Consider the following 55,290-nt stretch of genomic DNA (forward strand, 5'->3'; position numbering starts at 1 on the left):
GGCCGTCGAGCTCGTTGCCGAGGCACCACAGACGGATGTCGTGGGGCTTGTCGACGCCGTGGGCGCGGCGCAGGTCCGACAGCCGGGTGCCGCCCGGATAGTTGGCGTACTCCACCAGCTCCAGCGCCTCGGCCACGCCGCGGGTGCCGAGGTTGAGCGCCATCATGGGCTCGATCCCCGCCCGCGCGGCCCATGCCATGAACTCGTTCAGCCCGAAGCTGTTGTCCTCCAAGCTGCGCCAGGCCAGGTCGAGGCGGGCAGGCCGCTCCTCGACAGGGCCGACGCCGTCCTCCCAGCGGTAGTTCGAGACGAAGTTGCCCCCCGGATAGCGGACCAGGGTCACGCCGAGCTCGCGGGTCAGCTCCAGCACGTCGGTGCGGAAGCCGTCGGCGTCGGCCAGCGGATGACCTGGCTCGAAGATCCCCGTGTACACGCAGCGCCCCATGTGTTCGACGAACGAGCCGAACAGCCGGGGCTCGACCGGGCCGATCAGGAAGGCGGGATCCAGCGTGAGACGAGCGGTCGAAGTCAAGAGCCGGCCTCTCCGTTGCGGGGACGTTTCGTGGTAGGGCATTTTCTACAACGTTGTTTCAACGTTGTAAACAGGTGCGGCTGGATTACGATGCGAGCCGTACAGCAGAAGGGGGACACGGGTGGGAACGAGCCTGCGTGACGTCGCGCGCCTGGCGGGGGTGTCGGTGAAAACCGTCTCCAACGTGGTCAACGGGTACGCGCACGTGTCGCCCGCGACCCGCGCGAAAGTGGAGGGAGCGCTCTCCCAGCTCGACTACCGGCCCAACCTGTCGGCCCGCAACCTGCGGCAGGGCCGCACAGGCATGATCGCCCTCGCCCTGCCCGAGCTCGACGCGCCCTACTTCGCGGAGCTGTCCAGGTGCGTGATCGACGCGGCCGCCGAGCACCGGTGGCTGGTGATCATCGAGCAGACCGGCGGGGGGCTGGAAAGGGAGCGGCGCATCCTCGACGGCGTGCGTGACCACCACGTCGACGGGCTGATCCTCAGCCCTGTGGCGGTCGGGGCCGAGGAGCTGGCCGCCCGTACCGACGACACCGCGCTGGTGCTGCTCGGCGAGCGCATCTACGACGGGCCCGCCGACCACGTCGCGATCGACAACGTCAGGGCCGCGTACGACGTCACCGAGCACCTGATCGGGCTGGGCCGGCGGCGCATCGCCGCACTGGGCGCCCAGGACGACACCGCCAGCGGTACGGCGCCGCTGCGGCTGGCCGGCTACCGCGAGGCGCTGGCCGCGCACGGCCTGCCGGAGACCGTCGTCAAGGTCGACCGCTACCAGCGGGCCGAGGGCGCGGCGGCGATGACTCGGCTCCTGGCCTCACCCGAGCCGCCAGACGCGGTGTTCTGCTTCAACGACCTGCTCGCCCTCGGCGCCATGCGCACGGCGCTGGCGGCGGGGCTGCGCGTGCCCGAGGACGTGGCGCTGGCAGGGCTGGACGACATCGAGGACGGTCGTTACAGCACCCCCACCCTGACCACGATCGCCCCTGACAAGAACCAGCTCGCCCGCATCGCGGTCGACCTGCTCAAGCAGCGGATCGACGGGCACACCGCCCGCCCGCCGCAGGAGTTCACGGCCGGTTATCACCTGATCGCCAGGGAGAGCACCATGGGGGGCGGCCTCTCGCGCGGGGTCGGCTGAGCGTCGGGTGGCGGGCGCAGGACGGCAGATCGGTGTCCGCCCTGCGCCGGAGCGCCGCTAGTTGCCGGTGATGGCGTCCTTGGCGTTCTTCGCGGCGTCCTTGACCTTCTCGCCGGCCTGCTTGATCTTGCCCTTGCTCTGGTCGGCCTGTCCTTCGGCCTCGAGCCGCTCGTCGTCGGTGACCTTGCCGACACCCTCCTTGACCTTGCCACCCATCTCCTGGGCCTTGTTGTCGAACTTGTCGCCTGTGCTCACGATGTCTCTCCTCCAGCCGTCACGACTTCCGGATGAGGCACCTCTGTCCTGGAGCGGCCTGGGTAAACCGCCTGCGGAGGAGGCCCGCGTGACCGAGAGTTCTCCATCGGAATCTATTTGTTATGTGATTCCCGTCTGCTTACGGGCACACGGTTGTCGGTCACACCAAACGCAGACACCTGAGCAGGGAGCTGAACATGACAGTCACGGGCATCATCACCGCCATCATCATCGGCGCCATCATCGGCGCGCTGGGCCGTCTGGTCGTTCCCGGACGGCAGAACATCCCGATCTGGCTGACCATCGTGGTCGGCATCGTGGCCGCCTTCATCGGCACCGCCATCGCCGGCGCCTTCGGCGTCGCGGCGACCGGTGGCATCGACTGGATCGAACTGCTTCTCCAGGTGGCCGTCGCCGCCGTCGGCGTCATCGTCACCGTGAGCCTGTACGGCAGGCGCGGCGTCCGCTGACCGGCCCGTTCGACACCTGATCGCTCCTTTCAGATCCGAAGGCCACAGGCCCCACCCGGGAACACCCCGGATGGGGCCTGTCCTTGTGTGAGCCGCCGTCTCACCTGCCGCGCGGGCGTCCGCGCACGGGCCTGCTGCTCCGCTGACCCTCCTGCTGCACCCGACGCCTGCGCCGTCGGCCCAGTAACCAGCCGACGGCCAGCACGGCCAGGCCGATCGGCGTGCGCGCCAGCCAGCGCGCCATCACGAACTTGAAGAACCTTCTCATGGCCATGCCTCTGCCCTGACGGCAGCGCCGCACGCGCGGGAGGGGCGCCGCGGGCGTCGTCCGGCCGGGCACGCGCGTATCAGGACGGCAGCGGGGAAGGGGTCAAGGTGGAAAGAGGGTGATCACAAGTGGAGGATGCCGGACAGAGTTCCACCTTGCAGGTCAGTATTTCCGATCACGGTTACTACACCACGGTCAGCGCCAGGGGGGCGCTGGACCGCGTCAGCGCTCCGGTTTTCACCGCGCACGTCGATGCCGCCTGGGAGTGGAGCGAAGGCCCCCGGTTGGTCCTGGACCTCAGTGGGGTGACGTTCTGTGATTTCGACGGGGTGGCCGCGCTGGCGAGCATCGCCAGGAGGCTGCGCGACCACGACCGCGGCAGGGTCATCCTGACCGGCGTGGACGGCCAGCTCCAGCGGATGCTACGCAGGACCGGTCTGATCACGCGCTTCGAGCGGCGCGACAGCGTCGAGCAGGCGGGCGAGGATCTGCTCGACCGCTCGCGCTCCAGAGGACAGATGGCCATGCCGGGGCGGTCGGGCACCCCGCCGCCATCCGGTTTGGATCGTTCCTGACGGTACGGCCCGGTCGGCACCCCGCTCTCCGGCCCTGGCCGGGCCTCTCTCCCCCGGACACCGCGCTTCATGGGTTTCACCGCACAGTGGTAGCGAAGCCGCGCAGGGGGGTAGTGCCCCGCCATGTGGCTGAGCAGATGGGTGGCGCGGGCGCCTGGCGCATGGCAGGGAGCCCGCCGCAGGCACGGCTGGCTGGACCACCTCGTGCGCGCGGTGGTGCGCTACGACAGAGTCGACGGCGGCCGGCTGTCGGCGGCGTTGACCTACTACGCCTTCTTCGCCACCTTCGCTCTGGTCCTTCTCGGCTTCTCGTTGCTCGGGCACGTGCTGGACGACCCCGTCGTGCTGGACACCGTCCAGCACTACCTCAACGACAACTTCCCCCGCCTCGACGTCATGGCGTTACGGCAGGCCAGGGAGACCGTCGGGATCATCGCGCTGATCGGATTCCCCCTCGCCGGGCTGTTCTGGATGGACGCGCTGCGCTCGGCCAGCAGGGCCATCTGGCAGCTGGAGGAGTACCCCGGCCCCTTCTGGCAGCGCCAGCTCATCGACCTGGCCGTCCTGGCAGGGCTCGGTCTCCTGCTGGCGATCAGCCTGACCGCCGCCTTCGCCACCGAGTCCCTGCTGACCTGGGTGGTGGACCACACCGTGGGCACCGACGCCGCTCCCGCCCGCTGGCTGCTGACCGCGGCCACCTTCACCCTCGGCCTCCTGGTGAACCTGCTGCTGGCCCTCGCCCTGCTCAGCGCGCCGCCCAGGCTGCGCCTCACGCTGCGCAGGCTGCTCGGCCCCGCCGTGCTCATCACCATCGGCCTGCAGATACTCAACAGCCTCGGCCAGGTCTACCTCCGGATCACCGAGGACAACCCCGCCTACCAGCTGGTGGCCACCGCCGCGGTCATGCTCGTCTTCCTCAAGGCCGCCAACCAGCTGATCCTCCTGGCCACCGCCCTGGCCGCCACCAGCACCAGAGGGGCCGTCACCGACCTCGCCGCCGAATCGCCGCCCCCGCCCGACCCTTCTCGCAGGAGGCGCCGCCTGCGAGCTCCCGGAGGGCCGCACCGCCCTCCCAGGAATCCGAACAGGTTCGGTGTCAAGTGGTCCCGTTGGGGCAGGTGAGGCGTCGTACCGAGCAGGGAGGACTTCATGAGCGACACGCTGCGGCTGGACACGGCGCTGGAGCAGGGCGTGTTCATCCTCCGGCCCAGCGGTGAGCTCACCTGGCAGACCGCGAGCACCCTGCGAGCCTGGCTGGAGGGCTACGCGCCCGCCCCGGCCCCGATCACGGTGATCGACCTGTCGGCGATCACCTTCCTCGACTCGACCGGCATCTCCGCCCTGCTCGGAATCCACACCCTGCTCGGCGGCGCCGGAGCCGGTCTCGCGTATGCCGAGCCTCCCCCGATGTGCGCCAGGCTGCTGCACATCACCGGCCTCGCCAGATACCTGCCGGTGTACGACACCGTCCAGTCCGCCCGCCTGGCGGCCGGGACGAGAGCGCCGTTCGCCGGCGAGCACCCCGCGTAGGACGGGTGAGCGCCGCCCCTTCACCGACCGAGTCATGGAGTTTCGCGTGCCGATCCTAGGTCGTCGTCCCCGCCCGTCCACGGAGCCCGAGCAGGAGCCCGGCCGCGTTCCGCGATCGGGCACGGTGCTCAAGCGGGTCGTGGTGGGGCTGCTCGCGCTGGCCGGCCTGGCGGTGTTCGGGGCGGTGCTGGTGAAGCTCACGCTGACCCCCGTGCCCGAGGCCGCGGGCGACGCCATCGGCAACGTCGAGCCAGGGGCGAGCCTGCGGTTCTATCTGGACCGGCCCAGCGTCAAGGCGGCGCTGGTCCAGGTCGGCGGCAATCTGGCGTTGATGATGCCGCTGGGCGTGATCTTGCCGGTGCTGTCGAGACGCCTGCGCGGACCCATCCGCCTCGCTCTGGTCGTGGGCCTGTTCTCGCTGTCGATCGAGGTGGCCCAGGGCGCGTTCGTGGTCGGCAGGGCCTTCGACGCCGACGACGTCCTTCTCAACGCCGCCGGCGCGGTGCTGGCCTACCTGCTCGTCGGGCGCAGGCTGGCCCTGTGGCTGCGGCCCTCGTCTCAGCCGTCCGCCGCGTGAGGCTCTCCTGTGGGAAGGCGGATGCCGAGCAGGAGCGTGTCGTCGGCGTGCAGGATGACGCTGTGCAGGTCGGCCACGATCGCCGCGATCAGCTCGGGCAGCGGGAGATGGGCGTGACGCTGCGCCGAGCTCATCAGCAGCCGCTCGCCCTCGTCGAGGTCGCGCCGGCTCTCGGTCAGCCCGTCGGTGTAGAGGAGCAGCAGGTCGCCGGGGGCGAGCCGGTCATGGAGGACGGCGTCGCTGCCGGGGAAGGGGAAGCCGACGCCGCTGCCCCAGGCCTCCAGGTAGCGGGCCGTGCCGTCGGCGCGCACCAGCAGCGGAAAGGGGTGGCCGCCGTTGGCCAGCCGCAACTCCCCTGTGCGGGTGTCGAGGCGGGCCAGCTGGAGGGTGGCCATCAGCCCGCGGAAGGTGGGCACGAGCGTGTCGGCCGTGCGCGCCACGATCGACTCCAGCGGGTGGCGCTCCAGAACCAGCGTCCGTACGGCATGCGTGACGTTGAGCGCGCTGCGGGTGCTCTCCACGCCGTGGCCGATGGCATCCACCACCGTGATCTGCAGCGTGCCGTCGGGCAGGGTGAACCAGTCGTAGAGATCGCCGCCCGTGGGCGCGTCGTCGCCCGCGGGGACGTAGTGCACCGCCAGCTCGACCCCCTCCACGAGCGGGGGCGGCGGGCGCAGCGCGGCCTCCAGCTCGCGGAAGATCAGGTTGTGCGCGAGGCGGAGCCGTTCGTCGCGCTCCTCCAGCTCCACGTACAGGGCGACGAGGCCGCGATCGGTCTCGGCGAGCTCGCTCCTCATCTCGTCCTGCTGGGTGCTCAGCGCGTCGACCCTGGAGAGAGCGAGCGCGAGCTCCTCCTCCACGGCCTCCTCGACGACGACGGTGTCGGAGGGGTCGTCGAGCGGGAGTGGCGAAGGCAGCCCGATGCGCCACACGACGCCGGCCTCCCGCCCTGGCTCGCACGGCAGGGGCAGCGTGGCGCCGGGCCAAGGGGCGGACAGCTCGACGGCGAGGAAGCGGAGGTGGGCGCCGCCGTACTCGATGCCGGCGCGAACGTTCAGGGGCCGCCCCGCGGCCAGTCGCGGGCGGGCGACCTCGACGGCCGAGAGCACCAGGCGGGCACGGGTCTCCACCGGCAGGCCGTACCTGCAGGCGAGCCGCCGCAGGTCGCGGCGGAGGATGGCCAGGGACGTGACAGTGGTGATCACGCCTGGATCCAGCGGACCACCGTGGCGGTGCTGCCCTCGCCGGGGACGGCGGTGAATTCGAAGTCGTCCACGAGCCTGCGGACGCCGCCCAGTTCGTGACCCGGGCCCGGCTCGTCACTCATGAGGGCGTCGGCGGCCGAGGTTCCCTGGCCCGCGACGCTGATGCGCAGCCCTTTGCCGCCAGGCCTGCGGACCTCCTGGATGGTGACGGTTCCGCCGCCGTCGTGGATGTAGGCGTTGCGCGCCAGTTCGGTCGCGGCGGTGACGATCCTGGTCTGGTCGCTGAGAGGGAAGCCGCTGGCCATGGAGGCCGATCGAACGGCGTGCCGTGCGGCCATCAGGTCCTCTTCACCGCTCACGGCAATGGTCACCGACCCTCGCAGCTCTGGTGCGCCCGCTGTCATGCGCGCCCCCCTCGCGCTGTGGCCGTCGAGACCGTGCGCAAATGTTGTCGTGCGACAACTATAGGCCTGGATCATCGTCCGAGGCCACCGATCCGGCCGCATCGACTCGAACAAACGCCTCTGACCTGCGACGGTGTCCCGATTATTGTCCTATGGCAAGGTTTTCAGGCGGTGCGGGCAACGGAGTCGGAGGTCCCCTCACGGCCGGCGGCTGCCTGGAAGGCCGTCAGCCCGGTCGTCAGCGCGGCGCGGTGGGCGGGGGACATCGTGGCGAGGATGGCCGCCAGCTCGCGTTCGCGCTGCTCGCGCAGCCTCTCGAGGAAGATCCTGCCGTGCTCGGTGAGGTGGAGCTCCACCTCGCGGCGGCGTTCGGGATTGACCCTGCGCTGCAGGAAGCCGACGGCCTGCAGCCGGTCGCACAGGCGGCTCACCGAGGGAGGCGAGGAGTCGAGCACCTCGGCCAGCGACCGCTGGTTGATGCCCTGGGTGCCCTCGACGGCGAGCAGGACCCGCAGCTGGGAGGGCGAGATCGGGCCGGTCGACAGGTCGCGGCCGAAGCCCCACAGCACCTCGAGCAGCTCGACGACCCCGGAGGCGCACAGGGCGGCCTCGGACGGCGAGGGTGAGGCGGGGCGGAGGTCCACGCCTCCACTGTGCCATCTCGGCGGAGCTGTTGTCAGCTCGGGATCGTTCCGACGCCAGGTGTCCGTATTCTCTTGTCGGGAGCGCGCAGCGGTGCGTCCTCGCAGATGAAGGACGTGACTAGGTGTCAGAAGGACTGTTGGCGGTGGAGCGCTCCCTGAGGGAGGCGGCTCCGCACGCCGTGGTCGAGGCGGTACGGGCCTCGCTCATGGAGCACTACGCGGTGGCATCGGTGGAGCTGCTCATGGCCGACTACGGGCTCAGCGTGCTGCAACCGGTGCTGGCCGTGCCGTACACCGCGGTGCCCGTCGGGGTGCACACCGGCACTGCGGGACGGGCCTTCGGCGCGCAGGAGGCGGTCTCCGAATCCGTAGGAAGCGGGCTGACGTGCGTGTACCTGCCCGTGAGCGTGCGCGGCGACCGGCTCGGCGTGCTGACCGTGACCTTCCCCGACGAGCGCTGCACGCCTCAGGTGGTGGAGGAGCTGACCGAGGTCGCGACCGTGCTGGGCCGCGAGCTGGTGGTCGCCGAGCGCGACACCGACGTCTACCTCCAGGCCCGCCGTACCGAGCGGCTCACCCTGGCCGCCGAGATGCAGTGGCAGCTGCTGCCCGGCCGCTCCTGCAGCCGTCCCGAATTCGACCTCGGCGCGCAGCTGGAGCCCGCCTACGCGATCTACGGTGACAACTTCGACTGGTGCACCGGCGCGAACTCGCTGACGCTGGCCCTGACCAACGGCATGGGCGAAGGCATCGACGCCGCGCTGCTCACCAACCTGACGGTCAACGCGCTGCGCAACGCCCGCAGGGCGGGGATCTCGCTGCCCGACCAGGCCGCTCTCGCCGACCAGGCGATCTACTCCCAGCACAAGGGGCGGCTCCACGTCGAGACCGTGCTGCTGAACGTCGACCTCGACACCGGGCGCGGCCAGGTCATCGACGCGGGCTCGCCGCGGCTGCTGCGGATGCGCGGCAAGCACATCGAGAGCATCGACTTCGAACAGCAGCTCCCGCTGGGCATGTTCGACCAGACCGAGTACTTCACCGAGGAGATCACGCTCCTGCCGGGCGATCGTCTGATCTTCGTCAGCGACGGCGTGCACGCCGTACTCGCTCCCGACGGCGAGATCTACGGCCGGCAGGCGCTCCACAGGGCGATCAACGCCACCCGGATGCTTCCCGCGGCGGAGGTGCCGCCCGCGATCCTGCGGGAGATCTCCGAATGGAGCCGCACCACCATCGAGGACGACGCACTGGTCATGTGCCTCGACTGGCGGGGCCGCTGATCGCGGGCGGATGTCCGCTTTGACCCGCGCGTGTCGCTTGGGGTGCTCGGGGTAGGGCAGGCGCCGTGGGCGATGTGGTGCATGAGACGGACAAGGCCGACGGCGGCGGGCTTCTTGCCGCCGGACGGCTCGGCAAGGCGGTGGTGGCCTCGAGTGAGCTGCTCAAGGACCTTTCGCAGCTGCGGGTGATCGACGACGACGATGACGACCCCGTCCTGGTCGATCGGATCGGCAACGCCGTCGACACCTGGCGGGAGCACTACCCCTACGACACCCGCATGGATCGCGACGAGTACGCGCGGATCAAGCGGCAGCTGCAGATCGAGCTGGTGAAGCTGCAGTACTGGATCAAGGACAACGGCGTCAGGCTGGTGATCCTGTTCGAGGGGCGCGACGCCGCGGGCAAGGGCGGCACGATCAAGCGCTTCCAGGAGCATCTCAACCCGCGCGGCGCCTCCGTGGTCGCGCTGGACAAGCCGGGCTCGCGCGAGAGCGCCCAGTGGTACTTCCAGCGCTATATCGCCCACCTGCCCGCGCAGGGAGAGATGGTCTTCTTCGACCGCTCCTGGTACAACCGCGCAGGCGTCGAAAGGGTGATGGGCTTCTGCACCGCCGCCGAGTATCTGCAGTTCCTGCGGCAGGCGCCGATGCTGGAGCAGATGCTCGTCGAGGACGGCATCCATCTGATCAAGTTCTGGTTCTCGGTCTCCCGCGGCGAACAGCTGACCCGCTTCATCATCCGCGGCATCGACCCGGTCAGGCGCTGGAAGCTGTCGCCCATGGACCTGGCCTCCCGCCAGAAGTGGGACGAGTACACCGAGGCCAAGGAGGACATGTTCCTCCACACCGACACCGACCACGCCCCGTGGGTGGTCATCAAGAGCAACGACAAGAAGCGCGCGCGCATCGAAGCGATCCGCCACGTTCTGAGCCGCTTCGACTATGACGGCAAGAACCACGAGGTGGTCGGCGTGCCGGACCCGCTCATCATCCGCACGGCCGCCGACGTCCTGGAGGAGGACCGCAGCAGCCCGGACTCCCGTGATGAAGAAAATCTATAGTGGCTGAAGTAGACATTGGCTCGTCGTCGCGATAGTGTTTTTCCATCGCAAGGAACGGATCCACGAGGGCAGGCACGACACAGCAGGACGACGAGGCCTGCCGGACGAGCGTGGATACGCCGCGCCGGACGTGCAAGGGGCAAGGCAGTGGTAAGGGCCCCCGACGCGTGGACGCGGCGCCGTCGTACGGATCGAAGAGAAGAACAGAAGGGAGAGTTGAACGCCATCGGGATCGCCCGTCGCAGGCGAAGTCAGGCCGCACGGGTACCGGAGTTCCACAGTAAGGACGGTGGTCTACGGTCACACATTCGCGATCCCCGCATCACGCCCGCGCTCCGCGCGGATGATGCGGAAGAAGAAAACTCGGCCAACTGGCCGACAGATGGTGTTGAACCTCAATCGGGCCCCGGCGCATGGCGCCGGGGCCCCCGTCGGCGTGTGGGAAGGTTTTATGGATCAAGCGGTCATGGCATCGGGCGCCAGGTCCGACGACAGGTTCGATGACGAGGACTACCCCGCCTACAGCATGGGAACGGCCGCCGAGATGGTGGGTGTCACCCCTGCTTTCCTGCGTGCGCTGGGCGCCGCCAAACTGATCGAGCCGCGACGTTCCGAAGGCGGCCATCGTCGCTACTCGCGCTACCAGCTGCGCCTGGCGGCCAGGGCGCGCGAGCTGGTCGACCAGGGCACCGGCCTGGAGGCCGCGTGCCGCATCATCATTCTTGAGGACCAGCTGGCCGAGGCGTTGCGCATCAACGCCGAACTGCGCCGGTCCAGAGCGCTTCACGGCGACCGGCAGGGTCGCTGAACGGCTCACGCGCGTCGACCAGGCTGACGATCCCTGCCGGCCGCGGGATCGTCGCGGGTCACGACGTGCGCGGCCCCGGCAGGGGCGTGGCGAGGGAAACCCGCGACGCCCCAGGCCCTACGGGCGGGCGCGGAAGGCGTGCGCGTGCTCTGCCACCCACGAACGGAACGTGCGCGCCGCGACGCCGGTGACCTGCTCGACCGTGGCGGTGACCCGCGCGGGGCCGGTGGTCGCCCCGGCCTGGGCGCGCAGGACGTCGTCCACAATTTCTGGCGGCCAGCCACGATCCAGCATCTGCCGCCTGGCCTCCTGCGGAGCGGCCTCCTCCCATCGCACCGGGCGGCCGATCACCTCGCCGATGACGCGGGCCTGCTCGGACTGGGTCAGCGAGTGCGGCCCCGTCAGCTCGTGGACGGCGCCGGCGTGCCCGTCCCGCGTCAGCGCCCGCGCCGCGACGGCGGCGATGTCCCGCTCGTGCACAGGGGACACGGCGGCCCGGCCGTACGGCTCCCGCACCGCGTCCCCTCCGCGGATCTGCTCTGCCCAGCGCAGGGCGTTGGCCGCGAAGGCGTGCGGGCGCAGGAACGTCCACGCCATGCCTGAGCGTTCGATCAACTGCTCGGCCTGGCGTTCGTTGTCGCGCACCGCCGCGGACGACAGGTAGACCACCCTGCCGACGTGCCCGGCCACCTCGGCCAGCACCTGCTCCAGACCCTCCGCCGAGGCGAAGGGCCACAGCAGGAACAGCCCGTCAGCGCCCTCGGCGGCGGCGCGAACGGAGCCGGGCACGGTCAGATCGCCGCGCACGATCTCCGCGGCCGGGGGAAGGTCGGCGGGCCCCCGCGCCAGCGCGCGCACCCGCGTCCCCGCCTCCAGCAGGTGCGCCACCACCTCCCTGCCGACCGTGCCCGTCGCCCCCGTGACCAGAATGCGCTGTCCCATGGAAGATCCTCTCTCCTTGGCGTCAACAGTAGGAGGGGCCAAGAAGATGACCAATGCGCTGAAATCCGCCATTCATACGCGGTCGTCTCGTGTCGATTCTTCACGTGCGCGCCTGCGGCGGGGGCCGTGATCAGCGCCAGAGCTCGGTGGTCCGTGTTCCGGGGTGACCGCGGCCGGCCGTTCTGAGGCGCCTCGGATCGTCGGCAAGGCAGACCGCCGTCACGTCAGGGGATGCTCCAGCCACACGTTGGCCTCGACGTACACGCCGAGGTTCTGCTCGGGGGAGGCCAGCACGGGGGCGATGCCGCCCTCGACCGCGTTGGGGCCAGGCTTGAGGGCCGAGCCCGTCCACTCGTGCCACTGGTCGAGCGTTCCCGTGATCGTCATGGCGAACGGCGCCACCTTGACGAAGCGGGCGCCGAGCCGTTCGTGCGCGCGCAGCCACGGGTCCTCGGACAGGCCGTCCTCACGCCGCCTGGAGAGGTACTCCTCCATGGACAGCATGGGGTGGCGGGTCTTGCCCGTCGGGCGGTGGGACCACCAGCCTGTCCAGGCCGCTGGCCCTGGCCTGTTCGCGCAGCCCGTTCAGCGCGACGGCCGCGATGCCCGCACCCCTGCGGTCCGCGGCGACCTGGACGTCCAGCGCGCTCAGCGCGGTCGGCGCCCTGCCGTCGAGAGCGTCCTCCACCGCCCAGATGATGGCGCCGTCCCAGCCGTGGTCGGGCAGGTGCTCACGCTCGGGCGTCGGGAACGCCAGCGGCACGCTGACCGCCCTCGCCACGGGGACGTCACCGTCGAGCACCACCAGGAAGAACTCGGGCCAGCGCTCGGCCAGGCGCCTGGCCCTGGTCAGGATCGCCACGGGGTCGTGCTGCATGAACTCGCTGCCGATGTCGCCGAGGCGCAGCGCGGGCTCGAGAAGGTCCGGCCGGGCCGAGAGGTTCTGGATGTGCATGGGCTCCCGCCTTCCTCATGGGCAACGATCAGGGCGGAACCCTAGCGCGTCGTCCAGGGGGAAAGGCCGACGGCGGGGCGAGCGGGGCCACGGGATATCGGATCGCGGACGCCGGAGCCGAAGTGGTGGAATGCGGCGCTGTGACCGCGCTGAGCAACCTCGTCCGTCCCGACGTCTACCCCGGCTCCTCCCTGTTCGGCCCCGCGTGGCGGGTGGGCCTGGACATGGGGCCGAACCCGCTGTGGCTGCTGGAGGACCTGTCGGCGGACCTCGGACTGAAGCCGGGCATGCGGGTGCTCGACCTCGGCTCGGGCATGGGGGCGACCTCGGTGTTCCTGGCCCGTGAGTTCGGCGTGGAGGTCGTGGCGGCCGACCTGTGGATCGTTCCTCTCCTTCGCCCTGGTGACCGCCCGGAAGTAGCCGGGCCGCCCGGAAGTAGCCGGGGCCGCTCGGAAGTACCCGGGGGCGGCTCGGAAGGAGCCAGAGGGCCGCCCGGAAGCGGCCGGGGCCGCCTGGAAGGAGCCGGAGGGCCGCCCGCGCGCAGGGGAACCGTCAGGCGAGGAACCGTCCGGCGATGATGGTCCAGTTGTCGTCGGAGCGGTCGCTCGTCTGCGCGGTGACCCGGTCCGCGGCCGCGGTGAACGCCCGTAGACCGCGCAGCAGGGCCTTGCGGGCCTCGGGCGGCATCTCGTCCACGACCCTGGCGAGGTCGTCGCGGCGCCGGGCGCGCAACTCCTCCAGCAGGGCCTTTCCCGACGGGGTGAGGCCGATGGTCAGCTCGCGCCGGTCGTCGGGGGAGACCGAGCGGCGCACCCATCCCGTGGCCTCCAGCCGGTCGCACAGGCGGCTGGTGGAGGAGGGCAGCGCGCCCAGGGCCTCACCGAGCCTGGCCAGGTTGACCTCCTGGTGGCGTTCGATGGTCAGGAGCGCCTGCATCTGGATGGAGGAGACCTTGGTGGCCGCGGTCTGTCGGGAGGAGGCCCAGACAGCGACCAGAGCGGCGGCGGCGTTCTCGACGGCGGCGCCGGTCGCGGGATCGAGGTGACCGAGCTCACGATGGTCGTTCATACGGCGATTCCAGTTCGGGCAGGGTGCGGGGGCACCTCAGACAGCATCTCCCCTCGCGGGGGGAAGGGCTTCGACGGTCTGGTCGGCGGTCCAGTCGAGGCACACCACGACGGCGTCGTCGAAGACGTCGACGCCTTCCCTGAACGTCAGCATGCCACGAATCATTGTCCTGACGGCCTCGTCGGCCGGTTGCAGCCGGGTGGATCTGACGACGGACTCGAGGAGCGCCTCGCCGAACTGCTCCTCGGCCGAGGAGCGCGCCCCGTAGACCCCGTCGCTGATGACGACCATCCTGTCGCCGGGCTGGAGCGACACGGACTGCTCGACGTAGGTGGTGTTGCCGAACATGCCGAGGGGCAGTTGCTGGTCGAACTTGATGGTCTCGACGTCGAGTCCGCGCAGGCGGATTAGCCTGGGCGATCCCGCGTCGACGGCGAACAGCTGGCCGGTGGCGGCCTCGAAGCGCAGCAGGAGGGTCGAGACGTACTCGCGCCCGCCGTACTGCGCGTAGATCGCCTCGTCGGCGAGGCCGGCCTGCTCTTCCAGGCCCGCCCCCGACCTGCGGGCGTTGCGCAGGGCGGTGACGGCGAGCGTGGTCAGCAGCGCCGCCCGCATGCCCTCGCCCATGCCGTTGGTGATCGAGAGCCCGAGCGAGTCGGGGTCGCAACTCCAGTCGAAGTTGTCGCCGTAGACGGCGTAGGCCGGTTCGAGCTGGCCGGCGAGGCGGTAGCCCTTGCCCGTGTGGCCGTAGCCGGGCAGCAGCCCCCACTGCATCTCGGCGGCCAGCGTCATCCTGGCCATGCGGCGGGCCCGCTGGTAGCGGTCGGTGAGACGGTCCGCGCCGCGCAGGCCGTGGCCGAGGGCCTCGGCCACCTCCAGGAGCTCGCCGACGTCGTCGAGCTCGGGCGCGATGGGCAGGCGGACGCTGAGCACGCCGAAACGCTCGCCGCACGCCGTGACCGGCAGGTGGAGCGTGCTGTGAGATTCCTCCCATTGCGCCTGCTGGGAGGCGAAGGCGCGGCCCGCGTCGCTGGAGTCGATACGGATCTCGTCGTCGCCGAGAACGGGCGTGTCGAGCACGGGTCTCAGCGCGACCAGCGCGTAGTCGGCCAGCAGCAGTTCCGCGCTCTGCACGGGCGTATGAGCGACGAGCGCGTCGCGGACCACCTCCGCCAGCGCGTACGGCGCGGCCGAGTGGAGAGCCTCGTAGACGGCGCTCAGGCCATTGCTGATAGCCACGTTCTTCCTCGTCACATGGGAGGTTGTTGCCTCTAGCAAATACCGTTGAGGGAGCGAATTGTCCAATAGCGATCACCTGGACTAATCTCCTGGCCGTATATTTGCCCTATGGCAAGGATAGCGAGGGGATGGGCGACAGGGTGAGTGGAAGCCGGTCGGGAACTCGGCAGGTCGGCGACGCCGGAGAGCTCGAACTCCGACAGTTGCTTGCAGGTCTGACCGCGGTCAGGGACGGCGACTTCGGCACGCGCCTGCCCGGCGACGCCGATGGGCTGCTCGGCGAGATCGCGCAGGTCTTCAACGGCATGGTCGACCAGCTGTCGCTGTTCACCTCCGAGGTGACCCGCGTGGCCCGCGAGGTCGGCACCGACGGAAGGCTCGGCGGCCAGGCCGACGTGCCAGGCGTGTCCGGGACGTGGAAGGACCTCACCGAGTCCGTCAACGCCATGGCGGGCAACCTCACCGACCAGGTGCGCAGCATCGCCGAGGTCACCACGGCGGTGGCCAAGGGCGATCTGTCGCAGAAGATCACGGTCGACGCCCGCGGCGAGATCCTCGAGCTGAAGAACACCGTCAACACGATGGTCGACCAGCTGTCCTCCTTCGCCGACGAGGTCACCAGGGTCGCCCGCGAGGTGGGCACCGAGGGTCAGCTCGGCGGCCAGGCCGACGTCAAGGGCGTGGCAGGCACCTGGCGCGACCTCACCGACTCCGTCAACTACATGGCGGGCAACCTCACCGCCCAGGTCCGCAACATCTCGCAGGTGGCCACCGCCGTGGCGCGGGGCGACCTGTCGCAGAAGATCACCGTCTCGGCGCGCGGCGAGATCCTCGAGCTGAAGAACACCCTGAACACGATGGTCGACCAGCTGTCGTCCTTCGCCGACGAGGTGACCCGCGTGGCCCGCGAGGTGGGCACCGAGGGAAGGCTGGGCGGCCAGGCCGACGTCAAGGGCGTCTCCGGCACCTGGAAGGCGCTGACCGAGTCGGTCAACGTCATGGCCGACAACCTCACCGCCCAGGTGCGCAGTATCGCCGAGGTCACCACCGCCGTCGCCAAGGGCGACCTGTCGCAGAAGATCAGGGTCGACGCCCGCGGCGAGATCCTCGAGCTGAAGGAGACCATCAACACGATGGTCGACCAGCTCTCGGCCTTCGCCGACGAGGTGACCCGGGTGGCCCGCGAGGTCGGCACGGAGGGCCAGCTCGGCGGTCAGGCCACCGTGCGCGGCGTCTCCGGCACCTGGAAGGACCTCACCGACAACGTCAACTTCATGGCCTCCAACCTGACCAACCAGGTGCGCAGCATCGCCCAGGTGGCGACCGCGGTGGCCAAGGGCGACCTGTCGCAGAAGATCATCGTCGAGGCCAAGGGCGAGGTGGCGGCCCTCGCGCAGACCATCAACACGATGGTCGACACCCTCAGCGCCTTCGCCGACGAGGTGACCCGCGTGGCCCGCGAGGTCGGCACCGAGGGCCAGCTCGGCGGCCAGGCCCCGCGTGCCCAACGTCGCGGGGACCTGGAAGGACCTCACCGACAACGTCAACTCCATGGCCGACAACCTGACCAACCAGGTGCGCAGCATCGCCCAGGTCACCACCGCCGTGGCCAGGGGCGACCTCACCAGGAAGATCGACGTGGACGCCCGCGGCGAGATCCTGGAGCTCAAGACCACCATCAACACGATGGTCGACCAGCTGTCGTCCTTCGCCGCGGAGGTCACCAGGGTGGCCCGCGAGGTCGGCAGCGAGGGAAGGCTGGGCGGCCAGGCCGAGGTCGAGGGCGTGTCCGGCACCTGGAAGCGGCTGACGGAGAACGTCAACGAGCTCGCGGGCAACCTCACCCGCCAGGTGCGCGCCATCGCCGAGGTGACCAGCGCCGTCACCTCGGGAGACTTGACCCGCTCCATCACCGTCGACGCCTCGGGCGAGGTGGCCGAGCTCAAGGACAACATCAACTCGATGGTGAAGTCGCTGCGCGACACCACCAAGGCCAACGAGGACCAGGACTGGCTCAAGTCCAACCTGGCCCGCATGTCGGGGCTCATGCAGGGCCACCGCGACCTGGCCACGGTGGCGGAGCTGGTGATGAACGAGCTGGCGCCGCTCGTGTCGGCCCAGTTCGGCGCCTTCTTCCTGGCGGAGGAGACGTCCACGGGCACCGAGTTGCAGCTCATCAGCGCCTACGGCTTCCCCGCCGGCGACAGTGCCACCAGGTTCAGGATGGGCGAGTCGCTGGTCGGCCAGGCCGCCCGCACCCGCAGGACGATCGCCATGGACCAGATCCCGCGCGACTACGTCACGGTCTCCTCCGGCCTCGGCGAGACGGTGCCCACCTCGCTGATCCTGCTGCCGATCGTGGTGGAGGAGCAGGTGCTCGGCGTCATCGAGCTGGCCTCGCTCTCCTCCTTCACGCCCGTGCACCGCGCCTTCCTCGACCAGCTGATGGAGACGATCGGTGTCAACGTCAACACCATCGTCGCCAACGCCCGCACCGACGAGCTGCTGGTGGAGTCGCAGCGGCTGACGGCCGAGCTCCAGACCCGCTCGGAGGAGCTGCAGAACCAGCAGGAGGAGCTGCGGCGCTCCAACGCCGAGCTCGAGGAGAAGGCGGCGCTGCTCGCCTCGCAGAACCAGGACATCGAGACCAAGAACCTGGAGATCGAACAGGCCAGGCAGGAGCTCGAGGACCGCGCGCAGCAGCTGTCGCTCGCCTCGAAGTACAAGAGCGAGTTCCTGGCCAACATGAGCCACGAGCTGCGCACGCCGCTCAACTCGCTGCTCATCCTCGCCCAGCTGCTGGCCCAGAACCCCACGCGCAACCTGACCGCCAAGCAGGTCGAGTACGCCAGCGTCATCCACTCGGCGGGCTCGGACCTGCTCCAGCTCATCAACGACATCCTCGACCTGTCGAAGGTCGAGGCGGGCAAGATGGACATCAGCCCCGAGCGGGTCTCGCTGCGCCAGCTGCACGACTACGTCGAGGCCACCTTCAGGCCGATGACGACGGACAAGAGCCTCGAGTTCCGCATCACGACGGCGCCGGGCGTGCCCGACAGCCTGATCACCGACGACTCCAGGCTCCGCCAGGTGTTGCGCAACCTGCTGTCCAACGCGGTGAAGTTCACCGAGACGGGCAGCGTCGAACTGCGCATCGAACCCGCGCCGAAGGCGCAGCTGCCCTCCAGCGTCAGGCCGCACGGCCCGGCGATCGCCTTCAGGGTCATCGACACCGGCATCGGCATCGGCGAGCAGCAGCTGGAGGTGATCTTCGGCGCCTTCCAGCAGGCCGACGGCACCACCAGCCGCAAGTACGGCGGCACGGGCCTCGGTCTGTCCATCAGCCGTGAGATCGCCTACCTGCTCGGCGGCGCGATCACCGCGCAGAGCGCGCCTGGCCAGGGCAGCACCTTCACGCTGTTCCTGCCGGTCGCCAGGCCCGACTTCACCGAGCAGCCCGCTGACACGGCGCCGTTCACGGCGCACAGCGAGGCCGAGGAGCGCGGCGCAGGGCAGGAGCTGCCCGCCGTCGTCCAGCCGCCCTCACAGCAGCGCAGGCTGCTCGTGGTCGAGGGACGGCCGCGCGGCCTGCTGTCGCTGGTGGCGGAGAGCGTCCTGACGGACCTGGCCAACCGCGACGTCGGCAACTCCCACGGAGCCGTGGAGATCGTGAGCGCCGCGGGCGCGCAGGAGGCGGCCGCCACGCTGGCCGCCGACCCCTGCCACTGCATCGTCCTCGACCTCGACATGCCGGACAGGGCGGCCTTCGGCCTGCTCGATGCCATCGACGGCGACGCCGCCCTGCGCGGCGTGCCGGTCCTGGCCTACAACAACTGGCGGATGGATCCCGCGCAGGAGCAGTCGCTGCAGTCGCGCGCCGACTCCCAGCCGCTGGAACTGCTGTCCAGCCTTGACGAGCTGCGTGAGCGCATCGCCCTGCACCTGACGGCCGAGCAGCCGGGCGACGTGCTGCCGCTGGTGCGCTCGGAGAAGGAGAGCGGCGAGCCCGCCGGCCGCGGCGAGGAGGACGGCACGCTGGCCGGCCGTACCGTGCTGGTCGTCGACGACGACACCCGCAACCTGTTCGCGCTGACCAGCATCCTGGAGATCCACGGCATGCGGGTGCTGCACGCCGAGGACGGCCGCAAGGGCATCGACACGCTGGTGGCCCATCCTGAGATCGACATCGTCCTGATGGATGTGATGATGCCGGAGATGGACGGCTACGCGGCGACCTCCGCGATCAGGGCGATGCCACAGTACAAGGATCTGCCGATCATCGCCGTGACCGCCAAGGCCATGCCTGGCGACCAGGAGAAGAGCCTGGCCTCGGGGTCCAGTGACTATGTCACCAAGCCCGTCGAGACCGATCATCTCCTGCGCCTCATCCAGCGATGGATCAGCGCCTGAGCCGCCCCGACCAGCACAGGAGTCAGAGATTGCAGTCTTCGTCCACGCCGGGAGGCGAGCATGCCGGAATCGGCAGGCTCGCGGCCACGATCGAACGCCTGCGCCGTGAGGTGCAGGAGGCCCAGCAGGCGGCGGACGGTCGTGCGCTGATCGAGCTCGCCAGGGGCATCCTGATCGAACGGCTGCAGTGCGGCCCGACGCAGGCGGCCCAGCAGCTCGCCACGCTGGCGGAGGAGGCCGGCGTCTCGCCTCTGGAGCTGGCTGTCGACCTGATCAACCAGGCCGCGCGCGACCGGCTGGCCTATGTGGCGAGCGAGTTCCTCGGCGAGGCCCCGCCGGCGGAGACCCGCAGCTCCGCGGTACGGCTGCGCGCCGCCGAGACCGGGATCGTGCACGCCCCCGACACCCAGGCGGTGGCCGTCTCGCTCCTCGAGCACGCGCTGGGACCGCTCGGCGCCACGGCCGTCGCCGTGTGGGCCGCCGGGCCTGACGCCTCGCTCAGCCTGGCCGGTTACGCGGGCTTCAGCAGCGAGGAGGCCAGGCGGTGGCACTACGTGCCGCCAGGGGTCACCACGGCGGCGCGCAAGGCGCTGACCGAGCGCAGCACGGTCTGGTTCGACTCGCTCAGGCATGCCGGGCTGCCCACGATCGGGCACCGGCAGCTGTCGGGAGGGCGCGTCACCGTGCCCGCGGGCACGGGGGGCCGGTTGCTTGGCGTGCTCGAGATCGCCTGGCCGCATGACCTCGAACCGCCGTCGCCGCAGATCCGCAAGCAGGTGGAGGCGCTGGCCGAGCTGGTCGCCCACACCCTCGAAGTGCCCGCGGGCGAGTTGCCCGTCCCCGCCGGCGACGCCTACTCCGAGCTGGTGGACCTGGCCGACGGCCTGCACGATCCCGCCCTGGTCCTGACGCCCCACCTCGACGGCCAGGGTCACCTGGTCGACTTCCACATCAGCCACGCCAACGGCCCCTTCCTCGACCCTGCGGGCCGTCCGAGGGGCGAGGTCGTCGGCACGATGCTGCTGGAGACCTATCCGCTGCTGGCGGGCGACGGCGGCATCTACGAGAAGGTCCAGCACGTCTACGCCACGGGCGAGCCGTTCCGCGCCGACCGGATGGCGCTCACCACGCTCGTCGACCAGGTGCCGCTGAGCGTCGTCATGCGCCTCAGCCTCAGCCGCCAGGGCGGCGGCGTGCTGGTGGTCTGGGCGATACTCGACGAGACGACCCGTCTGGCCAGGCTGCTCCAGCACGCCCAGCGCCTCGGCCGCATCGGCGGCTTCGAGGAGGACGCCGTCCTCGGTGAGATCACCTGGAACGAGCAGCTGTTCGAGCTCTACGGCCTCGAGCGGTCGGCCGCGCCCATCCCGATCGACAGGCTGGCCGAGCACGCCCACCCCGACGACGTCCCCGAGGTCGGGCGCTTCCTGCGCGCGCTGCTGCACCACCGGCGCCCCGCCTCGCTCACCTTCAGGCTCCTGCGGCCCGACGGCATCAGCCGTCACATCCGCGTCATCGCCGAGCCGGTCTTCGACGACCGTGCCACGCTGCTGGCCATCCGCGGCGCCTTCCAGGACATCTCCGCACAGCACTGGACCGAGGTGGCGCTGGCGGCCACGCAGGACCAGCTCGTCCAGACCGAGCAGCAGGCCGCCGAGCAGAACCGCCTGGCGCTCCAGCTGCAGCAGGCGATCATGCCGCCCACCCGGGGGCCCATGGACGCCTTCGACCTGCAGATCGCCGTCCGCTACCGCCCCGCGGAGAAGGAGCACCTTGTCGGCGGCGACTGGTACGACGCCATGGTCCTGCCGTCCAAGCAGATCCTGCTGTCGGTGGGCGACGTCGCAGGGCACGGCATCGAGGCGGCCACCGGCATGGTCATCCTGCGCAACGCCCTGCGAGGGCTGGCCGTCACCGGAGCGGGGCCGGCCCAGCTGATGTCCTGGCTGAACCTCGTCACGCACCAGATGATCGACAACATCACGGCGACCGCGGTCTGCGCGCTCTACAACCCCGAGACCAGGGTGCTGCGCTGGGCCAGGGCCGGGCATCTGCCGCCCATCCTGATCCGCGAGGACAGGGCCGCCGAGCTGCCCATGATCGGCGGGATCCTGCTGGGCGCGGTGAGCGAGGCCGACTTCGAGGAGGGCCGCATCGAGCTGCAGCGCGAGGACACGCTGCTGATGTACACCGACGGCCTGATCGAGCGGACGGACACGACGCTGGAGGACACCCAGCGCCAGCTCCTCGTCTCGGCCAGCCGGCGCGCCCCCAGCCTGGAGGAGCGGCTGGACCACCTGCTCGCGAACAACCGCTCCGACACCGACGACGACACCTGCCTCATCGGCGTCGGCCTGCGCTGACCCTCCGCCGACCACGGGCGGCCGTTCCCGTGGGATGACGTCGTCGGCAGGCGGCGGAAGACGATTCGCGCGTGCGGCGAAGTGTGGGTGACAGTCGATCCTTCACCCGGAGGCACCCGCACATGACCGAGACCGCGACGTGACCGCCGACGTGGGCGAACAGGTGACGGACGCCGAGCTCGCGGCCGGGTTCGCGCGCGACCCCGAGCTGTTCACCGTCGTGCACGACAGGCACTTTCGCGACATCTATCTCTACGTGGCCGGACGGCTGGACGCACAGGCGGCAGAGGACATCGCCGCCGAGACGTTCCTGACCGCCTTCAGCAGGCGCGGCAGCTTCGATCCAGGACGCGGCAGCCTGCGGCCCTGGCTGTTCGGCATCGCCACCAACCTGGTGGCGCGTCACCGGCGCAAGGAGGCCCGCCACTACCGGGCGCTGTCCCGTCTGGGCCCCGAACCGGCGGCCGAGGGGCACGAGAACCGGGTCGTCACCTCGGTGGCCGCCCAGCGCATGCAGCCGCAGCTGGCCAAGGCGCTCGCCACGCTGCCCAGGGGCGAGCGCGATGTCGTGCTGCTCGTCGCCCTTGGCCAGCTCAGCTACGACGAGGTGGCCGAGGCGCTCGGCATCTCCCCAGGCACCGTGGGCTCCAGGCTCAGCCGCGCCCGCGCGAAGCTCCACGACGTCATCGACCAGGAGGCAGTCCATGGATGACCTGCAGACTCTCGCCACCGTGCTGGCCAGGCCCGAGCCGTCCGCCGAGGTGGTCGAGCGCAGCAGGCGGCGGCTCCAGCGCAGGATCCGAGGACCGGTCCGCGTGTACAGGAGGCCGAGCCTGCTGATCAGCGGCCTCGGCCTGACGGCCGCGGCGGCCGCGGCTGCGGTGGTGATCGTCTCGGGGACGACCGCGCCCACGGCCACCCCGAACAGCCCGCCCGCCGCCGCCCAGCTGTCCGCCCGCGACGTCCTGCTCACGGCCGCCGCCACGGCGGAGCGGGTCCCCGAGGGCACGGGCGCCTACTGGCACGTCAGGACGGACACGAGAGAGGGTTCGCCCTTCGAGAGCTGGACCAGCCGCGACGGCAGGGCCTGGTTCAGGGGAGCGAAGACGGAGGGCGAGGTGGTCGAGATCCACCGGCCCGTCCCGTTCAGGCTGGGCGGGCCCGAGGTGAGCTTCGAGCAGCTCGAGGGGCTGCCTACCGAGCCCGACGCGCTGAAGGCGTGGATCGCCGGCAACCTGGAGCGGAGCGACGTCAGGACCAGCGCCGGACGGCCGGACGCCGCCATGCGGGAGCAGTTCGTCTTCGACGGGCTGATCTCCCTGGTGTGCCAGTTGCCCGCCCCGCCGGAGGTTCGCGCCGCCGCCTTTCGCGCGATCGCCGCCTACCCGAACGTCGAGAGCCTCGGAGCGGTCGAGGGCGGGCAGGGCCTGCTCATCTCCTTGCCGGAGGGGAGCCAGGTGAGGCAGGCGCGGCTGGTCGTCGATCCCGGGAGCTCGCAGGTCCGCGACGCCAACTTCTTCGTCACCACGGACGGCGGGGTGGCCTGGGTGCCGGACGGCAGCGCGAAGCTCCTCGCCGGGTGGACGGACGAGCTGCCCGAGTAGGCCGCCCGGCGGACGGCAGGGCGACGAGGACGGTGGCCCCGTCGCCCTGGCGAACGCGGATCACCGCCCCTGGTGATACCTGAACAGCTTGGGGCCCTCAGCGAAGTACACGTCTCCTGACCCGTGCACCGCGAGCTGGTGCACGGGTCCGTCCTTCAGGACGGCGTGCCGCCCGGTGAACGGGTCGAGGGAGAAGACCGAGCGTCCCGCGTGCGCGCCGTACAGCCGGCGATCACGGGGGTTGAACGCGAGCTGCCCGCTGGAGCTCTTGCTGTCGGACAGCGTGACCCGCTTGACCACCTTGCGCAGGTGGGTGTTGACGGCGAAGACCTCGCCGCCCGCGACGCCCCACAGCCTGCCCAGGGAGTCGAAGGCCAGAGCCGGGACGGCAGGCTTGCCAGGAGCGGGGGTGATCTCCCACAGCATCCTGTTCTCCGCCACCGACCAGGCGAAGAGCCTGGCCTCCTTCTGGGTGGGCGGGGTGGCCGACTGGCCACTGTAGATGGAGGTGCCGCCGTAGACGACGCCGTCGCGGTAGGCGAGCGAGACGATCGACTGGTCGGTGACCACGTTGCGCTGGGAGTGCCTGAGCCTGCCCTCGACCGGGTCCCAGATGGCCAGCACGCCGCCGAGGTGGCCGAGGTCCGGCATGGTGCCGACGGCCAGGTACCGGCCCGCGGACACCATGGCCCTCGGTCTGATCTGCTTGTCGGCCGCGAGGTCGAACAGCCTGGCCGGGTTGGGCGCGGGGCCAGGCTCGGGGCTCGGGGAGTACTCGGTGCTGTTCCACGGCAGCTTCGGATCGTAGGAGTAGACCCTGGCGTCGGGGTAGGCGCCGACGTAGAGCCTGCCGTCGTGGCTGACCATGTCCTCGCTCTGCGAGAAGGTGTGGAACTCCTCGGCCTTGCCCGTCTCGGCGTTCATCGCGGCGAAGCCGCCGTTGAGGAAGCCTCCCGCGTACATGCGCCCGTCGGGGCCCTGCGACAGCGCCGTCACGTCGATCGGCTCGCCCCTGATGCCGGACTGGACGAACGACTTGGCGCCGGTCTGCGGGTTGTAACGGAACATCATGCCCCGCCACAGCAGGCCCACGAGGCTCTTGCCGGGGTAGTCGGGCAGGCCGAGCTCGGCCCAGCCGATGCCCCGGGTGTTGGCGACCCTGCCGGTGACCGGCACGCCCGTCGGCGTGGTGGTCTTCGTCCTCGGGTCGTAGCGCACCAGCTCGCCCGCCTTGACGAAATAGACGCGCCCCTCCTCGTCGGGGGGTGACACGTCCAGGCCGTGCGCGGGGTCCACCGTGTCGATCCATGTGCCGGAGGCGAGGTCCCACACGTGCAGCGGACCGGGGAAGGCGCCGCCGAACCGCACGTAGAGATGGCCCGCCGCCACGTTCACGTCGTAGGCCCACTTGCCCGCGGGGTCGAGGCCGGGCGGCAGGGGCAGCTGCCTGACGGCGCCGCCGGCCGCGTCGATCTCGAAGAGCGCGGCGGGGGCCTCCGTTCCCGCGTAGATCTTGCCGTCGGCGTAGGAGACGCTGCGGACGTAGGCGTGCGAGGGGGAGAGCCTGCCGTAGTCGCGTACACCGGTCGCCGGGTCGTAGCCGAACAGCCTGCCGCCCGGCGACGTGCCGCCGTAGACGGTGGCGCCCTCGCCCGCGGCCAGCGTCCAGACGAAGGTCTCACCCCGCAGGGGGTTGCCGAGGTCCTTGACGCCGTCCTTCTCCGTCCAGCGGAACAGGTGGCTGTCGCCGTAGGTGCCGGCGTAGACGCTGCCGTCTGGGGTGGCGTCGACCGCCCACGCCCCGCCCGCGTCCGGCAGGTCGAACCTGGCCACCTCGGCCCCTGTGGCGGGGTCGACGGCGTTCAGGTGGGCGGGGACTCCCGAGGAGGCGCTCCAGATCACGGTCTTGCCGCCGGGGCCCGGCGCGACGACGCCGCCGAGGAGGAGCACGTCCTGCAGGGGAACGCCGAGGTCCTCGATGACGGGAGGCGCGGCGTAGGCGGGGGACGCGGTGAACACGGCGGTGGCCGCCATCCCGGCCGCGATCAGCCTGCGAATTAAGGTCATGACCGGAAACCTAAGAACCGGTCTTGGTGTCGTCAAGACCTGGATTCCGGTTCAGACCGAATCTGGAGGAAGCCGGTCTGCTCCGTCAGGCGTCGCCGGATGCCTTGAGCTTGTGCGCCTCGGCGATCAGCTCGTAGGAGCGGATGCGGTTGGCGCCGCCGTACACGCCGGTGGTGATCATCAGCTCGTCGGCCCGCGTGCGCTCGCGCAGGGCGCCCAGCCCCGCGCGGACCTCCGCGCCCGTGCCCTTGACGACGTTGCGGAGGTAGCCGTCGACGAAGGTCTGCTCGACGTCGGAGTACGGGTAGGCCTCCGCCTCCTCTGGCGAGGGAATGGGCGAGGGCCGCCCGCGGCGCAGGCGGAGCATGGCGAGGGCGAGCGTGCGCGACAGGCGGAGCGCCTGCTCGGAGCTGTCGGCGGCGACGGCGCTCACGCCGATCATCGCGTACGGCCTGTCGAGCCACCGCGAAGGGCGGAACGTCGAGCGGTAGAGGTCGAGCGCCGGCTCGGTGTTCTCCGCGCTGAAGTGGTGGGCGAAGGCGAAGGGCAGGCCGAGCAGCCCCGCCAGCTGGGCGCTGAAGCCGCTGGAGCCCAGCAGCCAGATGGGCGGGCGGTCGGCGTTGAGCGGGTAGGACTGCAGGCCGCCGGGCGCCTCGCCGTCGAGGAAGGCGGTCAGGGCGGAGACCTCCTCGGGGAAGGCGTCGGCGTCGCCCCTGCGCATCGCGCTCGCGGTGGCGGGATCGGTGCCGGGGGCGCGGCCGAGTCCGAGGTCGATGCGGCCGGGATGCAGGGCGTGCAGGGTGGCGAACTGCTCGGCCACGATGAGCGGCGGGTGGTTGGGCAGCATGACGCCGCCGGAACCGAGGCGGATGCTCTCGGAGTTGGCCGCGAGGTGCGCGATCAGGACCGCGGGGGAGGAGCTGGCCACGCTCGGCATGCCGTGGTGCTCGGCCACCCAGTAGCGGTGGTACCCCCATCGCTCGGCGTGCCGTACGAGCTCGGTGCTGGTGCGCAGGGCGTCGGTGGCGGTGCCGCCCTCGCTGACGGTGGCCAGGTCGAGGATGGACAGGGGGACGTCGGCCTCGCCTCGCGCGAGGCCCCTGATCTGATCGGTCATTCCTCGGGCAACCAGGGAAAACGGAGGGTTATTCCATTTCCGCTCCGCCCGTCGCCTTCGCCGGACAGCAGGCGGCGGCCGCCCCCCTGGGGGACGGCCGCCGGCTGGAGGGAGGGGGCTTACGGGCGGTTCACTCCGAGGGTGTAGGAGCCTGAGCCGCTGTAGGCGTGCACGCGGTAACGGTAGTAGCCCGCCGAGCCGTTGTAGCTGATCGATTCGTCAGGGTTGGGGCTGTCGCTCGTGGCGACCGTGGCCCACGAGGAGCCGTTCCACTTCTGCAGGTAGAGGTCGAAGTCGACGCCGCTGGGGCCGTCCAGGCAGCCGGCGTGGGTGCCGGACACGGTCGACTGGTAGTAGGAGTTGTTCGGCTGGTACTGGTTGGCGCCACTGGCCAGCGACCCGTTGTAGGTCTCGCGGTAGTTCTGGCAGCCGGTGGGCGGGTTGCCGCCGCCGGTGACCAGGGTGAGCCCGTACGCCGAGAGGATCTCGTTGACCGGCTGGAAGTAGGTGGTGCCGCCGGAGCTGCAGTTGCCCGAGCCGCCCGAGGTGACGCCCTGGGCCTGGTTGCCCGAGATGTAGGAGCCGCCGGAGTCTCCTGGCTCGGCGCACACGCTGGTCCTGGTCACCTCGTTGACGGTGCCCTGGGGGTAGGTGACGCTGGTGTTGAGCTGCTGCACGGTGCCGCAGTGCCAGCCGGTGGTCGATCCGGCCCTGCAGATGGAGGAGCCGACGGGCGCGACGGTGGAGCCGTTGACCGGGATGATGCCCGCGCTGTAGCCGTTCACGACGCCGACGGGGGTCCAGCTGGTGTTGACCTCGACCCAGGCGTAGTCGTTGCCGGGGAAGGACGAGCCGCGGAAGGTGCCCTGGGCCTGCTGGTTGGCGCCCCGGGTGGTGGCGCCGACGCTCCCGCAGTGTCCTGCGGTGACGAAGCCGCCGTTGGTGCCGGGCTTGGTGACGGAGAAGCCGACCGAGCAGCGCGAGCCGCTGCCGATGTAGTAGGCGTCGCCGCCGCGGATGTCGGCGTAGGGCACGGGCTGCTCGCTCGACTGCTCCACCCTGATGAGCGCCTTGTCGGCGCCGCTGGCCGCGATGAACGCCTCGGCGTCGGCGGGCACGGAGGAGAGGATCACGACGCTGTTGGTGGGCACGTCGACGTACCAGACCGGCGCGGTCTTGGGGGCCTTGTCCGCCGCCTTGTCGAGGGCCTCCTTGGCGGCGTCGAGCTTGGCCATGGAGTGGGCGACGACCCTGAGCTCGGCGCCGGAGACTCGGCGCTGAGACGGGTTGGTGGTGGCGACGACGAGCGTGCTCTCGGGGCCCTCGACCCAGGCGCCCGCGTAGTCGGCGCCCAGGCGCTTGGCGAGCCCTGGTGCGGTACGGCCGGCCTTCTGCTCGTTGACCAGACGCTTCTTCGCCTGCTCCTCTGTGAGGTTCAGGTCGCGCTGCATGGCCTTGACCAGTCCGTCGGGCGGGTTGCCCGCCGGGGCCGAGGCGACCGCGGGGGTGGCGGTCAGCGCTAACGCGCCGATCGCGATGGCGATCAGCGTGCGGGTGCGAAGCATGGGGGTCTCCTTCGCTTGCTGGGGGTGCCGTCAACGTAACGGCCGTCCAGACGGCGGAGGAGCTACCACTTCACCCCTATCGCGGTGTTATGGGGAGGTGCCCCAGCCGGGGTTGCGCACCAGCCAGTCGTGGTAGACGGGGCTGCGCCGTACGGCGTCGGCGTGGGCGGCCTTGGCGTGCTCGGCCACCCACGACGCGCAGGGAGAGGCCGGGTGGTGGCCGAGGACCTGACGCCACCGCAGCGGAGCGCCCGCGAGCGGCACCATCACCAGGCCCTGGGCGAAGGGGTGGGTGGCCTGGCACAGCACCACCGCCCTGCCCACCTGGGCCAGGTGGACGCAGGTGGCCACGTCGGTCTCGTACATGGTGGAGGGGGTGAACCCCGCCCGTGTGCAGGCGGCGGCGAAGCAGTCGCCGAAGCAGCCGTCGCCGGGGGTGACGGCCCACTGTTCGTCCGCCAGGTCGGATAAGGCCAGCTCCTTCGCTCCCGCCAGCCGGTGGTCCTCGGCGAGCAGGACGAAGACGGGGTCGATCGCGATGGTGATCCAGGTGATGTCCCCGGCGGGCGGTCCCTCGCCGCACGCGCCCGCCAGGACGTAGTCGAGCCTGCCCTGGGCGATCATCGAGGCCAGCTCGCGCGCCGACCATGAGGTGTAGGTGCTGACGGGACCGGCCGCGGCCAGCCGGTCCACCAGGCCGCCGAGGACGGGCCCGTTGGTCGCGCCGATGCGGTAGCCGCCCTCCGTGGCGTTGGCGAAGCGCAGCGCCTCGTCCTGCAGTTCCTGCGCGGCGGGAAGCAGCACGCGAGCGCGCGAGAGCACGAGCTCGCCGAGCGGCGTGGGCCTCGCGCCGTAGCGGTCACGCTCGAAGAGCGTGCCACCGAGCGCGCGCTCGATGCGTTTGAGCTGGGCGGTCAGCGCCGGCTGGGCCACCCCGAGCCGGGTCGCCGCCTTGCTGACGCTGCCCGACTCCGCGACCGCTCGGACGATCTTGAGGTGCCGGAGCTCGAGGTCCATACCGGGAACGTAAAACCGCCACAACGTCCCCGCAATCCCCATATGTCAGGAAAATTGACGGATGTTGTGGGGAGGGTTCTCCGGGTAGGTGAAGAGGCATGGGAATCGATCCAAAGGACCTTTCGGAAGACGACCTGATGCGCGAGCTGGCACACCTCTACCAGACGAGGATGGAGGCGCTCATGCACGGGCCCGACGACGCGCTGGCCCGGCACACCTCGCGCACCAACGAGCTGGAGAGCGAGTACCTGCGCCGCCACCCCGACCGCGACATCGACCCCGGACGGTTGAGGGAGGGGGCGAGGGCCAGGTGAGCAGGCCCCACGACGTCCAGTCCCTGTCCGGCACCGACCTGACCGTCTACGAGGCCGTCGCGGCGATCGCGGTCGGCGGCGAGACGGCGTCGCTGCCGGGCGTGGCCGGGATGACGGGTCTGACCGAGGAGCAGACGCGGGCCAGCCTGGCCACCCTCGTGGAGAGAGGCCAGGTGGTGCCCAGCGGCGACGGGTTCACGCTGGGTCGTCACGACTTCGAGGTCGACTACTGACCCAGGGCCCTCAGCACCGCGGCCTGCTCGGCGGTGACCCCTCGGGCCCGCTGGGCCGCGGCCTCGACGGGGTCCATACCCGCCGCGCACCAGGCGGCGACCTCCTCGACCGGCACCGCCCCCCACCACGAGGTGACGAGCGAGACCGCGTCGACGCCCACGCGCGCGGCCTCCGCCGCGGTGAAGCCCAGGGCGGCGAACAGCCGCGCGTCACCGGGGTCGATCCTGCGCCTGGCCCACTGCTCGGCCTCCTGCCCGTCCCACCCGGCGTCGGCGTACCCGCGCGCGACGTCGGCGGGGATCCCCGCGCGCAGCAGCTGCCTGATCGGGCCCGCGGGCACGGCGGGGGCCTTGGAGAACCACGACACCCTCCTCGGCCGCTCGCCGCACAGGTGCCTCCTGGCCGCGTCGTGCGGAGCCACGCCCAGCTCGTGCCAGCGCACCGCCTCGGTGGGCGTCATCCCCGCCCGCTGCCAGGTGATGACGGTCTCGGGCGTGGCCCCCGCCGTGCGCCAGAGCCTGGCGTCGCCGGGATCGTCCACGCCCGCTTCCCTCCACGCGGAGGCGTGCGCGGGTTCGAAGCCCGCGTGCCGCCAGCGCCGCATCTCCCCCTGCGTGAACCCCTCCCACTCGCTCTCTCTCATGCCGCCACCCGCACCACGCGCGCCCACGGGGGAGTGGGGCGCTCCTCCAGCAGGCAGACGATCACCTGCGCACGCGGACGGCGTTCGGGCCACGGGGTGTCGCCGTCGGTGAGGGCGATCAGCACATCCGGCCTCAGAGCGCGCGCCGCCTCGAACCCGGCCCGCAGATCGGTGCCCCCGCCTCCCACCAGCTCGACGTCCGCGGCCCTGGTGACCCGCTGGACCGGATGGGCCGCCGCGTCGCAGCAGACCACCTCGACCTGCCCCGTTCCGCAGGCGCGCAGGATGCCGTCGATCTCGCCGAGCACCCGCCGCAGCGCGGGCTCGGTGACGCTGCCCGAGGTGTCGACCAGGACGACGACGCGCGGCAGGGGCCGTACCAGCGAGGGCAGCACGACGCCCTGGACGTTGCGCCTGGAGGGGCGCCGGTAGCTGTAGTCGACCCTGCCGGAGGCCTGGGCGAGGCCACGCCGTACGAGCGCGGCCAGCACGACCCGCCAGTCGGCCTGCGGGCGCAGGATCGACTCGGCCCAGCGCCGCCAGCCGTACGGCGCCTCGCCTCTGATCCGGGAGGCGACCGCCCTGGCCAGCAGGTCGCGTTCAAGCGCGGACATGACGGCCGGCCCGGTGAACGGCGCGCCGGCGCAGGCCTCCAGCTCGGGCGGCACGTCGATGAGGTCGAGCAGCCGGTGGTACTCGGCGGCCATCAGGCCGCTCGGCAGGCCCAGCCTGTCGGGGGTGACCGCCGTGGCGGGCGCGCCGTCGAGGTCGTCGTTGATCTCCGCGTCGTGCGCCGTGTTCCAGCGGGGGCCGTCCTCTCCCACGCCGAGGTGCCCGCGCAGCAGGTGCCCGACCTGGTGCAGCAGCGACCAGGCCAGCTCCTCCACTGGCACGGGTCCCGGGCCGAGGTGCAGGTTCCAGTTGGCGTCGGCGCACGCGCCCTCGGCGTCCTCGTGGACCAGGGGGGTCAGCGCGAACAGCGCGGAGGCCAGGTAGGGCGCGCGGGTGGCCGCCAGCAGTCGCGCCGCCGCGAAGCGCTCCATCACGCTCGTGCCCCCGCTCATCGCAGCAGTCCCGCCGCGCGCAGGATCGGGGCCAGCTCCAGCATCGCGGAGGGCAGCTGCGCGCCGTACGGGCGGGCGGCCGCCAGCGACCGCGCCGCCCCCGCCGCCACGTCAGGCGTACGGCGGGCGACCCTCGCGATGAGCGGCCAGGCCCGCTGCCAGGTCTCCGCTCCGCCGTCGGCGGCCACGTAGGCCACCACCGAGCCGAGGACCGCATGCACCCTGTCGAGCCGCTCGGGCAGCGGCGCACCGGGATCGGACAGCAGCGTCTCGGGGTCGGGCAGGTCGAGGTCGCGCAGCCACGACAGCAGTTCGAAGCCCGCCGCGTCGCCCACCGCCCCCCGCACCAGCTCGGCCGCGACCTCACCGTGCGCGCAGGCCACCGCGATCGCGGCCAGCTCCCACGTGCGCGGGCTCGGCCACGCCCTCGCAGGCCCGTCGGGAACGGCGAGCACGAGCTCGGGCCGCACCCGCAGGAACGCACCCACCAGCGCCTTCGCCCGGCCCACCGCCGCGGGCGAAGGCACGGGCCATGCCCCCACCTCCGGCACGGCGAAGCCGCCCGTGAAGCCCTCGGCCACCGAGACCGCGCTCACCCGCCAGTCGAGGTGGATCAGCCGGTTGGCCAGCGGGGCGGACAGCTCCCACCCGTCGGCGGCCTGCTCGGGCGGGTTGGCCGCGGCGACGATGCGCACCTCACCGGGAAGGGCCAGGTCGCCCACGGTCCTCTCGAGCACGACTCTGAGCATCGCGGCCTGGACGGCGGGCGGCGCGGTGGTCAGCTCGTCGAGGAACAGGATGCCGCGCCCCGCCCTGGCCAGCCGCTCGGCCCAGCGGGGCGGCGCGAGCCAGGTGCCGCCCTCTCTGATCACGGGAAGGCCCGCGAAGTCGCTGGGCTCCCTGATGGAGCCGACGACCACCTCGACGGGGAGCCCGAGGCTCGCTCCCAGCGCCAGGACGGAGGAGGTCTTCCCCGTTCCCGGCGCGCCCCACAGGATGACAGGGAGGTTGGCGGTGACGGCGACGGCCAGCGCGTCCATGGTGGTTCCACCTCTGTGCGTCAACTGATGTTGACGTCAACTCTGGTTGACGCACAGAGGTTTTGTCAACGTGGTCAGATGGGCCGGATGCGGGACCAGACGAGGAAGACGCCGCCCACGACCGCCATGGAGATGCCCGTCCAGAGGTTGACGGGGGTGCCGAACACCCCCGCCACGATCAGGATCACCCCGTAGACCAGGAAGAGCCCGCCGATCACCAGCCTGATGTCCTTCACAGGATCACTCCGTACATCGCGATGGCCAGGACGACCGCCCCCGCGCCGAGCAGGACGGGGGAGCGGTACCACTTCGCGTCTCCCGCGAGCGCGTCGTCCTCGAGGTCGACCGTGAGCCCGTAGACCAGCCCGCGCAGCTCCGAGTCCGGCTTCGCCGTGGTGACCAGGGTGACGACCACCGACACGAGCACGTCGACGCCGAAGGCGATGCCCGCGCCCCAGAAGCTGGCGTTGAGCTCGGTGCCGAACGCGACCACGCCGGACTTGTAGAGGATGTAGGAGGTGAAGGCGGCCAGCGTCCCCGCCAGCAGGCCCCAGAAGCCCGCCCACGGCGTCATCCGCTTCCAGAACAGCCCGACGATGAACGTCGCGAACAGCGGCGCGTTGAAGAAGGAGAACAGCGCCTGCAGGTAGTTCATGATGTTGCTGTAGCCGGCGGCGATGAACGCCGTCCCGACGCCCATGAACACGCCGACGACGGTGGCGATCCTGCCGACCCGCAGGTAGTAGCCGTCGGGGCGGTCCTTGACGAGGTGCGCCTGCCAGATGTCGTTGGTGAAGACCGTGTTGAACCCGCTGATGTTGGCCGCCATGCCCGCCATGAAGGAGGCCAGCAGCCCGGTGACCGCGACGCCCAGCACGCCGTTGGGCAGCAGGTCGCCCATCAGCAGCGGGATGGCGTCGTTGTAGGCCCTGTCCTGCCCGAGATCGCCGAAGAGCACCAGCGCGATCAGGCCGGGCAGCACCGTCACCAGCGGGATGAAGATCTTCGGGTACGCGGCGATGATCGGGGTGAGCCTGGCGGCGTTGGTGTTGCGCGCCGACAGGGCCCGCTGCACCTCGGCGAAGTTCGTGGTCCAGTAGCCGAAGGACAGCACGAAGCCGAGCCCGAAGACGATGCCGATCCAGTGGGCGTGCATGGGGTTGTCGCCCGCGGTGCCCGCCCAGGTGTGCAGGCCGCCCTCACCGAGCGGGCTCTGCCGTACCTTCTCGAACAGGCCCGACACGCCGCCGACCTTGATCAGGCCGAGGACGGTCAGCGGGATCAGTCCCGCCAGGATCACGAAGAACTGCAGCACCTCGTTGTAGATCGCCGAGGACAGGCCGCCGAGCGTGATGTAGGACAGCACGATCACCGCGGAGACGACCACGGAGACCGGCAGCGGCCAGCCCAGCAGGGCCTCCATGACCAGCGCGAGCGCGTAGAGGTTCACGCCCGCGATGAGGATCTGCGCCACCGCGAAGGTGATCGCGTTGAGCAGCTGGGTGGCGCCGTTGAAGCGCCTGCGCAGGAACTCGGGGACGCTCCTGACCTTGGAGCGGTAGTAGAAGGGCATCATCACGATGCCGAGGAAGACCATCGCGGGGATCGCGCCGATCCAGTAGAAGTGCACGGTCATCGCGCCGTACTGGGCGCCGTTGGCCGCCATGCCGAGGATCTCGATCGCGCCCAGGTTCGCCGAGACGAAGGCGAGTCCGGTGATCCACGCGGGTAACCCACGTCCCGCGAGGAAGAAGTCGAGGCTGGTGGTGATCCGACGGCGGGCGGCGAACCCGATGGCCAGCACGGTGGCGAAGTAGATCGCGATGAGGGCGTAGTCCAGCAGGTTGACGTCGAGTCGCACCGCAGCCCGCTACCCCGGAAAATCACCGCATCACCTGGCAAAAATGTGACAAGTTCGCACGCCCCCGCCAAAGGGGAGGGTACCGCCACTCCTGACACGGCAACTCAGGGGGCACGCGGTGAAAGCACAGGTCATCGGCGGTGTGCTGGCCATTGTGGGGCTGCTGGCCGGCTGCGGCACGGCGGGACAGTCCGGCCAGACAGGCGGCGCCAGGGGCGGCACCGCCAGCCCGAACGCCATCGGCTCGATCGACGAGGGCTTCAAGATCGGCCTGTTGCTGCCCGAGTCGAAGACGGCCAGGTACGAGAAGTTCGACAGGCCGTACATCACCGCCGACATCAAGGCCCAGTGCCCCAAGTGCGAGGTCGTCTACAACAACGCCAACCAGGATCCCAACCAGCAGCAGCAACAGGTCGACTCGATGCTGACCAACGGGGTGAAGATCCTGATCCTCGACGCGGTGGACGCCAAGGCCATCGCCTCCTCGGTCGCCAAGGCCAAGAGCCAGGGCGCGAAGGTGGTCGCCTACGACCGGCTGGCCGGCGGTCCCGTGGACGCCTACACCTCCTTCGACAACCTGCAGGTCGGCAAGGCGCAGGGACAGGCGCTGCTGGACGCGATCAAGGCGGGGGGCGACCCCAAGCGCGGCCCCATCGTCATGGTCAACGGCTCGCCCACCGACCCGAACGCCGCCGACTTCAAGAAGGGCGCCCACTCGGTGCTCGACGGCCAGGTCACGATCGGCAAGGAGTACGACACCCCTGACTGGAGCCCCGACCAGGCCAACACCGAGGCCGCGGGCGCCTTCACCGCGCTGGGGGCCGACAAGGTGATCGGCGTGTACGCGGCCAACGACGGCATGGCGGGCGGCATCGCCAGGGCCATGCAGAACGCGGGCGTCAAGAAGGGCACCCCCCTGACCGGCCAGGACGCCGAGCTCGCCGCGATCCAGCGGATCCTGCTCGGCACCCAGACGATGACGATCTACAAGCCGATCAGGCCCGAGGCCAAGAACGCCGCCCAGCTGGCGATCAGCCTCGCCACGGGGCAGGGCGTCACCGGCACCACCACCGTGGACAACGGCGCCAACTCCGCCATCCCCGCGCAGATCATCGCGCCGATCGTGGTCACCAAGGAGAACATCAAGGACACCGTGATCAAGGACGGGTTCTGGAAGGTCGAGGAGATCTGCACCGCGGCAGTGAAGCCGGCCTGCGTAGCGGCTGGGATCTCCTGAGATGGCTCCGGTCCTCGCCCTTGAGCGCATCTCCAAGCGGTTCGGCGCCGTCCAGGCGCTGACGGACGTCGAGCTCGAGGTCGACGCGGGCGAGGTCGTGGCGCTGGTCGGCGACAACGGCGCGGGCAAGTCCACGCTGATCAAGGTGATCGCGGGGGTGGGCCCTCCCGACGAGGGCCGCATCATGTGGGAGGGCAGGCAGGCCACGATCGCCACCCCCTCCGACGCCCAGGCTCTCGGCATCGCGACCGTCTACCAGGACCTCGCGCTCTGCGACAACCTCGACGTGGTCGGCAACCTCTACCTCGGCAACGAGATGACGACGATGGGCGTCCTCGACGAGGTCGCGATGGAGAAGCGCTCGCGCGATTTGCTGGAGACCCTGTCGATCAAGATCCCCAGCGTGCGGATCCCCGTGGCGTCGCTGTCGGGAGGCCAGCGGCAGACGGTGGCCATCTCCCGCTCGCTGCTGGGCGACCCCAAGATCGTGCTGCTGGACGAGCCGACCGCCGCGCTCGGCGTCGAGCAGACCGCGCAGGTCCTCGACCTGGTCGAACGGCTGCGCGGCCAGGGGCACGGCGTCATCCTGATCAGCCACAACATGGTCGACGTCAAGGCCGTGGCCGACCGCATCGCGGTGCTCAGGCTCGGCCGTAACAACGGGGTCTTCGACGCGAAGACCACCACCCAGGAAGAGATCATCTCGGCGATCACCGGCGCCACCGACAACGCCGCGTCCCGCAGGAGCAGGAGGCTCAGTGAGTGAATCCCCGGTCGACCCGCGGCTGGTGGTCAGCGAACAGGGTCTCACTGGATACCTGGGCGAGTTCAGGCGGAAGGTGAAGGGCGGCGAGCTCGGCCCGCTGCCGGTGGTCATCGGCCTGATCGTCATCTGGCTCGTCTTCCAGAGCCTGAACAGCCAGTTCCTTTCCGCGCAGAACCTGTCCAACCTCAGCGTCGACATCGTCCCGACCGGGTTGATCTCGGTGGGCATCGTGTTCGTGCTGCTGCTGGGGGAGATCGACCTGGCGGCGGGCGCGGTCAGCGGCGCCTGCGCGGCGGTCCTGGCCGTGCTCAACGTCAACATGGGCATGAGCCCGGGCCTGGCCATCCTGCTCGCCGTCGCCGTCGGCGCCGTGCTCGGCCTGATCCACGGCTTCTTCTTCGCCAAGATCGGGGTGCCCTCCTTCGTGGTCACGCTGGCGGGCTTTCTCGCCTGGACCGGCTTCCAGCTGTGGGTCCTCGGGCCCAACGGCACCATCAACCTGCCGAGCGACGGCTTCGTCGCCGGCCTGACCAGCACCTACTTCATCTACGTGATCGCCGCCTACGGCCTGGCGGCGCTGGGCGTGGCGGGCTTCCTCGCCGTGTCGCTCATCGGCAACAACAGGCGCCGCGCGGCGGGGATCCCGTACAGGACGACGGGCGACATCGTCTTCCGCACAGTCGTGCTCGCGGTGGTGGCCTTCGGCGCGGCCTACATCCTCAATCTCTACCAGGGGCTCCCGCTCGCGCTGCTGATCTTCCTGGTGGTCGTCGTCGGCACGGACTTCGTGCTGCGCCGTACCAGGTACGGGCGCAGCATCTTCGCGGTCGGCGGCAACATCGAGGCCGCCAGGCGGGCCGGCATCAACGTGCCGTTCATCAGGATCTCGGTCTTCGTCATCTCGGGCTCGTTCGCGGCGGTCGGCGGCATCTTCGCCGCCTCCCGCATCTCCAGCGCCAGCCAGGCGACGGGGCAGAGCAACGTGCTGCTGATGGCGATCGCGGCGGCGGTGATCGGCGGCACCTCGCTGTTCGGCGGGCGCGGCACCACGTACTCGGCGCTGCTGGGCATGCTGGTCATCCAGTCGATCGCCTCAGGGATGGCGTTGCAGGGTGTCAGCAACTCCATCCAGTTCATGGTCACGGGCGCGGTGCTGCTGGCCGCGGTGGTCATCGACTCGATCTCGCGCAGGAGCCAGAAGGCGGCAGGCCGGGCGTAACGTGGGGTCATGGCAGACCCCCGGAGTGCCTTGACCCCCGACCAGGCCCGGCGCCGCTTCAGGGCGGGGGAGCGCAGACCGACAGCGGGGTGGTGCGACGGCTGGACCCAGGCCAACCTGATCGCGGTCCCCGAGAGCCTGGCAGGCGACCTCAAGCTGTTCGCCGAGCGTAACCCGCAGGCCTGTCCCGTGCTCGACGTCGGCGAACCAGGAGCCACCAGCACCGCGATCTTCAACGGCGACCTGCGCACCGACCTGCCCGGCTACCGCCTCTACCGCGAGGGCAGACCGGTCGCCGACCTCGACGAGGTCGTCGAGCACTGGCGCGCCGACCTCGTCCCCTTCCTGATCGGCTGCAGCTTCACCTTCGAGGCGGCGCTCGCGAGGGCGGGCGTCCCCGTGCGCCACGTCGAGCTGGGCGTCAACGTGCCGATGTACCGCACCGCCGTGGCCTGCGCTCCCGCGGGGGTGCTCCACGGCCCGCTCGTGGTCTCGATGCGGCCGGTACCCGAGGCGCTGGTGGCCACCGCGATCGAGGTCAGCGGCCGCTACCCCCGGGTGCACGGCGCGCCCGTGCACGTGGGCGACCCCGCCGCGATCGGCATCGGCGACCTGTCGCGTCCCGACTTCGGCGACCCCGTTCCCGTACGGCCGGGCGAGGTGCCCCTGTTCTGGGCCTGTGGCGTCACCCCGCAGCAGGCCGTGATGGCCTCCGGCGTCGAGTACGCCATCGGCCACCTGCCGGGCCACATGGCGATCACCGACCTTCGAGAGACCTAGCCAGGTGCTTGGCGGTGTGCGTGGAGGCGTGGACCAGCTGCGCGGGCGTGCCCTCGAAGACCACCTCGCCGCCGTGCCGGCCTGCCTCGGGTCCCATGTCGATCACCCAGTCGGCGCGCTTGACCACCTCGAGCTCGTGCTCCACCACGATGACGGTGTTGCCCGTGTCGACGAGGCGGTCGAGCAGCGCCATCATCGTGTCGACGTCGGCCATGTGCAGCCCTGTCGTCGGCTCGTCGAAGACGTAGACGTTGCCGCTCTCGCGCAGCCGATGGGCCAGCTTCAGCCGCTGCCGCTCACCGCCCGACAGCGTGGTGAGCGGCTGGCCCAGCGTCAGGTAGCCGAGGCCGAGCTCGCCGAGCGTCGCCAGCCCCTCGAGCCCGAACAGCTCGTGCGCCTCGTCGGCGGTCATGGCCAGCACGTCGGCGATCGTCCGCCCCTCGTAGCGGTGCGAGAGCGCCTCGGAGCTGTAGCGGCGGCCCTCGCACGTGTCGCAGACGGTGGTCACCGGGTCCATGAACGCCAGATCCATCGTGATCGTGCCCCTCCCTCCGCACGCGGGGCAGGCGCCGGCCGCGTTGAAGCTGAACAGGCTCGCGTCCACGCCGTTCGTCTCGGCGAAGAGCCTGCGGATCCTGTCCATGACGCCGAGGTAGGTGGCGGGGGTGGAGCGGATCGATCCGCCGATCGCCGACTGGTCGATCGCGATGCCCTCGGCGTACGTCATGAGCGTGCTCTTGCCCGAGCCCGCCACCCCCGTCACCGCCGTGAGCACGCCGAGCGGCACCCTGACGCTCACCTTCTTGAGGTTGTGCAGCGACGCTCCCTCGATGGGCAGCCAGCCCTTCGGCTCGCGGAGCTCGGGCTTCAGGCCCGTGATCCGCCTGAGCATGCGGCCGGTGAGCGTCCGCGACCTGCTCAGCCCGGCCACCGTGCCCTCGAAGACCACCTCGCCTCCGCTCGCACCCGCCCCTGGACCCATGTCGACGACGTGGTCGGCCATGGCGATGATGTCGCGGTCGTGCTCGACGACGATCACCGTGTTGCCCGCGTCGCGCAGTTCGAGCAGCAGCTCGCCGAGCATGTGCACGTCGCGCGGGTGCAGGCCGGCGCTCGGCTCGTCGAAGATGTAGGTCAGCCCCGACAGCGACGAGCCCAGGTGCCGCACGGTCTTCAGCCGCTGCGCCTCGCCGCCCGACAGCGAGCTGGTCTCCCTGTCGAGGCTGAGATAGCCGAGCCCGATCGCCTCGATCCTGTTCAGCGCCTCGATCGCGGGCTCGGCGACGCCGTTGCCGAGCCCCCTGAGCGTCTCGGCCAGGTCGCTGATCTCCATGGCGGAGTAGTCGGCGAGGTTGAGCCCGTCGATCCGCGAGGCGAGCGCCGCGGCGTTGAGCCGCGCGCCCGCGCAGGCGGGGCAGGGGCCCTCGGTGATCATCCGCCTGGTCGCCTCGGTGTCGCGCTTGAGGTGCAGGCGGTTGAAGCGGTCCACCACGCCTTCGTAGGTGCCGCGCTCCAGCTTGAACTTCTCGCCGTGAAGGAGCAGGCGCCACTCCCGCTCGGTGAACTCGCCGACCGGCTTGTCCAGGTCGAACAGGCCGGAGTCGGCGTACAGGCGCCAGGCGTAGGAGCCGACGGGGAAGACCCTGATCGCGCCCTCGTTGATGGAGAGCGTCCTGTCGATCGCCAGGTCGAGGTCGAGGCGCACGGCCCTGCCCAGGCCGTGGCATTCGGGGCACATGCCCTGGGGGTCGTTGAAGGAGTAGGCGGTCGCGGGGCCCGCCGACGGCGTGCCGTACCTGGAGAACAGCACGCGCAGGATGGGATGGATCTCGGTCATGGTGCCGACGGTCGAGCGGGCGCCGCCGCCCACCCGCTTCTGGTCGATGACGACCGCGGGGGTCAGGTGGGCCAGCCGTTCGGCGAGCGGACGCTCGAACTTGGGCAGCCTGTTCCTGATGAAGGCGCTGTAGGTGGCGTTCATCTGCCGCTGCGACTCGGTGGCGACGGTGCCGAAGACGACTGACGACTTCCCCGAGCCCGACACGCCGGTGAAGACGGTCAGCCGCTCCTTGGGCAGGCGGAGGGAGACGTTCTTGAGGTTGTTCTGTCGAAGTCCGGCGAGAAGGATGTCCATTCAGCCACTCCCAATAGCTTTGGCTACTAGTATTAGCTTATGTCAGATCGCAGGGCTCGTCGAAGGGCCGAGACGCAGGAGGAGATCCTCGGCATCGCGCTGGAGGTCATGGCGGCCGACGGGGTCGCGGCGCTGAACATGGCGACCGTGGCCAGGCGGCTCGGCATCCAGCCGCCTTCGCTGTACAAGTACTTCCCTTCGAGGGCGGCCGTCTACGACGAGCTGTTCAGGATCGGCCAGGAGGGCTACCTCGACGCCGTACGGCAGGCCGCCCGCGGACACGAGGGCCTGGCCGCGATGGGCGCCTCCCTGGAGGCGGGCGCACGGTGGATCATGGACCACCAGGTGCTGGCCCAGCTGCTGTTCTGGCGGCCCGTCCCCGGCTTCACGCCCTCGCGGGAGGCCTACGCCCCCGCCCTGGAGATCCACCGGCACTTCGCCACGCTGATCCGCGCGGCGGTGGAGCGCGGCGAGGTGCATCCCGACGCGGCGGGCGAGGAGGGCCTCGCGCTGGCCGCGAGCCTGATCGCGGGCGTGATCTCGCAGCAGCTGGCCAACGAGCCGGGCGTCACCTACGAGTCGGGCGCCTTCACCCGGCTGGTTCCGCGCCTTCCCGCCGTGTTCGCGGCGGCATACCCGCCGCCCTGAGCTGCGACTCCAGGTCGGACGCGCCCCTGCGGTTGTCGATCTCCAGATGAGGTACGGCCGGCGGCTCGTCCACCCTGATCGCCTTCAGGTAGGCGTCGAAGGCCGCAAGCTTGCCGTCGTCCCTGGCCAGGCCCCTGGCTGTCAGGCGCTCGCGCAGCGTCGGCCCGTCGGAGCGGAGCCACACCAGGTGGACGGGCGGCCCCCCGAGCTGCTCGACCCACCTCTCCCACAGCGTCGCGGAGTGCACCTGGGAGGTGAAGGGGCCGTCGAGCATCACGGGGCAGCCGTGCCCCCTGATCGTCCTGGCCAGCCTGGTCAGGCCGTCGTACTCGTGCCGCTTCACGTGCTCGTCGTACCAAGGGCCCTCGCGCTCGCCCTGCGGCCTGCCGTACGCGCTCAGCATCTCGTTGACGAAGTCGCCGTAGACGGTGTCCTTGTCGAGCAGCGCGGGGACCGGGTCGAGTCGCCCGAGCAGCGCGGCGGCGACGGTCGACTTGCCCGCGCCAGGCGGGCCGCTGATCACCCAGACAGGAACCACAAGGTCAGAGCGTACGCGGATCTGCGTACGCCGGTGCCGCGTACGGACGGACGCCCCGCCGCCCGTACGCGGCCAGACTCGGCGCATGCTCACCATGGTCGTGCGCGCCTTCGGCATCCCGGAACTGCGCAAGAAGCTGCTCTTCACGCTGGGCGTCATCGTGCTGTTCAGGTTCGGGCAGATCCTGCCGTCGCCCGGGGTGGACACCGCGGCGGTCCGGCAGTGCCTCGGCGGCGCGCGCGGCGGGCTGGTCGACATGGTGCAGCTGTTCAGCGGCGGGGCCATGCTGAAGCTGTCGGTGTTCGCGCTGGGGGTCATGCCGTACATCACGGCCAGCATCATCATGCAGCTGATGGCGGTGCTCATCCCGCGCCTCGAGGCGCTGCGCAAGGAGGGGCAGAACGGCCAGGCGAAGATCACGCAGTACACCCGCTACCTCACCGTGGCCCTGGCCGTGCTCAACGCCACCACTGTGGTCGCGCTGGCGCGGGGAGGCGCGCTGTTCCCCGGCTGTTCGCGGCAGGTGCTCTACGACACGAGCCTGTTCGGGGTGAGCGTGCTGGTGGTCGTGCTGGTGGCGGGGAGCTGCATGGTGATGTGGCTGGGCGAGAAGATCACCGAGAAGGGGATCGGCACCGGCATGTCGATCCTGATTCTCACCCAGGTCGTCGCCGTCTTCCCCTCCTACATGTCCAACCTCTTCGTGGTGAGCCCCTTCGCGACGGTGGTGATCCTCGTCTCCGGCCTGTTCCTGGTGGCGGCCGTGGTCTTCATGGAGCAGGCCCAGCGGCGCGTGCCCGTGCAGTACGCCAAGCGGATGGTCGGCCGCCGCATGTACGGAGGGACCAACACCTACATCCCGCTCAAGGTCAACCAGGCGGGCATCGTCCCGGTGATCTTCGCCTCGTCGCTGCTCTCCATCCCCGCGCTGGTCGGCGGCCAGGTGCCGTGGATCAACCAGTACCTCGCCGGCGACCACCCGCTCTACATGCTCGGCTACTTCCTGCTGATCGTCGGGTTCGCCTACTTCTACGTCTCGATCACCTTCAATCCCATGGAGGTGGCCGACAACATGAAGCGCTACGGCGGCTTCGTGCCGGGGATCAGGCCCGGACGGCCGACCGCGGAGTACCTGGGCTTCGTCCTGTCGCGGCTGACCGCGCCGGGGGCCCTCTACCTGGGTGTGCTGGCCCTGGTGCCGCTGGTGGCCTTCGCGCTGCTGCGCGACCCCTCCACGCAGCAGAACTTCCCCTTCGGGGGGACGAGTGTGCTGATCATGGTGGGGGTGGGCCTGGAGACGGTGAAGCAGATCGAGGCCCAGCTCCAGCAGCGCGCCTACGAGGGCCTGCTCAGGTAGCCGGCTCCGGTCAGGTGGGCAGGACCAGGCCCGCGCGCATGGCGAAGACCACGAGCTGCGCCCTGTCGCGGGCGTGCAGCTTCACCATGGCCCTGCTGACGTGCGTGCGGACGGTGTCGCGGCTGATCACCAGCTCCTTGGCGATCTCCTCGTTCGACCGGCCTGTCGCCACCCATGCCACGAGCTCCCTCTCTCGAGGGGTCAGGGTGTCGACGCCGTCCACGGGCCGCTCGCCGCCGTGCCTGCCGAACAGCCCGATGACCTTGCGGGTGATCGCGGGGGAGAGCAGCGCCTCGCCCGCGGCCACCACCCTGATGGCGCTCACCAGCTCGTCGGGGGCGCTGTCCTTGAGCAGGAAGCCGCTCGCCCCGGCCTGCAGGGCGGCGAAGACGTACTCGTCCACGGCGAACGTCGTCACCACCACGATCCTGGTGCCGTGAAGGGAGGGGTCGGCCGCGATGGCGCGCAGGACCTCCAGGCCGTCCATGCCGGGCATCCTGATGTCGAGCAGCAGGACGTCGGGGCGCTCCCTGCGCACCAGCGCCACCGCCTGCCCGCCGTCGGCCGCCTCACCGACCAGCTTGAGGTCGGCCTCCCTGGCGATGAGCGCGCCGAGCCCCATCCGCACGACCGCCTGGTCGTCGGCCACCCCGACCCTGATCACACCTTCACCTCCCACGCCCGCACCCTCCCGCCCGGGGTTCATGCGGTCGTCCCTGAGGTCACGCGGTCTCCCGCGGGAAGCGGGCGATCACCTGGAAGCCGCCGCCGTCCCTCGGGCCCGCGGTGAACTGGCCCCCCGCGTTCCGCACCCGCTCGCGCATCCCCGCCAGCCCCCTGCCCTCGCCTGCCTCCGTGACGCCGACGCCGCGGTCGGCCACCTCCAGCACGAACCCGCAGGGGTCGTCAGCCACCCTGACGAGCGCCCTGGTCGGCCCCGCGTGCCTGATCACGTTCGTCAGCGACTCGCGCACCACCCGGTAGACGGTGCCGCGCAGGTGCGAGGGGACGGCGGGCTCGCCGGGCTCCATGTCGACGGGCAGCCCCGCCGCCCGCACCCCGTCGATCAGGGCAGGCAGGTCGTCGCGGCTCGCGACCGGCTCGCCGGGGTCGATGAGATCGAGAGCGGCCCGCAGCTGGGCCAGCGCGCCGAGGCTGGTCTCGCGGATCGCCCGCAGCGACTCGCGCGCCTGCTCGGGGCTCTCCTCCAGCACGAGCAGGGCGAGTCCGGCCTGCATCGCGATGGTCGAGAAGCCGTGTCCCGCCGCGTCGTGGACCTCGCCGGCGATCCTGGCCCGCTCCCGCGCCAGCTCCCGCGCCACCGCCGCGCCGTCAGCTTGGGATGCCTCGCCGGCGCCAGGCGACCCCCAGGCCGGGCCCGGGACGTGGGCTCCGGAGCCGCCCATGGCATGGGGAGTCGGTGCGGAGATCCCGCCGGCGGCGCGGGCGGCGAGGCAGGGGAGGCCGCCGTCGCCCGCGTAGGCCGCGGGCTGGGGGCCTGGCCAGGCGTCGGATGCTGTGGCGCCGCGGGCGAACCCGGCCCAGCCCTTTCCGGGCTTCGGCGGGGTGGTGAACGTCGGGGTCTTCGCGCGATGGCCCACGGCCGTCTGCGCGGCCTCCTGCGGGGTCTCGTGTCCCGCCGCGATCGCCGCGCGGGCCTGTGCCAGGCCGCTGAGCGACAGGGGGACGGCCAGCCAGCCCGCCCACACCAGCACGAGCACGGCGGGCATGTCGCCCAGGCGGGCAGCACGGGACACCGCCGCGGACATGGACTCCCACAGGCGGCGGACAGGGCGTCGTTCCCGTGTCACCATTCCGCCCCGATCCTAGCCAGTTTCAGGGGGAGCGGTTCGCCGACCGGCCGGGGTGCCGCCTCAGGAAGGGGGGCGCTCAGCGCAGGACGGCGCGGTCGACGGTCCCGGGCGCCAGGACGTGCTCGATCACCATCACGGCCGCCCCCACGACGCCCGCCCTGTCGCCCAGCTCACTGGTCCTGATGCTCAGGTGCTGGGTGGCCAGCGGGAGCGACCTGCTGTAGATGACCTCACGGACCCCCGCCAGCACGTGCTCGCCCGCCTCGGCGATGTCGCCGCCGATCACTATCACCGCGGGGTTGAAGAAGTTCACGATGGAGGCCAGCACGTCGCCGACCTCGCGCCCCGCCTGCCTGATGAGCTGGACGGCCTGGGTGTTGCCCTGCCGTACGAGGTTGACCACGTCGCGGCTGTTGGAGGCGGGCACCCCGGCCGCGGCCAGCTTGGCGGCCACGGAGGCGCCGCCCGCGACCGCCTCCAGGCAGCCAGTGTTGCCGCACCTGCACACCACGTCGGCCGCCGAGGACACCCGCACGTGGCCGATGTCGCCCGCCGCGCCCTGCGCGCCCCTGTGCAGGCGACGGTCGGAGATGATGCCGCACCCTATGCCGGTGCCGATCTTGACGAACACCAGCTGGTCGGCCTCGGGCCTGGCGGCCCAGTGCTCGCCGAGGGCCATGATGTTCACATCGTTGTCCACAAGGACGGCGGCGCCGAGCCGCTCCCCGAGCCACTCGGGGACGGGGAAGCCGTCCCAGCCGGGCATTATCGGCGGGTTGATCGGCCGTCCCGAGGCGTGCTCGACGGGCCCTGGAAGGCCCACGCCCACGCCGCACACCTGCTCGACGGTGTGCCCCGTCTCGTCGAGGAGCTCGAGGAAGGTGTCGAGGAGCCATTGCAGCGTCGGCTCGGGGCCCTTGTCGATGGCCAGGTCAGAGGTGCGTTCGGCGAGGACGGTGGTGGCCAGGTCGGTCACCGCGACCCTCGCGTGGGTGGCGCCGAGGTCGGCGGACAGGACGACGCGGGCGGAGCTGTTGAACGCGAACGCCACGGCGGGCCTGCCGCCGGAGGAGATGGCGTCCTCGGTGGGCACGATCCACTGGTGGGTGAGCAGGGCGTCGAGGCGCTGCGAGACCGTGGACCTGGCCAGACCGGTGAGCTGGACGAGCTCGGCCCTCGTGCGGGCCTGGCCGTCCCTCAGGATCGCGAGCAGCGCGCCTGCTCCGGCGACCGTGCCGACCGGTTCGTTCAGCATGTCCGGAGACAACGCCGCTCCTTCCGCCGCCTGAAACATGATATGTCGAATTGAATCACACTTCTGCTTGACCATCGGCGGAAGAATCATGTCTTCCTTTAGTGTGCCGCGTGGTCCGAGCTGGCGTGCTCTTGGGGCGGGGAGGGGACTCGAGGGGGCGGGGGGTGGGCCGGGAGGGGGTGGTCCCGGCAGGCGGGGGAGCCCTGCGAGCGGGGGGTGCGCCGGGAAGGGTGGTCCGGCGGGCGGGGGATGTCGGTGGGGCGCGTCAGCCGTTGGTCAGCCAGCGGATCGGGTTCACCCGGGTGATCGCCTGGATCGTCTCCTCCTCCACGCCGCCCTCGCGCAGCAGGGGGAGCAGCGTGCGGAAGACGTGGGAGTAGCCCGCGCCGCCGTACCTCTGGAGCTGGGCGACGCGGGAGACACCACTGCCGAGCAGCAGGCGCTCGCGGTGCCCCTCGGAGATCAGCTCCATCGCCACCCTGGCCGCCTGCGGGGCGCCGAGGCCCACGGAGGAGAGGCTGACGTACGCCCCGGCCTCGGCGATCTTGCGGGCGACGGCGACGTCGTCGCCGGTGAAGGAGACGCTGACCCGCGAGCCGGGCAGACCCTCGCCCAGCAGGATCTCCAGCAGCGCGGGCCCGTTCTGTCCGTGGGTGGCGACGGGCAGGCGGCTGGACAGGGAGGCGCGGGCGGCGGCGACCAGGCAGCGCTCCTCCACCGGCGACGGCTCCTGGCCCCAGGCGCCGACCTCGCCGATGACGCCTGGCAGCACGCCCGTGCCGTCCAGGCCCGAGGTGATCTCGTCCATCAGCCGCGCGGTGAGGGTGTCGACGTCGTCCTCGCGGACCTGGGTGAACGGCTCGGCGAACAGCCCTGTCGAGGCGATGACGGGCACCCTGCTGCCCGCGGCGACGCGGGCGAGGGAGGTGGCGTCCCTGCCCATGCCGATGCAGGACAGCTCGACGGTGAGACCGAGATCGTCGGACTGGCGCAGCTCGCGGAGCTCGTGGGTGACGGTGCGCTCCTCGTCGAGCCAGCGGTATGGGTCGGAGTCGATACCGACCGCCCAGCGCAGGTCGCAGCGCAGGTGCTCATGGGGGAGGACGGCGCCGGTGATCGCGTCGGCGCGGATCTGACCGGTGACGGTCCGTAGAAGGGCCTCAGGCATGGACGACATTAACCCGTATTTGCCGGTGAACGCCTTATGTCTGCCGAAAGCTTTACCTGATGAATGTTTCAGCGCTGACCTGCGAAGAGTCCGGCCGCGTTTGACCGCCGGATGGCGGGCGGGTGACTCTCCACGCGACATGCGCGCCGCGGTCGACGGTCAGGGTCTCCGGGCGACTCCTGGACGAAGGGACAGGCCGTACATGATTCGGTGGATACTCGCAGCGCTGTTGACGATCTCGGCGGCCGCGGTGGTCGTCTCCGCGCCCGCGCTGCGGGAGGCCGCGGCGCTCGCCGCGCCGGCGCAGGAGACCTACGAGTGGAAGAACGTGCGGATCGACGGAGGCGGCTTCGTCCCCGCGATCGTCTTCAACCAGAGCGAGAAGAACCTGATCTACGCCAGGACCGACATCGGCGGCGCCTACCGATGGGAGCAGGCCACCAAGACGTGGACCCCGCTGCTCGACTGGGTCGGCTGGGACAGGTGGGGCTACAACGGCGTGGACAGCCTGGCCACCGACCCGGTGCAGCCCACCAGGGTGTACGCGGCGGTCGGGATGTACACCAACAGCTGGGACCCGAACAACGGCGCGATCCTGCGCTCGGCCGACAAGGGCGCCACCTGGCAGGTCTCGCCGCTGCCGTTCAAACTGGGCGGCAACATGCCGGGCAGGGGCATGGGTGAGCGGCTGGCCGTCGATCCCAGGGACAACAGGACCCTCTATCTCGGCGCGCCCAACGGCAACGGCCTGTGGAAGAGCTCCGACTACGGCGCGACCTGGGCGAAGGTGTCCTCCTTCCCCAACCCTGGCGACTACGCGCCCGACCCGAGCGACCCCAACGGCTACGCCAGCCACAGGCCGGGCGTGGTCTGGGTGACGATCGACCCGGTGACCAGGGCGATCTACGCGGGCGTCGCCGACAAGGAGAACATCCTCTACCGCTCCGCCGACAACGGCGCGACCTGGCAGCGCGTGCCGGGCCAGCCGACCGGCCACCTGCCGCACAAGGGGGTGCTCGACCACGTCAACGGCCTGCTCTACCTGGCCACCAGCGACACGGCCGGCCCCTACGACGGGGCCAAGGGCGACGTGTGGCGCCTCGACACCCGCACAGGCGAGTGGACCAGGATCAGCCCGATCCCCTCCACCAACGAGGACGACTACTTCGGCTACAGCGGCCTGACCATCGACAGGCAGGACCCGCAGACCCTCATGGTCGCCACCCAGATCTCCTGGTGGCCCGACGTGATCTTCTTCAGGTCCACCGACGCGGGCGCGACCTGGACGAGGGTGTGGGACTGGGCCTCCTATCCCAACAGATCCTTCCGCTACACGATGGACGTCTCCTCCGCTCCGTGGCTGACGTTCGGCGGCAACCCGCAGCCGCCCGAGGTCACGCCGAAGCTGGGCTGGATGACCGAGTCGCTGGAGATCGACCCCTTCGACTCCAACAGGATGATGTACGGCACCGGCGCCACCATCTACGGCACGGAGGACCTGCTCAAGTGGGACACAGGGGGCCGGTTCACGATCAGGCCGATGGTGAGGGGGCTGGAGGAGACCGCCGTGCTCGACCTGGTCAGCCCGCCCACGGGAGCCCCGCTCGTCAGCGGTCTCGGTGACATCGGCGGGTTCAGGCACGCCTCGCTCGACGCGGTGCCGCCGATGATGTTCACCTCGCCAGGATTCACCTCGACCACCAGCCTCGACTACGCCGAGAAGAACCCCGCCGTGATGGCCCGCTCCGGCAACGCCGACGGCAGCAACGTGGCCTTCTCCACCGACGGCGGCGCGAACTGGTTCCAGGGCTCGGAGCCTTCGGGCGTGACGGGAGGCGGCACGATCGCGGCGGCGGCCGACGGCTCGCGCTTCGTGTGGTCGCCGCAGGGCGCCGCGCCGCACTACTCGGTCGGCTTCGGCACCTCGTGGACCGCCTCGGCCGGCCTGCCCTCCGGCGCGGTCGTCGAGTCGGACCGGGTGAACCCGTCGACGTTCTACGCCGTGGCGGCCGGCACGTTCTACCGCTCCACCGACGGCGGCGCCACCTTCACCGAGACCGCCGCACCCGGCGCGGGCACGTTCAAGGCGGTCCCCGGCCGCGAGGGCCACCTCTGGCTGGCAGGCGAGGGCGGTCTGTTCCGCTCCACCGACTCCGGAGCCACCTTCACCAAGCTGCCGGGGGTCACCGGCGCGGTCAACATCGGGTACGGCAAGGCCGCCCCTGGCGCTTCCTACCCCGCGCTGTACGCGGTCGCCACGATCGACGGCGTGACGGGCGTCCACAGATCCGACGACACGGCCGCCACCTGGACCCGCATCAACGACGACAGACACCAGTACGGGAACATGGGCGAGGCGATCACCGGCGACCCCCGCGTGTACGGGCGGGTCTACCTGGGCACCAACGGCCGCGGCATCCTGTACGCCGAGCGCTCGGGCTCCGACCCGACCCCGACGCCCACCCCGTCGCCCACGCCCACCCCGTCGCCCACGCCCACCCCCACGCCCACCCCGGGGACCGGCGGGTGCTCGGCCGCCTACAAGGTGACCGGCTCGTGGCAGGGCGGATTCCAGGGCGAGGTCACGGTCAAGGCCGACAAGGCGATCAAGGGGTGGACCGTGTCGTGGGCCTTCCCCGCAGGCCAGCGGATCACCCAGCTCTGGAACGGCGCGCACACCCAGTCGGGGGCCGACGTGACGGTCGGGAACGTGGCGTGGAACGGCTCGCTGGCCCAGGGCGCGACGGCGACGTTCGGCTTCACCGCATCGTGGACAGGGTCGAACGGCGTGCCTTCCCCGATCGGCTGCGCCGCTTCGTGACGGCGGGGACCGGAGTCCCGCTGGAGCGCGCGTGATGGACGGCCGGCCACCGGTGACCCCGGTGGCCGTGCGGGGGCTTGCCGTACCGGAGGGAGAACGAGGGGCATCGGACGGTACATGGATGCCCATTTCGGCCCCTTGGTCATGGCTTGGGCGCGGCGTTCTGCCGAGCAGCTCTATTCGGGCTATTAGGCTGGATGGGTGGCAATCGACTCCGAAACCGGTGACGCCGACAAGCTGAAGGACGAAGCGGCGCGCCGCTCCGGCATTCACGGCTGGCTCGACGGCATCCGGTCCACTCGGACCGGTGCCCTCACCCTCAAGATCATCATTGGTGTGATCGGCACCGTGATGGTCGTGGGCGGCCTGATCATGGTGCCCTTCCCCGGGCCGGGCTGGCTGGTCGTCTTCGCGGGGCTGGCGGTGCTGGCCACCGAGTTCCACTGGGCGCACAAGGTGCTGGAGTTCGGCAAGAGCGTCCTGCAGGCCTGGACCGAGTGGTACAAGCAGCGCGGCTGGACGGTGCGCATCATCGTCCTGCTCGTCACGCTGGCCGCCATGGGCGTGATCATCTGGGCGGCGCTGAAGTTCAGCCTCGGCATCGACCTGTTCGCCGAGGGGCGCAGGCTGCTCGGCGTCTAGCCTCCATACCGGTTCGGTCTGCGCGCAAGCGGACGAGGTGGGCGCTCCCTAGGCTGCCGCCGTGCTCTCCGTCCTCGTAGCGCTCGCCCTCATCCCCCTGCCCGGCGCCTCCGTGGTGCTCCACGAGAGACCGGCCGACCCCGTACGGCTGACCGCCTACGGCCTGGGCACCCAGCACGCCTACCTGCGAGGCCCGGCCGCCTTCGTCAGGCAGCGCGGCGCCTCCGAGGTGGTCGTCTCGCCCGACGGGCGCAGGGCCGCCGCCGTACCCGCCGCCTACCGGGGCGGCCACGACACGCTCGTCGTCACCGACCGGGCCACGGGCAGGTCCAGGCGCATCCGCACCGTCGCCAGGCCGCTGATGGCCTCCTACGCCTCGTGGTCGCGCGATGGGAAGAAGGTCCTGCTGACGCTGGAGAAGAAGGTCTCGGGCAAGTGGCGCTCGATCGGCTACGTCACGGTCGACGTCGCCGCGGGCACCTCCCACACGACCGTCGTGGCGGGCGCCGACCCCGCCGCCACGTTCTGGTGGACCCCTGACGGCGCGGTGATCGCCCAGCGCGGGGGCGACGCGGTGGTCCACAGGGCGGGCGCCAAGCCGAAGGTGCTCAAGGGCGTCGGCACGCTCACAGGACCCGATCTGTTCTCGCCCTCGGGCAAGCGCATGACGACCTGGTGCCCCTCCAGGCTGGCCGAGCACGTCTGCCTGGTGAACCCCGCCACGGGGGCGATCGTCTCCCGCTCGAGGCTCAGGCCCGAGGCGGTGGTCGGCTGGTGGAACGACAGCTCGCTGATCGCCGTCGTGCCGTACAGGAACAACTACCGGCTCGTGGTCGCAGGCACCTCGGGCTCCGTCGAACGGGTGCTCGCCGAGATCCCCGCCCGCACCTGGCGCGCGGAACTCTGGCTGAGCTTCACCCGTAAGTGAGTAGGGTGCCTCCGTGAGTCCAAGCACGCTCCTTCTCGCCGCTGCGCTCGTCTTATCCGGCGCCGACGTCAAACTGCCAGGTCTCGGCGTCACCCTGCACGAGCAGCCCGGCGACCCCAAAAGGGTCAGCGCCTACACGACAGGAAGCTCGTCCTACCTCAGGGCGGGTGGCTACTTCGCGGGGCAGCGCTCCTACAACGACCTCGCCGTCTCGCCGGGCGGCGCCTTCGTGGCCGCGATCCCGAGGAAGTTCGTCAAGGGCTACGACAGGGTCGCGATCGTCAACAGGGCCACCGGCAGGGTCACCAAGATCCGCACGGTGAAGGCGCCCATGGTGGCGGGCACGCCGTACTGGTCGCCCGACGGGCGCAAGGTGGTGCTGACGGTCTCCAGGAGCGACGGGCGAGGCGGCGGCTGGCGCAGCGTCGGCTTCGTCGTCGTGGACGTCGCCGCCAGGCGCGCCAGGCTGGTCAAGGTCCCGGGCGCCTACCACGACGCGCTCTTCCAGTGGTCGCCCGACGGCAGGCGGGTCGTCTCCGACTACTGGGACGGCGTGCGCTTCTACCTGACCGACGGGCGGGTGGCCTGGACCCTCTGGCGTACGGGCGGGCTGGTCGGCGGCGAGAGCGCCTTCTCACCCGACGGCAGGCGCATGGCGACGTGGTGCCCCAAGAAGCACAAGGCGACGCTGTGCACCTGGAACCCCTACAACGGCAAGCTGGACAAGAAGGTGAAGGTCCCGGCGGTCGCCTCGTACGGCTGGTGGGACCGCGAGCACCTGATCGCGGTGGGACGCCACGGCAAGGGCTACGCGAGCGTCGTGATCGACCTCGCCGGCAAGCCCGTGCGCCCCCTGGCCACCATCAGCCGCACCGCCTGGCGCGACTACGACCTCTACCTGAGCTACACCCGCCGCTGAGGCTCTATGCTCCGCCTTTGTGAATCTTCGTCGCGCTGTTGCCATGTGCGCCGCTTCCTGTGCGCTTCTCCCATTAATCCCAGCCTCTGCCTCCGCTGCCCGTCTCGACGAGAACGAGATCGACACGGGTCTCGGTGTCACGCTCCATGAGCGGCCCGGCGATCCGAAGAAGGTCACCGCGATCGTCGGGGCCAAGCCTCATCTGCGCACCGCCGACGACACCTTCGAGGTGGTGCCCGGTTACTTCGACGTAGCCGTCGCCCCGAAGGGACACCGAGTGGCGGGGCTCCCTGAGAACCCGAAGGGCAGGTACGACTCGGTCGCCATCATCGATGCGGCCGCCCAGCAGACGACGACGGTGCGCACCTCGAAGCTGCCGTTCAGGACAACGATCGCCTACTGGTCGGCCAGCGGCAGCAAGCTCGCGCTGACCGTCGAGAAGACGGACGGTAAGAAGTGGCTGCCCGTAGGCTTCGCCACGGCCGACGTGAGGGCCAAGGCAGCCAAGGTGGTGCTGCTGAAGGACCTTTCCAAGGACGCGGTGTTCCAGTGGACCCCCGACGGCAGGCACCTGATGAGCAGCTACCGGGACGGCGTGCGCTTCTACCGGCCGGACGGCAAGGTGGTCAGAACGCTGCCGGGCGTCGGCTCGGACATCGGCGGGGAGACGGCGTTCTCACCCTCCGGAAAGTTGCTGGGAACCTTCTGCCCAGCCCGCTATTACGAGAGCTTCTGCACCTGGGACCTCGCGACGGGCAAGCTGCGCAATCGCGTCGACATCGCAGTCGAGGGATCGTACGGCTGGTGGGACGACAAGCACCTGCTCGCCGCCGTGAAGGGTGGGAGCGGCTACCAGATGGTCGTCGTCGACCTCAAGGGCAACGTGGTGCGCACCGTGGCTGACATCAGCTCTTCGGCGTGGAAGAAGGACGAGGTCTACCTGAGCTACACCGACGCCGGTTGATCGACTGACGGCTCGGCCCCGGCGATACGCAAGGACGTCGTCTCGCCGGGGCCGGTCGCCGGGTCGACGCCGCGCACGGTCCCGGCTGGAGCCGGGCCGGCTAGAGGTATAGGCCGGTGCCGTGGTCGGTTTCCTGGGTGGCGACGGCGTGCAGGTCGCGCTCTCTCATCACCAGGTAGACCTGGGTGTGCAGCTCGACTTCGTACTGGTCCTCGGGGTTGAGGAGCACCTTGTCGCCGACCTTCACCGAGCGTACGTTGGCGCCGACGCCGCAGACCTCTCCCCAGGCCAGCCGGTTGGCCATCTTGACGGTCGCGGGGATCACGATGCCTGCGCCGCTGCGCCGCTCCTCGCCGTCCTTCTCCAGCCGGATCATCACCCGGTCGTGGAGCATCTGGATCTCGAACTTGGGGTCTGCCACGAACGTCAGTGTACGCGGCGCCTGACCGGCCGATTTCCCCAACGGGCGGCCTGGCCGTGGGCTATAACGTTCCGGTAACCACCGGCGACTTCCCTGAGGCGGCACGCGTGATCCTGTCCGGCGGGCCCGTCAGGAAGGGGCCGCGGCCCGAACCGCCGGCCGGGGCGCGGACGGCGGCGCTGGTGCCCGCCTACTTCGCTCCCGACGCCGCCCCGGGGGAGTGGCGGCGGCTGCTGGCCGCTCCTCCGCGCCTGGTCGTCGTCTCCGTCGATCACGGCCCCGGCGCCGTCAGGCAGGCGGCCTACGTGCCGTGCGTGGCGGCCCTGCTGGCGGCGGGCTGCGAGGTGCTCGGCTACGTCGACACCGACTTCGGCCTGCGCCCATCCGAGGAGGTCCACGCCGACCTGCGCCGCTACCGGCACTGGTACGGCCTGCGCGGCTTCTTCCTCGACCAGGTCGCGGCCTCGGAGGAGCGCCTGCCGCACTACGCGGACCTGGTCGACGGCGTGCGCGGGACGGTCGTCCTCAACCCCGGCGTCTACCCCGATCCCGGCTACGCGGCGCTCGCCGACCTCCTGGTCACCTTCGAGGGCCCGCTGTCGGCCTACCGCTCCATGCGCGAGCCCGCCTGGGCCCGCGCCTTAGCCAGGGGCCGCTTCTGTCACCTGGTCCACGACGTGCCCCACAGGCAGGTGGAGCCGACCCTGCGCAGGGCCGTACGGCACGCCGCCGTCGTGCACGTGACGGACAGGACGGGCGCCGCTCCATGGCGGGATCTTCCAACATATTTCGGGTGAGCATGGCAGGATGACCGCCATGATCATGGCCTTTGGCTCCTCCGACTGGCAATGGATCAACCCTCCCCGCGAGTGGACCGCTGACGACGGGCTCAGTCTGGTCTGCGATCCCGGCACGGACATGTGGCGGAAGACCCATTACGGCTACACCTACGACACCGCGCACCTGTTCGGGAGGATCGTCTCGGGAGACTTCCGGCTGACGCTGACGTTCTCGGGCGACTACGCCGAGCAGTACGACCAGGCGGGCGCGGTGCTGCGGGTCGACGAGGCCACCTGGATCAAGGCCGGGGTCGAGTACGTCGACGGCGCCTTCCACCTCAGCACCGTCGTGACCCGCGAGGTGTCCGACTGGTCGGTGCTGCCGCTCGGGCGCGCCACCGGCAGCGTCACCTTCGACCTGGAGCGCAGAGGCGACGCGGTGACCGTCCGCTACGGCCTGGACGGAGCCGAGCCCGAGGAGATGCTCAGGCTCGCCGCCTTCCCCGAGGGGGTGCCCGCGCTCGCCGGCGCGATGGCGGCGGCCCCCGTCGGCAAGGGCTTCGCCGCCCGCTTCGACGACGTGCGCGTCACCGCCCTCTGACCGGCGGGTCCTGGGCTCACGGCAGCGTGAGTTCGGCGAA

Annotated in this window: 56 protein-coding genes and 1 pseudogene (2 of these 57 cut by a window edge); 29 read left to right on the forward strand and 28 right to left on the reverse strand. The window is 70.7% G+C overall.

The window, feature by feature from the left end:
- Positions 1 to 574, reverse strand: partial view of an arabinosylfuranosidase ArfA gene (gene arfA / locus FHR33_RS37700; protein WP_183658304.1) — the 5' portion only. It extends 971 nt beyond the left edge of the window; only the first 574 of its 1,545 coding nucleotides appear in the window; the start codon lies at positions 572 to 574; its stop codon lies beyond the left edge, outside the window.
- Between the two features lie 79 nt (positions 575 to 653).
- Here arfA and FHR33_RS37705 point away from each other — a divergent pair, with 79 nt between their 5' ends.
- Positions 654 to 1,676, forward strand: coding sequence for a LacI family DNA-binding transcriptional regulator (locus FHR33_RS37705; RefSeq protein WP_183658307.1), 1,023 nt, complete (start codon positions 654 to 656; stop codon positions 1,674 to 1,676).
- A 57-nt stretch (positions 1,677 to 1,733) separates the two neighbouring features.
- Here FHR33_RS37705 and FHR33_RS37710 read toward each other — a convergent pair whose 3' ends face one another.
- Entirely contained in the window at positions 1,734 to 1,931 is a 198-nt protein-coding gene (locus tag FHR33_RS37710) for a CsbD family protein (protein ID WP_183658310.1), read from the reverse strand.
- Positions 1,932 to 2,128: 197 nt separating this feature from the next.
- Here FHR33_RS37710 and FHR33_RS37715 point away from each other — a divergent pair, with 197 nt between their 5' ends.
- The gene (locus FHR33_RS37715) at positions 2,129 to 2,401 is read left to right on the forward strand and encodes a GlsB/YeaQ/YmgE family stress response membrane protein (protein ID WP_183658313.1); all 273 of its coding nucleotides are present in this window, start codon (positions 2,129 to 2,131) and stop codon (positions 2,399 to 2,401) included.
- A gap of 100 nt (positions 2,402 to 2,501) precedes the next feature.
- Here the strand turns inward: FHR33_RS37715 and FHR33_RS37720 are convergent, their stop codons facing one another.
- Positions 2,502 to 2,669 (reverse strand): DUF6203 family protein, encoded by a 168-nt coding sequence (locus FHR33_RS37720; RefSeq protein ID WP_183658316.1) that lies wholly within the window; start codon positions 2,667 to 2,669, stop codon positions 2,502 to 2,504.
- A 128-nt stretch (positions 2,670 to 2,797) separates the two neighbouring features.
- On the opposite strand from FHR33_RS37720, the gene FHR33_RS37725 reads away from it, so the two are divergent.
- From FHR33_RS37725 to FHR33_RS37740, 4 genes are all read left to right on the forward strand, one after another.
- Complete coding sequence (locus FHR33_RS37725) at positions 2,798 to 3,244, forward strand: STAS domain-containing protein (protein ID WP_183658319.1); 447 nt, start codon at positions 2,798 to 2,800, stop codon at positions 3,242 to 3,244.
- Positions 3,245 to 3,367: 123 nt separating this feature from the next.
- A complete protein-coding gene (locus FHR33_RS37730) occupies positions 3,368 to 4,366 on the forward strand; it encodes a YihY/virulence factor BrkB family protein (protein ID WP_183658322.1) in 999 nt (332 codons plus the stop codon).
- Between the two features lie 27 nt (positions 4,367 to 4,393).
- A complete protein-coding gene (locus tag FHR33_RS37735) occupies positions 4,394 to 4,774 on the forward strand; it encodes an STAS domain-containing protein (RefSeq protein WP_183658325.1) in 381 nt (126 codons plus the stop codon).
- A gap of 46 nt (positions 4,775 to 4,820) precedes the next feature.
- Complete coding sequence (locus FHR33_RS37740) at positions 4,821 to 5,351, forward strand: VanZ family protein (RefSeq protein ID WP_312895897.1); 531 nt, start codon at positions 4,821 to 4,823, stop codon at positions 5,349 to 5,351.
- Here FHR33_RS37740 and FHR33_RS37745 read toward each other — a convergent pair.
- The 3 genes from FHR33_RS37745 to FHR33_RS37755 all read right to left on the reverse strand — a co-directional run bounded on the left by FHR33_RS37745 (position 5,333) and on the right by FHR33_RS37755 (position 7,604).
- Complete coding sequence (locus FHR33_RS37745) at positions 5,333 to 6,556, reverse strand: PP2C family protein-serine/threonine phosphatase (RefSeq protein WP_183658330.1); 1,224 nt, start codon at positions 6,554 to 6,556, stop codon at positions 5,333 to 5,335. The genes FHR33_RS37740 and FHR33_RS37745 overlap by 19 nt on opposite strands.
- Positions 6,553 to 6,960 carry an ATP-binding protein gene (locus tag FHR33_RS37750; RefSeq protein WP_183658332.1) on the reverse strand — a complete coding sequence of 136 codons (408 nt, stop codon included), beginning with the start codon at positions 6,958 to 6,960 and terminating at the stop codon, positions 6,553 to 6,555. The genes FHR33_RS37745 and FHR33_RS37750 overlap by 4 nt, the downstream gene beginning before the upstream one ends.
- 164 nt (positions 6,961 to 7,124) lie before the next feature.
- Positions 7,125 to 7,604, reverse strand: coding sequence for a MarR family winged helix-turn-helix transcriptional regulator (locus FHR33_RS37755; protein ID WP_183658334.1), 480 nt, complete (start codon positions 7,602 to 7,604; stop codon positions 7,125 to 7,127).
- 122 nt (positions 7,605 to 7,726) lie between these two features.
- On the opposite strand from FHR33_RS37755, the gene FHR33_RS37760 reads away from it, so the two are divergent.
- The 3 genes from FHR33_RS37760 (at position 7,727) to FHR33_RS37770 (ending at position 10,756) form a co-directional block, all read left to right on the forward strand.
- Positions 7,727 to 8,887, forward strand: coding sequence for a PP2C family protein-serine/threonine phosphatase (locus FHR33_RS37760; RefSeq protein WP_312895898.1), 1,161 nt, complete (start codon positions 7,727 to 7,729; stop codon positions 8,885 to 8,887).
- A 65-nt stretch (positions 8,888 to 8,952) separates the two neighbouring features.
- On the forward strand, positions 8,953 to 9,948 hold the full coding sequence (gene ppk2, locus FHR33_RS37765; protein WP_312895899.1) for a polyphosphate kinase 2: 996 nt from the start codon (positions 8,953 to 8,955) through the stop codon (positions 9,946 to 9,948).
- Between the two features lie 451 nt (positions 9,949 to 10,399).
- Positions 10,400 to 10,756, forward strand: a complete 357-nt coding sequence (locus FHR33_RS37770) for a MerR family transcriptional regulator (protein ID WP_246452306.1) — start codon at positions 10,400 to 10,402, stop codon at positions 10,754 to 10,756.
- 117 nt (positions 10,757 to 10,873) lie between these two features.
- Here the strand turns inward: FHR33_RS37770 and FHR33_RS37775 are convergent, their stop codons facing one another.
- The 3 genes from FHR33_RS37775 to FHR33_RS37780 all read right to left on the reverse strand — a co-directional run bounded on the left by FHR33_RS37775 (position 10,874) and on the right by FHR33_RS37780 (position 12,653).
- Positions 10,874 to 11,698 carry an NAD(P)H-binding protein gene (locus FHR33_RS37775; RefSeq protein ID WP_183658336.1) on the reverse strand — a complete coding sequence of 275 codons (825 nt, stop codon included), beginning with the start codon at positions 11,696 to 11,698 and terminating at the stop codon, positions 10,874 to 10,876.
- A 219-nt stretch (positions 11,699 to 11,917) separates the two neighbouring features.
- Positions 11,918 to 12,193 (reverse strand): hypothetical protein, encoded by a 276-nt coding sequence (locus tag FHR33_RS49365; protein WP_221241414.1) that lies wholly within the window; start codon positions 12,191 to 12,193, stop codon positions 11,918 to 11,920.
- Positions 12,165 to 12,653 (reverse strand): hypothetical protein, encoded by a 489-nt coding sequence (locus FHR33_RS37780; RefSeq protein ID WP_221241415.1) that lies wholly within the window; start codon positions 12,651 to 12,653, stop codon positions 12,165 to 12,167. The genes FHR33_RS49365 and FHR33_RS37780 overlap by 29 nt, the downstream gene beginning before the upstream one ends.
- Positions 12,654 to 12,793: 140 nt before the next feature.
- On the opposite strand from FHR33_RS37780, the gene FHR33_RS49370 reads away from it, so the two are divergent.
- Complete coding sequence (locus tag FHR33_RS49370) at positions 12,794 to 13,231, forward strand: SAM-dependent methyltransferase (RefSeq protein ID WP_312895900.1); 438 nt, start codon at positions 12,794 to 12,796, stop codon at positions 13,229 to 13,231.
- Here FHR33_RS49370 and FHR33_RS37790 read toward each other — a convergent pair.
- Together FHR33_RS37790 and FHR33_RS37795 are read right to left on the reverse strand one after the other, a co-directional pair.
- A complete protein-coding gene (locus FHR33_RS37790) occupies positions 13,206 to 13,721 on the reverse strand; it encodes a MarR family winged helix-turn-helix transcriptional regulator (RefSeq protein ID WP_183658338.1) in 516 nt (171 codons plus the stop codon). The two genes, FHR33_RS49370 and FHR33_RS37790, sit on opposite strands and share 26 nt — an antisense overlap.
- 36 nt (positions 13,722 to 13,757) lie before the next feature.
- The gene (locus FHR33_RS37795; protein ID WP_312895901.1) at positions 13,758 to 14,960 is read right to left on the reverse strand and encodes a PP2C family protein-serine/threonine phosphatase; all 1,203 of its coding nucleotides are present in this window, start codon (positions 14,958 to 14,960) and stop codon (positions 13,758 to 13,760) included.
- A 128-nt stretch (positions 14,961 to 15,088) separates the two neighbouring features.
- Between FHR33_RS37795 and FHR33_RS37800 the strand changes: the two are divergent.
- From FHR33_RS37800 to FHR33_RS37815, 4 genes and pseudogenes are all read left to right on the forward strand, one after another.
- Positions 15,089 to 19,370 (forward strand): annotated as a pseudogene (locus tag FHR33_RS37800) (HAMP domain-containing protein).
- A gap of 29 nt (positions 19,371 to 19,399) precedes the next feature.
- Positions 19,400 to 21,733 carry a SpoIIE family protein phosphatase gene (locus FHR33_RS37805; RefSeq protein ID WP_246452308.1) on the forward strand — a complete coding sequence of 778 codons (2,334 nt, stop codon included), beginning with the start codon at positions 19,400 to 19,402 and terminating at the stop codon, positions 21,731 to 21,733.
- 139 nt (positions 21,734 to 21,872) lie between these two features.
- On the forward strand, positions 21,873 to 22,445 hold the full coding sequence (locus tag FHR33_RS37810; RefSeq protein ID WP_183658344.1) for an RNA polymerase sigma factor: 573 nt from the start codon (positions 21,873 to 21,875) through the stop codon (positions 22,443 to 22,445).
- Positions 22,438 to 23,337 (forward strand): CU044_5270 family protein, encoded by a 900-nt coding sequence (locus tag FHR33_RS37815; protein ID WP_183658347.1) that lies wholly within the window; start codon positions 22,438 to 22,440, stop codon positions 23,335 to 23,337. The genes FHR33_RS37810 and FHR33_RS37815 overlap by 8 nt, the downstream gene beginning before the upstream one ends.
- Before the next feature lie 60 nt (positions 23,338 to 23,397).
- On the opposite strand, the gene FHR33_RS37820 is transcribed toward FHR33_RS37815, so the two are convergent.
- From FHR33_RS37820 to FHR33_RS37835, 4 genes are all read right to left on the reverse strand, one after another.
- A complete protein-coding gene (locus FHR33_RS37820; RefSeq protein ID WP_183658350.1) occupies positions 23,398 to 25,404 on the reverse strand; it encodes a PQQ-binding-like beta-propeller repeat protein in 2,007 nt (668 codons plus the stop codon).
- Positions 25,405 to 25,489: 85 nt separating this feature from the next.
- Positions 25,490 to 26,521, reverse strand: a complete 1,032-nt coding sequence (locus tag FHR33_RS37825; RefSeq protein WP_183658352.1) for an LLM class flavin-dependent oxidoreductase — start codon at positions 26,519 to 26,521, stop codon at positions 25,490 to 25,492.
- A gap of 119 nt (positions 26,522 to 26,640) precedes the next feature.
- Positions 26,641 to 28,086: a S1 family peptidase gene (locus FHR33_RS37830; RefSeq protein ID WP_183658354.1), complete on the reverse strand. Its 1,446-nt coding sequence runs from the start codon at positions 28,084 to 28,086 to the stop codon at positions 26,641 to 26,643.
- A gap of 87 nt (positions 28,087 to 28,173) precedes the next feature.
- On the reverse strand, positions 28,174 to 29,103 hold the full coding sequence (locus FHR33_RS37835; RefSeq protein WP_183658357.1) for a LysR family transcriptional regulator: 930 nt from the start codon (positions 29,101 to 29,103) through the stop codon (positions 28,174 to 28,176).
- A 98-nt stretch (positions 29,104 to 29,201) separates the two neighbouring features.
- On the opposite strand from FHR33_RS37835, the gene FHR33_RS37840 reads away from it, so the two are divergent.
- Entirely contained in the window at positions 29,202 to 29,417 is a 216-nt protein-coding gene (locus FHR33_RS37840) for a DUF6158 family protein (RefSeq protein ID WP_183658360.1), read from the forward strand.
- Positions 29,414 to 29,650 (forward strand): hypothetical protein, encoded by a 237-nt coding sequence (locus FHR33_RS37845; protein WP_183658363.1) that lies wholly within the window; start codon positions 29,414 to 29,416, stop codon positions 29,648 to 29,650. The genes FHR33_RS37840 and FHR33_RS37845 overlap by 4 nt, the downstream gene beginning before the upstream one ends.
- Here the strand turns inward: FHR33_RS37845 and FHR33_RS37850 are convergent.
- The 5 genes from FHR33_RS37850 to FHR33_RS37870 all read right to left on the reverse strand — a co-directional run bounded on the left by FHR33_RS37850 (position 29,644) and on the right by FHR33_RS37870 (position 34,259).
- Positions 29,644 to 30,294 (reverse strand): hypothetical protein, encoded by a 651-nt coding sequence (locus FHR33_RS37850; protein ID WP_183658366.1) that lies wholly within the window; start codon positions 30,292 to 30,294, stop codon positions 29,644 to 29,646. The genes FHR33_RS37845 and FHR33_RS37850 overlap by 7 nt on opposite strands.
- Positions 30,291 to 31,358, reverse strand: coding sequence for a vWA domain-containing protein (locus FHR33_RS37855; protein ID WP_183658369.1), 1,068 nt, complete (start codon positions 31,356 to 31,358; stop codon positions 30,291 to 30,293). Before FHR33_RS37855 ends, FHR33_RS37850 begins: the two co-directional genes overlap by 4 nt.
- Positions 31,355 to 32,398 carry an AAA family ATPase gene (locus FHR33_RS37860; RefSeq protein ID WP_183658372.1) on the reverse strand — a complete coding sequence of 348 codons (1,044 nt, stop codon included), beginning with the start codon at positions 32,396 to 32,398 and terminating at the stop codon, positions 31,355 to 31,357. Before FHR33_RS37860 ends, FHR33_RS37855 begins: the two co-directional genes overlap by 4 nt.
- A gap of 74 nt (positions 32,399 to 32,472) precedes the next feature.
- Positions 32,473 to 32,634, reverse strand: coding sequence for a hypothetical protein (locus tag FHR33_RS37865; protein ID WP_183658375.1), 162 nt, complete (start codon positions 32,632 to 32,634; stop codon positions 32,473 to 32,475).
- Positions 32,631 to 34,259: a sodium:solute symporter family protein gene (locus FHR33_RS37870; protein ID WP_183658377.1), complete on the reverse strand. Its 1,629-nt coding sequence runs from the start codon at positions 34,257 to 34,259 to the stop codon at positions 32,631 to 32,633. Before FHR33_RS37870 ends, FHR33_RS37865 begins: the two co-directional genes overlap by 4 nt.
- 118 nt (positions 34,260 to 34,377) lie before the next feature.
- Between FHR33_RS37870 and FHR33_RS37875 the strand changes: the two genes are divergently transcribed.
- The 4 genes from FHR33_RS37875 to FHR33_RS37890 are packed head-to-tail and all read left to right on the forward strand — an operon-like array spanning position 34,378 to position 38,261.
- Positions 34,378 to 35,496, forward strand: a complete 1,119-nt coding sequence (locus tag FHR33_RS37875) for a sugar ABC transporter substrate-binding protein (protein WP_312895902.1) — start codon at positions 34,378 to 34,380, stop codon at positions 35,494 to 35,496.
- Between the two features lies 1 nt (position 35,497).
- Entirely contained in the window at positions 35,498 to 36,262 is a 765-nt protein-coding gene (locus FHR33_RS37880) for an ATP-binding cassette domain-containing protein (RefSeq protein WP_183658379.1), read from the forward strand.
- Positions 36,255 to 37,481: a sugar ABC transporter permease gene (locus FHR33_RS37885; protein WP_183658381.1), complete on the forward strand. Its 1,227-nt coding sequence runs from the start codon at positions 36,255 to 36,257 to the stop codon at positions 37,479 to 37,481. The genes FHR33_RS37880 and FHR33_RS37885 overlap by 8 nt, the downstream gene beginning before the upstream one ends.
- A 9-nt stretch (positions 37,482 to 37,490) precedes the next feature.
- Complete coding sequence (locus FHR33_RS37890) at positions 37,491 to 38,261, forward strand: putative hydro-lyase (protein WP_221241416.1); 771 nt, start codon at positions 37,491 to 37,493, stop codon at positions 38,259 to 38,261.
- Here the strand turns inward: FHR33_RS37890 and FHR33_RS37895 are convergent.
- Entirely contained in the window at positions 38,239 to 40,395 is a 2,157-nt protein-coding gene (locus FHR33_RS37895; protein ID WP_183658383.1) for an ATP-binding cassette domain-containing protein, read from the reverse strand. The two genes, FHR33_RS37890 and FHR33_RS37895, sit on opposite strands and share 23 nt — an antisense overlap.
- Before the next feature lie 39 nt (positions 40,396 to 40,434).
- Here FHR33_RS37895 and FHR33_RS37900 point away from each other — a divergent pair, with 39 nt between their 5' ends.
- On the forward strand, positions 40,435 to 41,043 hold the full coding sequence (locus FHR33_RS37900) for a TetR/AcrR family transcriptional regulator (RefSeq protein ID WP_183658385.1): 609 nt from the start codon (positions 40,435 to 40,437) through the stop codon (positions 41,041 to 41,043).
- Here FHR33_RS37900 and FHR33_RS37905 read toward each other — a convergent pair.
- Complete coding sequence (locus FHR33_RS37905) at positions 40,985 to 41,581, reverse strand: P-loop nucleotide/nucleoside kinase family protein (RefSeq protein WP_312895903.1); 597 nt, start codon at positions 41,579 to 41,581, stop codon at positions 40,985 to 40,987. The two genes, FHR33_RS37900 and FHR33_RS37905, sit on opposite strands and share 59 nt — an antisense overlap.
- Positions 41,582 to 41,666: 85 nt before the next feature.
- Here FHR33_RS37905 and secY point away from each other — a divergent pair, with 85 nt between their 5' ends.
- Positions 41,667 to 42,938, forward strand: a complete 1,272-nt coding sequence (gene secY / locus FHR33_RS37910) for a preprotein translocase subunit SecY (protein WP_183658391.1) — start codon at positions 41,667 to 41,669, stop codon at positions 42,936 to 42,938.
- Between the two features lie 10 nt (positions 42,939 to 42,948).
- Here secY and FHR33_RS37915 read toward each other — a convergent pair whose 3' ends face one another.
- The 4 genes from FHR33_RS37915 to FHR33_RS37930 all read right to left on the reverse strand — a co-directional run bounded on the left by FHR33_RS37915 (position 42,949) and on the right by FHR33_RS37930 (position 47,175).
- On the reverse strand, positions 42,949 to 43,644 hold the full coding sequence (locus FHR33_RS37915; protein WP_183658394.1) for a response regulator: 696 nt from the start codon (positions 43,642 to 43,644) through the stop codon (positions 42,949 to 42,951).
- Positions 43,645 to 43,660: 16 nt separating this feature from the next.
- Positions 43,661 to 44,707, reverse strand: a complete 1,047-nt coding sequence (locus FHR33_RS37920) for a sensor histidine kinase (protein ID WP_183658398.1) — start codon at positions 44,705 to 44,707, stop codon at positions 43,661 to 43,663.
- 121 nt (positions 44,708 to 44,828) lie between these two features.
- Positions 44,829 to 46,007, reverse strand: a complete 1,179-nt coding sequence (locus tag FHR33_RS37925; RefSeq protein WP_246452309.1) for an ROK family protein — start codon at positions 46,005 to 46,007, stop codon at positions 44,829 to 44,831.
- A gap of 265 nt (positions 46,008 to 46,272) precedes the next feature.
- Positions 46,273 to 47,175 carry a phosphotriesterase family protein gene (locus tag FHR33_RS37930; protein ID WP_183658405.1) on the reverse strand — a complete coding sequence of 301 codons (903 nt, stop codon included), beginning with the start codon at positions 47,173 to 47,175 and terminating at the stop codon, positions 46,273 to 46,275.
- A 202-nt stretch (positions 47,176 to 47,377) separates the two neighbouring features.
- On the opposite strand from FHR33_RS37930, the gene FHR33_RS37935 reads away from it, so the two are divergent.
- From FHR33_RS37935 to FHR33_RS37955, 5 genes are all read left to right on the forward strand, one after another.
- Positions 47,378 to 49,996 (forward strand): cellulose binding domain-containing protein, encoded by a 2,619-nt coding sequence (locus FHR33_RS37935; RefSeq protein WP_183658408.1) that lies wholly within the window; start codon positions 47,378 to 47,380, stop codon positions 49,994 to 49,996.
- A 201-nt stretch (positions 49,997 to 50,197) separates the two neighbouring features.
- A complete protein-coding gene (locus tag FHR33_RS37940) occupies positions 50,198 to 50,638 on the forward strand; it encodes a TIGR02611 family protein (protein WP_183658410.1) in 441 nt (146 codons plus the stop codon).
- A 61-nt stretch (positions 50,639 to 50,699) separates the two neighbouring features.
- Positions 50,700 to 51,566: a TolB-like translocation protein gene (locus FHR33_RS37945; RefSeq protein WP_183658412.1), complete on the forward strand. Its 867-nt coding sequence runs from the start codon at positions 50,700 to 50,702 to the stop codon at positions 51,564 to 51,566.
- Positions 51,567 to 51,579: 13 nt separating this feature from the next.
- Positions 51,580 to 52,485 carry a TolB family protein gene (locus tag FHR33_RS37950; protein ID WP_183658415.1) on the forward strand — a complete coding sequence of 302 codons (906 nt, stop codon included), beginning with the start codon at positions 51,580 to 51,582 and terminating at the stop codon, positions 52,483 to 52,485.
- A 19-nt stretch (positions 52,486 to 52,504) separates the two neighbouring features.
- The gene (locus tag FHR33_RS37955) at positions 52,505 to 53,449 is read left to right on the forward strand and encodes a WD40 repeat domain-containing protein (protein WP_183658418.1); all 945 of its coding nucleotides are present in this window, start codon (positions 52,505 to 52,507) and stop codon (positions 53,447 to 53,449) included.
- Positions 53,450 to 53,549: 100 nt separating this feature from the next.
- Here FHR33_RS37955 and FHR33_RS37960 read toward each other — a convergent pair whose 3' ends face one another.
- Positions 53,550 to 53,870, reverse strand: coding sequence for a GroES family chaperonin (locus FHR33_RS37960; RefSeq protein WP_183658421.1), 321 nt, complete (start codon positions 53,868 to 53,870; stop codon positions 53,550 to 53,552).
- A gap of 107 nt (positions 53,871 to 53,977) precedes the next feature.
- Here FHR33_RS37960 and FHR33_RS37965 point away from each other — a divergent pair, with 107 nt between their 5' ends.
- Positions 53,978 to 54,667, forward strand: a complete 690-nt coding sequence (locus FHR33_RS37965) for a spherulation-specific family 4 protein (protein WP_183658424.1) — start codon at positions 53,978 to 53,980, stop codon at positions 54,665 to 54,667.
- A gap of 19 nt (positions 54,668 to 54,686) precedes the next feature.
- The gene (locus tag FHR33_RS37970; RefSeq protein WP_183658427.1) at positions 54,687 to 55,250 is read left to right on the forward strand and encodes a DUF1349 domain-containing protein; all 564 of its coding nucleotides are present in this window, start codon (positions 54,687 to 54,689) and stop codon (positions 55,248 to 55,250) included.
- A gap of 16 nt (positions 55,251 to 55,266) precedes the next feature.
- Here the strand turns inward: FHR33_RS37970 and FHR33_RS37975 are convergent, their stop codons facing one another.
- Positions 55,267 to 55,290, reverse strand: the 3' portion of a protein-coding gene (locus FHR33_RS37975; protein WP_183658430.1) for an endonuclease/exonuclease/phosphatase family protein. The gene runs 909 nt beyond the window's last position; only the last 24 of its 933 coding nucleotides appear in the window; its start codon lies off the right edge, out of view; its stop codon occupies positions 55,267 to 55,269.

The organism is Nonomuraea dietziae (assembly GCF_014195505.1).
Taxonomy (GTDB): Bacteria; Actinomycetota; Actinomycetes; order Streptosporangiales; family Streptosporangiaceae; genus Nonomuraea; species Nonomuraea roseola.

What these genes read in the sequence shown, in the direction of transcription:
- FHR33_RS37715 (WP_183658313.1), top strand. Translation starts at nt 2,129, where the DNA reads ATGACAGTCACGGGCATCATCACCGCCATCATCATCGGCGCCATCATC.
- FHR33_RS37720 (WP_183658316.1), bottom strand. Translation starts at nt 2,669, where the DNA reads ATGAGAAGGTTCTTCAAGTTCGTGATGGCGCGCTGGCTGGCGCGCACG.
- FHR33_RS37730 (WP_183658322.1), top strand. Translation starts at nt 3,368, where the DNA reads ATGTGGCTGAGCAGATGGGTGGCGCGGGCGCCTGGCGCATGGCAGGGA.
- FHR33_RS37735 (WP_183658325.1), top strand. Translation starts at nt 4,394, where the DNA reads ATGAGCGACACGCTGCGGCTGGACACGGCGCTGGAGCAGGGCGTGTTC.
- FHR33_RS37750 (WP_183658332.1), bottom strand. Translation starts at nt 6,960, where the DNA reads ATGACAGCGGGCGCACCAGAGCTGCGAGGGTCGGTGACCATTGCCGTG.
- FHR33_RS37770 (WP_246452306.1), top strand. Translation starts at nt 10,400, where the DNA reads ATGGATCAAGCGGTCATGGCATCGGGCGCCAGGTCCGACGACAGGTTC.
- FHR33_RS37775 (WP_183658336.1), bottom strand. Translation starts at nt 11,698, where the DNA reads ATGGGACAGCGCATTCTGGTCACGGGGGCGACGGGCACGGTCGGCAGG.
- FHR33_RS49365 (WP_221241414.1), bottom strand. Translation starts at nt 12,193, where the DNA reads ATGGAGGAGTACCTCTCCAGGCGGCGTGAGGACGGCCTGTCCGAGGAC.
- FHR33_RS37780 (WP_221241415.1), bottom strand. Translation starts at nt 12,653, where the DNA reads ATGCACATCCAGAACCTCTCGGCCCGGCCGGACCTTCTCGAGCCCGCG.
- FHR33_RS37790 (WP_183658338.1), bottom strand. Translation starts at nt 13,721, where the DNA reads ATGAACGACCATCGTGAGCTCGGTCACCTCGATCCCGCGACCGGCGCC.
- FHR33_RS37815 (WP_183658347.1), top strand. Translation starts at nt 22,438, where the DNA reads ATGGATGACCTGCAGACTCTCGCCACCGTGCTGGCCAGGCCCGAGCCG.
- FHR33_RS37820 (WP_183658350.1), bottom strand. Translation starts at nt 25,404, where the DNA reads ATGACCTTAATTCGCAGGCTGATCGCGGCCGGGATGGCGGCCACCGCC.
- FHR33_RS37825 (WP_183658352.1), bottom strand. Translation starts at nt 26,521, where the DNA reads ATGACCGATCAGATCAGGGGCCTCGCGCGAGGCGAGGCCGACGTCCCC.
- FHR33_RS37830 (WP_183658354.1), bottom strand. Translation starts at nt 28,086, where the DNA reads ATGCTTCGCACCCGCACGCTGATCGCCATCGCGATCGGCGCGTTAGCG.
- FHR33_RS37835 (WP_183658357.1), bottom strand. Translation starts at nt 29,103, where the DNA reads ATGGACCTCGAGCTCCGGCACCTCAAGATCGTCCGAGCGGTCGCGGAG.
- FHR33_RS37840 (WP_183658360.1), top strand. Translation starts at nt 29,202, where the DNA reads ATGGGAATCGATCCAAAGGACCTTTCGGAAGACGACCTGATGCGCGAG.
- FHR33_RS37850 (WP_183658366.1), bottom strand. Translation starts at nt 30,294, where the DNA reads ATGAGAGAGAGCGAGTGGGAGGGGTTCACGCAGGGGGAGATGCGGCGC.
- FHR33_RS37855 (WP_183658369.1), bottom strand. Translation starts at nt 31,358, where the DNA reads ATGAGCGGGGGCACGAGCGTGATGGAGCGCTTCGCGGCGGCGCGACTG.
- FHR33_RS37860 (WP_183658372.1), bottom strand. Translation starts at nt 32,398, where the DNA reads ATGGACGCGCTGGCCGTCGCCGTCACCGCCAACCTCCCTGTCATCCTG.
- FHR33_RS37880 (WP_183658379.1), top strand. Translation starts at nt 35,498, where the DNA reads ATGGCTCCGGTCCTCGCCCTTGAGCGCATCTCCAAGCGGTTCGGCGCC.
- FHR33_RS37890 (WP_221241416.1), top strand. Translation starts at nt 37,491, where the DNA reads ATGGCAGACCCCCGGAGTGCCTTGACCCCCGACCAGGCCCGGCGCCGC.
- FHR33_RS37895 (WP_183658383.1), bottom strand. Translation starts at nt 40,395, where the DNA reads ATGGACATCCTTCTCGCCGGACTTCGACAGAACAACCTCAAGAACGTC.
- FHR33_RS37900 (WP_183658385.1), top strand. Translation starts at nt 40,435, where the DNA reads ATGTCAGATCGCAGGGCTCGTCGAAGGGCCGAGACGCAGGAGGAGATC.
- secY (WP_183658391.1), top strand. Translation starts at nt 41,667, where the DNA reads ATGCTCACCATGGTCGTGCGCGCCTTCGGCATCCCGGAACTGCGCAAG.
- FHR33_RS37915 (WP_183658394.1), bottom strand. Translation starts at nt 43,644, where the DNA reads ATGAACCCCGGGCGGGAGGGTGCGGGCGTGGGAGGTGAAGGTGTGATC.
- FHR33_RS37920 (WP_183658398.1), bottom strand. Translation starts at nt 44,707, where the DNA reads ATGTCCGCGGCGGTGTCCCGTGCTGCCCGCCTGGGCGACATGCCCGCC.
- FHR33_RS37925 (WP_246452309.1), bottom strand. Translation starts at nt 46,007, where the DNA reads ATGCTGAACGAACCGGTCGGCACGGTCGCCGGAGCAGGCGCGCTGCTC.
- FHR33_RS37930 (WP_183658405.1), bottom strand. Translation starts at nt 47,175, where the DNA reads ATGCCTGAGGCCCTTCTACGGACCGTCACCGGTCAGATCCGCGCCGAC.
- FHR33_RS37935 (WP_183658408.1), top strand. Translation starts at nt 47,378, where the DNA reads ATGATTCGGTGGATACTCGCAGCGCTGTTGACGATCTCGGCGGCCGCG.
- FHR33_RS37970 (WP_183658427.1), top strand. Translation starts at nt 54,687, where the DNA reads ATGATCATGGCCTTTGGCTCCTCCGACTGGCAATGGATCAACCCTCCC.